The 55,971-nt window shown below is 62.4% G+C and carries 52 protein-coding genes; 31 read left to right on the forward strand and 21 right to left on the reverse strand.

The window, feature by feature from the left end; all coding sequences use genetic code 11:
* Positions 1–236: 236 nt before the first annotated feature.
* Together NTD80_RS19400 and NTD80_RS19405 are read right to left on the reverse strand one after the other, a co-directional pair.
* On the reverse strand, positions 237–851 hold the full coding sequence (locus tag NTD80_RS19400) for an NAD(P)-dependent oxidoreductase (RefSeq protein ID WP_262134604.1): 615 nt from the start codon (positions 849–851) through the stop codon (positions 237–239).
* Between the two features lie 34 nt (positions 852–885).
* Positions 886–1,752, reverse strand: coding sequence for an MBL fold metallo-hydrolase (locus tag NTD80_RS19405; protein WP_262134605.1), 867 nt, complete (start codon positions 1,750–1,752; stop codon positions 886–888).
* A 104-nt stretch (positions 1,753–1,856) separates the two neighbouring features.
* On the opposite strand from NTD80_RS19405, the gene NTD80_RS19410 reads away from it, so the two are divergent.
* Both NTD80_RS19410 and NTD80_RS19415 read left to right on the forward strand, forming a co-directional pair.
* Positions 1,857–2,771, forward strand: a complete 915-nt coding sequence (locus tag NTD80_RS19410) for a LysR family transcriptional regulator (RefSeq protein ID WP_262134607.1) — start codon at positions 1,857–1,859, stop codon at positions 2,769–2,771.
* Between the two features lie 90 nt (positions 2,772–2,861).
* A complete protein-coding gene (locus NTD80_RS19415) occupies positions 2,862–3,038 on the forward strand; it encodes a hypothetical protein (protein WP_162844255.1) in 177 nt (58 codons plus the stop codon).
* Between the two features lie 9 nt (positions 3,039–3,047).
* Here NTD80_RS19415 and NTD80_RS19420 read toward each other — a convergent pair whose 3' ends face one another.
* Positions 3,048–3,932, reverse strand: a complete 885-nt coding sequence (locus tag NTD80_RS19420) for a helix-turn-helix domain-containing protein (RefSeq protein WP_262134608.1) — start codon at positions 3,930–3,932, stop codon at positions 3,048–3,050.
* A gap of 189 nt (positions 3,933–4,121) precedes the next feature.
* Between NTD80_RS19420 and pobA the strand changes: the two genes are divergently transcribed.
* Together pobA and NTD80_RS19430 are read left to right on the forward strand one after the other, a co-directional pair.
* A complete protein-coding gene (pobA, locus tag NTD80_RS19425) occupies positions 4,122–5,306 on the forward strand; it encodes a 4-hydroxybenzoate 3-monooxygenase (RefSeq protein WP_410017423.1) in 1,185 nt (394 codons plus the stop codon).
* Positions 5,307–5,373: 67 nt separating this feature from the next.
* Positions 5,374–6,891: an MDR family MFS transporter gene (locus tag NTD80_RS19430; protein ID WP_065902098.1), complete on the forward strand. Its 1,518-nt coding sequence runs from the start codon at positions 5,374–5,376 to the stop codon at positions 6,889–6,891.
* A gap of 62 nt (positions 6,892–6,953) precedes the next feature.
* Here the strand turns inward: NTD80_RS19430 and NTD80_RS19435 are convergent, their stop codons facing one another.
* Entirely contained in the window at positions 6,954–7,793 is an 840-nt protein-coding gene (locus NTD80_RS19435; RefSeq protein ID WP_106804840.1) for a cache domain-containing protein, read from the reverse strand.
* Between the two features lie 50 nt (positions 7,794–7,843).
* Positions 7,844–8,617, reverse strand: a complete 774-nt coding sequence (locus NTD80_RS19440) for a transporter substrate-binding domain-containing protein (protein WP_262134611.1) — start codon at positions 8,615–8,617, stop codon at positions 7,844–7,846.
* 369 nt (positions 8,618–8,986) lie between these two features.
* Here NTD80_RS19440 and NTD80_RS19445 point away from each other — a divergent pair, with 369 nt between their 5' ends.
* The 6 genes from NTD80_RS19445 (at position 8,987) to NTD80_RS19470 (ending at position 16,572) form a co-directional block, all read left to right on the forward strand.
* Complete coding sequence (locus NTD80_RS19445; RefSeq protein ID WP_065902092.1) at positions 8,987–10,357, forward strand: glutamine synthetase family protein; 1,371 nt, start codon at positions 8,987–8,989, stop codon at positions 10,355–10,357.
* Between the two features lie 295 nt (positions 10,358–10,652).
* Positions 10,653–11,252, forward strand: a complete 600-nt coding sequence (locus NTD80_RS19450; protein WP_065902090.1) for a class I SAM-dependent methyltransferase — start codon at positions 10,653–10,655, stop codon at positions 11,250–11,252.
* Between the two features lie 122 nt (positions 11,253–11,374).
* Entirely contained in the window at positions 11,375–12,508 is a 1,134-nt protein-coding gene (rnd, locus tag NTD80_RS19455) for a ribonuclease D (protein WP_262134612.1), read from the forward strand.
* Complete coding sequence (locus NTD80_RS19460) at positions 12,505–12,798, forward strand: YcgL domain-containing protein (protein WP_065902086.1); 294 nt, start codon at positions 12,505–12,507, stop codon at positions 12,796–12,798. Before rnd ends, NTD80_RS19460 begins: the two co-directional genes overlap by 4 nt.
* Before the next feature lie 108 nt (positions 12,799–12,906).
* Positions 12,907–13,839, forward strand: coding sequence for a D-2-hydroxyacid dehydrogenase (locus tag NTD80_RS19465; RefSeq protein ID WP_106804837.1), 933 nt, complete (start codon positions 12,907–12,909; stop codon positions 13,837–13,839).
* Positions 13,840–13,962: 123 nt separating this feature from the next.
* On the forward strand, positions 13,963–16,572 hold the full coding sequence (locus tag NTD80_RS19470) for a hypothetical protein (RefSeq protein ID WP_262134614.1): 2,610 nt from the start codon (positions 13,963–13,965) through the stop codon (positions 16,570–16,572).
* A 40-nt stretch (positions 16,573–16,612) separates the two neighbouring features.
* Here NTD80_RS19470 and NTD80_RS19475 read toward each other — a convergent pair whose 3' ends face one another.
* Positions 16,613–17,206, reverse strand: a complete 594-nt coding sequence (locus tag NTD80_RS19475; RefSeq protein ID WP_065902081.1) for a nitroreductase family protein — start codon at positions 17,204–17,206, stop codon at positions 16,613–16,615.
* Positions 17,207–17,495: 289 nt separating this feature from the next.
* Between NTD80_RS19475 and NTD80_RS19480 the strand changes: the two genes are divergently transcribed.
* Together NTD80_RS19480 and NTD80_RS19485 are read left to right on the forward strand one after the other, a co-directional pair.
* The gene (locus NTD80_RS19480) at positions 17,496–17,945 is read left to right on the forward strand and encodes a YcgN family cysteine cluster protein (RefSeq protein ID WP_003172524.1); all 450 of its coding nucleotides are present in this window, start codon (positions 17,496–17,498) and stop codon (positions 17,943–17,945) included.
* Positions 17,946–17,958: 13 nt separating this feature from the next.
* Positions 17,959–19,179 (forward strand): hypothetical protein, encoded by a 1,221-nt coding sequence (locus NTD80_RS19485; protein WP_262134615.1) that lies wholly within the window; start codon positions 17,959–17,961, stop codon positions 19,177–19,179.
* Between the two features lie 61 nt (positions 19,180–19,240).
* Here the strand turns inward: NTD80_RS19485 and NTD80_RS19490 are convergent, their stop codons facing one another.
* The 3 genes from NTD80_RS19490 to NTD80_RS19500 all read right to left on the reverse strand — a co-directional run bounded on the left by NTD80_RS19490 (position 19,241) and on the right by NTD80_RS19500 (position 20,609).
* Complete coding sequence (locus NTD80_RS19490; protein ID WP_201143729.1) at positions 19,241–19,591, reverse strand: DUF2892 domain-containing protein; 351 nt, start codon at positions 19,589–19,591, stop codon at positions 19,241–19,243.
* 68 nt (positions 19,592–19,659) lie between these two features.
* Positions 19,660–20,127, reverse strand: a complete 468-nt coding sequence (locus NTD80_RS19495) for an RNA methyltransferase (protein ID WP_003189607.1) — start codon at positions 20,125–20,127, stop codon at positions 19,660–19,662.
* Between the two features lie 107 nt (positions 20,128–20,234).
* Positions 20,235–20,609 (reverse strand): YajD family HNH nuclease, encoded by a 375-nt coding sequence (locus tag NTD80_RS19500; protein WP_025858458.1) that lies wholly within the window; start codon positions 20,607–20,609, stop codon positions 20,235–20,237.
* 152 nt (positions 20,610–20,761) lie between these two features.
* On the opposite strand from NTD80_RS19500, the gene NTD80_RS19505 reads away from it, so the two are divergent.
* Positions 20,762–21,682, forward strand: coding sequence for a ParB/Srx family N-terminal domain-containing protein (locus tag NTD80_RS19505; RefSeq protein ID WP_262134616.1), 921 nt, complete (start codon positions 20,762–20,764; stop codon positions 21,680–21,682).
* A 35-nt stretch (positions 21,683–21,717) separates the two neighbouring features.
* Here NTD80_RS19505 and NTD80_RS19510 read toward each other — a convergent pair whose 3' ends face one another.
* Positions 21,718–22,404, reverse strand: coding sequence for a spermidine synthase (locus NTD80_RS19510; protein WP_065902069.1), 687 nt, complete (start codon positions 22,402–22,404; stop codon positions 21,718–21,720).
* Between the two features lie 78 nt (positions 22,405–22,482).
* Between NTD80_RS19510 and NTD80_RS19515 the strand changes: the two genes are divergently transcribed.
* Positions 22,483–22,761 carry a hypothetical protein gene (locus tag NTD80_RS19515; RefSeq protein ID WP_065902067.1) on the forward strand — a complete coding sequence of 93 codons (279 nt, stop codon included), beginning with the start codon at positions 22,483–22,485 and terminating at the stop codon, positions 22,759–22,761.
* Here the strand turns inward: NTD80_RS19515 and NTD80_RS19520 are convergent.
* Together NTD80_RS19520 and NTD80_RS19525 are read right to left on the reverse strand one after the other, a co-directional pair.
* Entirely contained in the window at positions 22,758–23,231 is a 474-nt protein-coding gene (locus tag NTD80_RS19520) for a cyclic nucleotide-binding domain-containing protein (RefSeq protein WP_262134617.1), read from the reverse strand. The genes NTD80_RS19515 and NTD80_RS19520 overlap by 4 nt on opposite strands.
* Before the next feature lie 69 nt (positions 23,232–23,300).
* Entirely contained in the window at positions 23,301–25,355 is a 2,055-nt protein-coding gene (locus NTD80_RS19525; RefSeq protein WP_262134618.1) for a S9 family peptidase, read from the reverse strand.
* A gap of 24 nt (positions 25,356–25,379) precedes the next feature.
* Here NTD80_RS19525 and NTD80_RS19530 point away from each other — a divergent pair, with 24 nt between their 5' ends.
* Genes NTD80_RS19530 through NTD80_RS19540 form a run of 3 tightly spaced genes read left to right on the forward strand, consistent with a single transcriptional unit; the run spans position 25,380 to position 27,271 of the window.
* Positions 25,380–25,910 (forward strand): MFS transporter, encoded by a 531-nt coding sequence (locus NTD80_RS19530; protein ID WP_065902064.1) that lies wholly within the window; start codon positions 25,380–25,382, stop codon positions 25,908–25,910.
* 30 nt (positions 25,911–25,940) lie between these two features.
* Positions 25,941–26,717, forward strand: coding sequence for a class II glutamine amidotransferase (locus NTD80_RS19535; RefSeq protein ID WP_106804832.1), 777 nt, complete (start codon positions 25,941–25,943; stop codon positions 26,715–26,717).
* A gap of 11 nt (positions 26,718–26,728) precedes the next feature.
* On the forward strand, positions 26,729–27,271 hold the full coding sequence (locus tag NTD80_RS19540; protein WP_106804831.1) for a DUF2937 family protein: 543 nt from the start codon (positions 26,729–26,731) through the stop codon (positions 27,269–27,271).
* A gap of 102 nt (positions 27,272–27,373) precedes the next feature.
* Here the strand turns inward: NTD80_RS19540 and NTD80_RS19545 are convergent, their stop codons facing one another.
* Positions 27,374–28,285, reverse strand: coding sequence for a LysR family transcriptional regulator (locus tag NTD80_RS19545; RefSeq protein WP_120447887.1), 912 nt, complete (start codon positions 28,283–28,285; stop codon positions 27,374–27,376).
* 174 nt (positions 28,286–28,459) lie between these two features.
* On the opposite strand from NTD80_RS19545, the gene NTD80_RS19550 reads away from it, so the two are divergent.
* From NTD80_RS19550 to NTD80_RS19560, 3 genes are read left to right on the forward strand one after another with little or no spacing between them, the layout of a single operon-like run.
* Complete coding sequence (locus tag NTD80_RS19550; protein WP_262134619.1) at positions 28,460–29,200, forward strand: 5-oxoprolinase subunit PxpA; 741 nt, start codon at positions 28,460–28,462, stop codon at positions 29,198–29,200.
* Positions 29,197–29,901, forward strand: coding sequence for a 5-oxoprolinase subunit PxpB (gene pxpB / locus NTD80_RS19555; RefSeq protein WP_065902054.1), 705 nt, complete (start codon positions 29,197–29,199; stop codon positions 29,899–29,901). Before NTD80_RS19550 ends, pxpB begins: the two co-directional genes overlap by 4 nt.
* The gene (locus tag NTD80_RS19560) at positions 29,898–30,806 is read left to right on the forward strand and encodes a biotin-dependent carboxyltransferase family protein (RefSeq protein ID WP_262134620.1); all 909 of its coding nucleotides are present in this window, start codon (positions 29,898–29,900) and stop codon (positions 30,804–30,806) included. Before pxpB ends, NTD80_RS19560 begins: the two co-directional genes overlap by 4 nt.
* Before the next feature lie 96 nt (positions 30,807–30,902).
* On the opposite strand, the gene NTD80_RS19565 is transcribed toward NTD80_RS19560, so the two are convergent.
* The 3 genes from NTD80_RS19565 to NTD80_RS19575 all read right to left on the reverse strand — a co-directional run bounded on the left by NTD80_RS19565 (position 30,903) and on the right by NTD80_RS19575 (position 34,102).
* Positions 30,903–32,081: a vWA domain-containing protein gene (locus NTD80_RS19565; protein WP_106804825.1), complete on the reverse strand. Its 1,179-nt coding sequence runs from the start codon at positions 32,079–32,081 to the stop codon at positions 30,903–30,905.
* On the reverse strand, positions 32,081–32,926 hold the full coding sequence (locus tag NTD80_RS19570) for an AAA family ATPase (protein ID WP_003210690.1): 846 nt from the start codon (positions 32,924–32,926) through the stop codon (positions 32,081–32,083). The genes NTD80_RS19565 and NTD80_RS19570 overlap by 1 nt, the downstream gene beginning before the upstream one ends.
* A gap of 99 nt (positions 32,927–33,025) precedes the next feature.
* Positions 33,026–34,102 carry a DUF748 domain-containing protein gene (locus NTD80_RS19575; RefSeq protein ID WP_262134621.1) on the reverse strand — a complete coding sequence of 359 codons (1,077 nt, stop codon included), beginning with the start codon at positions 34,100–34,102 and terminating at the stop codon, positions 33,026–33,028.
* A gap of 124 nt (positions 34,103–34,226) precedes the next feature.
* Between NTD80_RS19575 and cysK the strand changes: the two genes are divergently transcribed.
* Both cysK and NTD80_RS19585 read left to right on the forward strand, forming a co-directional pair.
* Positions 34,227–35,201 carry a cysteine synthase A gene (cysK, locus tag NTD80_RS19580; RefSeq protein ID WP_065902039.1) on the forward strand — a complete coding sequence of 325 codons (975 nt, stop codon included), beginning with the start codon at positions 34,227–34,229 and terminating at the stop codon, positions 35,199–35,201.
* A gap of 454 nt (positions 35,202–35,655) precedes the next feature.
* A complete protein-coding gene (locus NTD80_RS19585) occupies positions 35,656–36,594 on the forward strand; it encodes an aspartyl/asparaginyl beta-hydroxylase domain-containing protein (RefSeq protein WP_065902037.1) in 939 nt (312 codons plus the stop codon).
* 127 nt (positions 36,595–36,721) lie between these two features.
* Here NTD80_RS19585 and acnA read toward each other — a convergent pair whose 3' ends face one another.
* Positions 36,722–39,463, reverse strand: a complete 2,742-nt coding sequence (gene acnA / locus NTD80_RS19590; RefSeq protein WP_262134622.1) for an aconitate hydratase AcnA — start codon at positions 39,461–39,463, stop codon at positions 36,722–36,724.
* 190 nt (positions 39,464–39,653) lie between these two features.
* Here acnA and rlmM point away from each other — a divergent pair, with 190 nt between their 5' ends.
* Together rlmM and tusA are read left to right on the forward strand one after the other, a co-directional pair.
* Complete coding sequence (gene rlmM, locus NTD80_RS19595) at positions 39,654–40,730, forward strand: 23S rRNA (cytidine(2498)-2'-O)-methyltransferase RlmM (protein ID WP_065902033.1); 1,077 nt, start codon at positions 39,654–39,656, stop codon at positions 40,728–40,730.
* 125 nt (positions 40,731–40,855) lie between these two features.
* Positions 40,856–41,107: a sulfurtransferase TusA gene (gene tusA, locus NTD80_RS19600; protein WP_065902032.1), complete on the forward strand. Its 252-nt coding sequence runs from the start codon at positions 40,856–40,858 to the stop codon at positions 41,105–41,107.
* Here the strand turns inward: tusA and NTD80_RS19605 are convergent.
* Positions 41,104–42,498 (reverse strand): MATE family efflux transporter, encoded by a 1,395-nt coding sequence (locus tag NTD80_RS19605; protein ID WP_106804821.1) that lies wholly within the window; start codon positions 42,496–42,498, stop codon positions 41,104–41,106. The two genes, tusA and NTD80_RS19605, sit on opposite strands and share 4 nt — an antisense overlap.
* 138 nt (positions 42,499–42,636) lie before the next feature.
* Between NTD80_RS19605 and pdxB the strand changes: the two genes are divergently transcribed.
* Positions 42,637–43,779 carry a 4-phosphoerythronate dehydrogenase PdxB gene (gene pdxB, locus NTD80_RS19610; protein ID WP_262134623.1) on the forward strand — a complete coding sequence of 381 codons (1,143 nt, stop codon included), beginning with the start codon at positions 42,637–42,639 and terminating at the stop codon, positions 43,777–43,779.
* An 83-nt stretch (positions 43,780–43,862) separates the two neighbouring features.
* Here the strand turns inward: pdxB and NTD80_RS19615 are convergent, their stop codons facing one another.
* Positions 43,863–44,036: a PA1571 family protein gene (locus tag NTD80_RS19615; RefSeq protein WP_162946068.1), complete on the reverse strand. Its 174-nt coding sequence runs from the start codon at positions 44,034–44,036 to the stop codon at positions 43,863–43,865.
* Between the two features lie 246 nt (positions 44,037–44,282).
* Here NTD80_RS19615 and NTD80_RS19620 point away from each other — a divergent pair, with 246 nt between their 5' ends.
* Positions 44,283–46,070, forward strand: a complete 1,788-nt coding sequence (locus tag NTD80_RS19620; RefSeq protein ID WP_177410351.1) for an ABC transporter transmembrane domain-containing protein — start codon at positions 44,283–44,285, stop codon at positions 46,068–46,070.
* 351 nt (positions 46,071–46,421) lie between these two features.
* On the opposite strand, the gene NTD80_RS19625 is transcribed toward NTD80_RS19620, so the two are convergent.
* Positions 46,422–48,350: a transglycosylase SLT domain-containing protein gene (locus NTD80_RS19625; protein WP_106804818.1), complete on the reverse strand. Its 1,929-nt coding sequence runs from the start codon at positions 48,348–48,350 to the stop codon at positions 46,422–46,424.
* 213 nt (positions 48,351–48,563) lie between these two features.
* Between NTD80_RS19625 and NTD80_RS19630 the strand changes: the two genes are divergently transcribed.
* Positions 48,564–50,486 carry an ATP-binding cassette domain-containing protein gene (locus tag NTD80_RS19630; protein ID WP_065902020.1) on the forward strand — a complete coding sequence of 641 codons (1,923 nt, stop codon included), beginning with the start codon at positions 48,564–48,566 and terminating at the stop codon, positions 50,484–50,486.
* A gap of 181 nt (positions 50,487–50,667) precedes the next feature.
* Here NTD80_RS19630 and NTD80_RS19635 read toward each other — a convergent pair whose 3' ends face one another.
* Positions 50,668–51,108 carry a universal stress protein gene (locus NTD80_RS19635; protein ID WP_262134625.1) on the reverse strand — a complete coding sequence of 147 codons (441 nt, stop codon included), beginning with the start codon at positions 51,106–51,108 and terminating at the stop codon, positions 50,668–50,670.
* Between the two features lie 105 nt (positions 51,109–51,213).
* Here NTD80_RS19635 and NTD80_RS19640 point away from each other — a divergent pair, with 105 nt between their 5' ends.
* The 4 genes from NTD80_RS19640 (at position 51,214) to NTD80_RS19655 (ending at position 55,868) form a co-directional block, all read left to right on the forward strand.
* The gene (locus NTD80_RS19640; RefSeq protein WP_065902016.1) at positions 51,214–51,651 is read left to right on the forward strand and encodes a hypothetical protein; all 438 of its coding nucleotides are present in this window, start codon (positions 51,214–51,216) and stop codon (positions 51,649–51,651) included.
* A 530-nt stretch (positions 51,652–52,181) separates the two neighbouring features.
* Positions 52,182–54,329 carry a fatty acid oxidation complex subunit alpha FadB gene (gene fadB, locus NTD80_RS19645; protein WP_065902014.1) on the forward strand — a complete coding sequence of 716 codons (2,148 nt, stop codon included), beginning with the start codon at positions 52,182–52,184 and terminating at the stop codon, positions 54,327–54,329.
* A gap of 29 nt (positions 54,330–54,358) precedes the next feature.
* Entirely contained in the window at positions 54,359–55,534 is a 1,176-nt protein-coding gene (fadA, locus tag NTD80_RS19650; protein WP_065902012.1) for an acetyl-CoA C-acyltransferase FadA, read from the forward strand.
* Between the two features lie 97 nt (positions 55,535–55,631).
* Positions 55,632–55,868 (forward strand): DUF1653 domain-containing protein, encoded by a 237-nt coding sequence (locus NTD80_RS19655; RefSeq protein ID WP_021490990.1) that lies wholly within the window; start codon positions 55,632–55,634, stop codon positions 55,866–55,868.
* Positions 55,869–55,971: the final 103 nt, after the last annotated feature.

The following is a 55,971-nucleotide window of genomic DNA, read 5'->3' on the forward strand; positions in this document are numbered from 1 at the left end:
TGTCAGTCGACGATGATTCAACTGAACCACCGCTTTCGCGAGCAAGCCCGCTCCCACATTTTTAGTTGGTGTGAGGCTTGGGGTGTGGCGGTGTGGATGGAATAGTCGGGCCGTGCACCGCAAGCATGGGCAGCGCATCCCCCACTGTGGGAGCGGGCTTGCCCGCGAAAGCGGTGTGTCAGTCGACGTTGTTCCAACTGAACCACCGCTTTCGCGAGCAAGCCGCTCTCGGTGAGTCAGTAGCCGACAGTGAAGCGCTGGCGCGAATGCTTGGGGGTTTCTACTTCGTCGATCAGGGCGATGGCGTAGTCGGCAAAGCTGATCCAGCTGCGGCCGGCGCTGCTTACCAGCAGGTTGTCCTGGCCCAGGCGGAATTTGCCGGTGCGTTCGGTTTCCACGAATTCCGCCGAGGGCGACAGGAAGGTCCAGTCCAGGTCCTTTTCCTGACGCAGCACGTCGAGAAACTCAGCGCCGGCGCTGGCTTCGGCTTTGTATTCAGCCGGGAAGCCTTCGCTGTCGATCACCCTGCCGCCGTCCGGCAGCAACAGCGAACCGGCGCCGCCGACCACCAGCAGGCGCTTGACCCCGGCTTTTTTCACCGGCCCGATCACGGCTGCAGCGGGGAGGGTGGCGAAGTGCGCCGCACTGATCACCACATCACTGCCACTGACGGCTTGCTCCAGGGCGTGCGCGTCGAGTGCATCGACCTGCTTGACGGTGACGCCGTCGCGCTTGGGCAGCGTGTCGGTGTTACGCGCAATGGCGACCACGCTATGCCCGCGACGCAGGGCTTCTTCCAGCAATTGGCTGCCAGCACGGCCGGTAACCCCAATGATTGCGATCTTGCTCATGACGTTCTCCAGTACGGTTAGGGTTTAAAACACTTCACCACTTCATTTCGCCCTTGGCGACTTTGGCGCTCAGTTCCAGCGAGCTTTCGTCAGCGAGGGCGGGGTAACGTTTTTTCATCGCTGCAATCAGGGTGGCAGAGTCCTTGGCCTTGGCGGTTTCCACGTCGAAGGCCTTGATGTAGTCAGCGGTAAATTTGACCGAAGCCGGCGATGGCGTGCCCAGGTAGTGACCGGGAATGACGGTGCGCGGTTTCAACTGCTCGATGCGTTGCAGGGTCGCCAGCCAGTCCTGGTGCGACTGTGCACCCTGGGTGTCGGCCATCCACAGGTGAATGTTCTCGGCAACGACTACGCCACCGATCACGGCCTTGATCGACGGGATCCACACGAAGCTGCGATCCGGCTGTGCGCTGTCCAGGCCGATTACCTCCAGGGTCTGCCCCTCCAGCGTCAGGCTGTGGCCTTCGAGGACTTGCGGCACGATGGTTTTCGCCGGCTGGTCGGCGCCCATTTTCGGTCCCCAGAACGCTAGCTTGGCGGCCACGGTGGCGTTGATATGGTCGACCACCGGCTGCGGCGCCAGCACCTTGGCGTCGGGGAACGCGGCGGTCAGGGTGTCGAGGCCGAAGTAGTAGTCCGGGTCGCCGTGGCTGATGTAGATGGTGGTCAGGTGTTTGCCGCTGGCGCGAATTTTTTGCGCCAGCTGCTCGGCCTGGCCCTTGCCGAATTGCGCGTCCACCAGGATTGCATCCCGGGTGCCGCTGACCAGCACCGAGCTGACCGGGAAGATCGCGGCCTCACCGGGATTGTAGACGTCGAGTGTCAGGTCGGCTGCCGCAGCGTTGGCGGCGAAGGCCAGGGCGGCGGCGGTCAGGGTCAAGCGCTTGAGGGTCGAGAGCATCGGGCAATCCGGCAGTGAGTAAAGGATGCACAGAGCTTAGTTGCACCAAACGCAACTAAAAATGCGATGCTGGGACATAGTTTGTTTCTAAAATCGGGCAAATCATGGATCGTCTTCAAGCAATGCGCGTGTTTGTCACGGTGGTGGATTTGGGCAGCCAGTCTGCCGCCGCCGACCATCTGGACCTGTCGCGCCCGGTGGTGTCGCGCTACCTGGCTGAGCTGGAGGACTGGGTGGGCGCGCGCTTGTTGCACCGCACCACGCGGAAGCTGAGCCTCACGGCGGCCGGCGGTGAAACCCTGCCGCGCTGTCGGCAATTGCTGGAGCTGTGCGGTGACATGCAGGCCGCCGTCAGCGAGCCCGATGACGCCCCACGCGGCCTGCTGCGACTGAGTGTCAGCACCTCGTTCGGCCAGGCGCAATTGGCCGATGCCATTGCCGAATACGTCAGGCGCTATCCCCTGGTCACCGTCGACCTGCAGATGCTCGACCGCACGGTGAACCTGGTGGACGAGCGTATCGACCTGGCCATCCGCACCAGCAACGACCTGGACCCCAACCTGATTGCGCGGCGCCTCACCGTCTGTCGCTCGGTGGTGTGCGCCACGCCGGCTTATCTGCGGGAGCATCCGGCACCGCAGAAAGTCGAAGACCTGGCCCGGCACAATTGCCTGACCCACTCGTATTTCGGCAAAAGCCTGTGGCACTTCGAAGAGCGCGGCGAGCACGTGTCGGTGCCGGTGCACGGCAACATCACCGCCAACGAGGCCAGTACGCTGTTGCGCGTGACGCTGGCCAGCGCCGGGGTGGCGATGCTCCCCAGTTATCAGGCCGGCGAGCATATCCGTCGTGGCGAACTGGTGCGGTTGCTGCCAGAGGCCGAGCCCCGGCAGATGAATATCTATGCGGTGTACGCCTCGCGCAAACACATGCCGTCGGCGCTGCGCAGCCTGTTGGATTTCCTGGTGTTGAGGTTTCCGGAAGAGCCGGCGTGGGACATCGGGCTGCAGTCGACATAAATGTGTTGAATGGCGCCCGATAATGGCAACTCACCGCAGCTGACCTATGCTTTAAACAGCACCCTGTAGATCCGTTCAGAGGTCTGTGCCATGAGCATCAAAACCCGAAAATACCTGATGATTTTCTTCCTCTGCGCCCTGGCGACCGGGCTGTATGGCACTGCCGCCTACCGTGTGGAGCAAACCCGAATGCAGCCGACCTTTGCGATCAGTTGCCATCAGGATCAATGCGTGCCCCACACCGGCAGTTTCAGCGCATTGCGTTGAAGCTTGCACCTACAGTGATGTCGGTGGTGTTTCGGTCTTGAGCTGTTCGCGAAACGCCTTGGGTGAAAACCCGACACGGCGGCGGAACAGCCGCGAGAAGTTGGTCGGGTCGGAAAACCCCAGGACCTCTGACATTTCATTGATGGTCATGCTGGTGTAAGTCAGTAGGCGCTTGGCCTCCAGCAACTGGCGGTCGTGCATGATCTGCAGCGCAGGTTGCCCACCCAATTCCCGACAAGTGCCGTTCAGGTGTGAGACCGAGATCCCCAGCTTGTGGGCCAGGTCTTCGATCTTCGGGTGTTCGCGATAATGCTGTTCAACCAACTGGGTAAAGCGCCGGAAATATTCACGTCCGCGTGGGGCCCGTGGGTGGCGGCGCTGGATGGCCTGGCGGCTGATCCACACCAGCAGCACGCTGACCAGCGCGTGCATGAGCATGTCGCGAGCCGGCTGCGCATCGGCGTATTCGGCCTGCAGGCGGGTGAACAGGCTGTTGAGGTAATCGCTGTCGTTGCCCGCCCGGTAGCTGCCGAGCGCGTGCAGACCGTCGACCGTCGTGCCCAGTTGCGCCTGCAAATGGCTGACCAGCGGCGCCGCCAGGGTCACGATATAGCCTTCGACATCCTCGGCAAATCGAAACCCGTGCACGCACAGCGGTGGCAGCACCTGCAGCGTCGCTTCGTTGAGGGTGGTGCGCTGCCCTTCGATTTCCAACTGTGCCTGGCCTTTGTGCACGTAGAGCAACTGGCACAGATCCGCGTGCCGGTGGGGTTGGATTTCCCACTGGTATTCCCGACTGCGGCGGGAAATGGTTTCACAGTGCAACAAATCGGGAGTCGGCCATTGCTGGCTTTCCCCGTAAAGCTTGAAGACCGGAATCGCGGTTTTGGTCATGGTTTCAATCCGATACTCAGAAGAGTGGTGCGGTAATCGCCCCGATTGGCGGAAAGCACAGGCTTTGTCTCAGTTTTCACCTTCTTATGCTGCGCACTCAAGTGAAAAATGTCAGCAACAAAACCAATGACAACTCTTTCACTTGATCCGTTCGGGTGGAACCTGTGGGCCATAACAATAATGAAAACGCTGAAAACCCAAGTCGCCATTATCGGCGCCGGTCCTTCCGGACTGCTGCTCGGCCAGCTGCTGCACAATGCGGGCATCCAGACCCTGATCATAGAACGCCAGAGCGCCGATTACGTGCAAGGGCGCATCCGCGCCGGGGTGCTGGAGCAGGGCATGGTCGACCTGCTGCGCGAGGCCGGCGTCAGCCAGCGCATGGATAGCGAGGGCCTGGTGCATGATGGCTTCGAACTGGCGCTGAACGGCCAACTCACCCACATCGACCTCAAGGCCCTGACCGGCGGCCAGTCGGTGATGATCTACGGCCAGACCGAAGTCACCCGCGACCTCATGGCCGCACGCGCCGCAGCCGGTGCCATGACGTTTTACGAGGCGCGCGCCGTACAGCCCCACGCCATGAAAAGTGATCGACCGTGGCTGACCTTCGAGCACCAGGGCGAGGCGTTTCGCCTGGAGTGCGACTACATCGCTGGGTGCGACGGTTTCCACGGTATCGCCCGCCAGTCGATCCCTGCCGAGGCGTTGCAGGTCTTCGAGCGGGTCTATCCATTCGGCTGGCTGGGCATCCTCGCCGACACCCCGCCGGTGCACGACGAACTGGTCTACGCCAAGCATGCGCGGGGCTTTGCCCTGTGCAGCATGCGGTCGCCGACGCGCAGTCGTTACTACCTGCAGGTGCCGGTCGAAACGCCGCTGGAAGAGTGGTCGGACGCGCGTTTCTGGGACGAACTGAAAACGCGTCTGCCCAGCCACTTGGCCGATCAACTGGTGACCGGCCCATCCATCGAAAAAAGCATCGCGCCGCTGCGCAGCTTCGTGGTGGAGCCAATGCAGTACGGGCGCCTGTTCCTGCTTGGCGATGCGGCGCATATCGTGCCGCCTACCGGGGCCAAGGGCTTGAACCTGGCGGCCAGCGACGTGAGCACGTTGTTTCGGATCTTGCTCAAGGTGTATCGCGAGGGGCGGGTGGACTTGCTGGAGCGCTACTCGGCGATTTGCCTGCGGCGCGTGTGGAAGGCCGAGCGGTTCTCGTGGTGGATGACCTCGATGCTGCATCAGTTTCCCGAGGCGGACGGCTTCAGCCAGCGCATTGCCGAGAGTGAACTGGCGTACTTCATCAGCTCCGAGGCGGGGCGTAAAACCATTGCAGAAAATTACGTCGGGCTTCCTTACGAAGCTATCGAGTAGCCTGCTATCGTATCGAGCATTCCCGCGGGCCCTCCTTTTCCCGTGGGCCCTGCTCGAAGGTTCTGCCGTGACCAACCTGAATCAGCCCGCCCAACCTGTCCCTGCCGTGCGCAGTGTGCTTGCCGCCTTGATGATGGCGATCTTCCTCGGTGCCCTGGACCAGACCATTGTCGCGGTGTCCATGCCGGCCATTTCCGCGCAGTTTCACGACGTCAACCTGCTGGCCTGGGTGATCTCCGGCTACATGGTGGCGATGACGGTGGCGGTGCCGATCTACGGCAAGCTTGGCGACCTGTACGGGCGGCGGCCGATGATGTTGATCGGCATGGGCCTGTTCACCCTGGCCTCGCTGTTCTGTGGCATGGCGCAAAGCATGGAGCAGCTGGTGCTGGCGCGGATCCTCCAGGGCATCGGCGCCGGCGGCATGATCTCGGTGAGCCAGGCGATCATCGGCGACATCATCCCGCCCCGTGAGCGCGGGCGTTATCAGGGCTACTTCAGCAGCATGTATGCGGTGGCCAGCGTGGCCGGGCCGGTGCTGGGCGGCTACATGACCGAGTACCTGTCGTGGCGCTGGGTGTTCCTGATCAACCTGCCATTGGGCGCCGGTGCCTGGTACGTGGCCCATCGCACCCTGGTGGGGCTGCCGGTGCCGCAGCGCAAGCCGGTCATCGACTACCTCGGCACCGTGCTGATGATCATCGGCTTGACCGCCTTGCTGCTGGGCATCACCGAAATCGGCCAGGGCCATCATTGGCGTGACGATGCAGTGCTGGGCCTGCTCGCGTGTGCGCTGGTGGCGCTGACCGCGTTTGTCTGGCATGAGCGCCGCGCCCGCGAGCCGTTGCTGCCGATGCATCTGTTTGCCAACCGCAGCGCGGTGCTGTGTTGGTGCACGGTGTTTTTCACCAGCTTCCAGGCGATTTCCCTGACCGTGCTGATGCCTTTGCGCTTTCAGACGGTGACCGGCGCCGGCGCCGACAGCGCGGCCCTGCACCTGCTGCCTCTCGCCATCGGCCTGCCCATCGGCGCGTATTCCGCCGGGCGCATGACCTCGGTGACTGGGCGCTACAAGCCGATGATCCTCAGCGGCGCGCTGTTGAGCCCGCTGGCGATCCTCGGCATGGCCTACAGCGCGCCCCAGGCGGTGCTGCTGACCGGCGTGTTCATGCTGCTGTGCGGGATTGCGGCCGGCATGCAGTTCCCTACGTCGCTGGTGGGATCGCAGAATTCGGTGGAGCAGCGTGATATCGGCGTGGCCACCAGCACCACCAACCTGTTCCGTTCATTGGGCGGGGCGGTGGGCGTGGCGTGCATGTCGGCGCTGTTGCTGGCGCTGTTGCAGGATTCCAGCTTCGCCCACCTGGCCAGCGGTGCGCTGGTGGCCGAAGGCAGTTCCGGCAACGTGCTGCTCGATGGCCTCAACGCCGCCCCGGGCCCGGCGCAGGATGCCCTGCGCGGGGAGTTGGCGGTGACCTTCCGGCATTTGCTGATGGTCAGTGCGGCGGTGTCGCTGTTGGGGCTGGCGGCGGCGATCGCGATGCCGAACCGGGTGCTGCGCGGCCGCGAAGACAAGGCGCGCTGACCCTGTAGGCGCCCGGCTTGCCGACCCCATCGCCGGCAAGCCGGGTTCCTACAAGGTCAACTTCACGGGCTGTAGTACCCGACCGCCACCATGAAATGCCCGGCCTTGCGCACATACGCATGTTTGTTCTCGACCTTGTCGGTCACCGGGTTCTTCCAGCGATATTTGTATTCACCCTGGTCCTGCTCCGCCATCAGCTTGAGGATCGGCTCGCCCACCGGCTTGCCGTCGGGATCCTTGATCTTGCTGAAGTCGGTGTTGAGCAGGCGCAGGTTGGTGCCATGGGCCACGTAGCGCCGGGTGTTGAGGTCGACCACAAACACATAGAGGTCATCCTGCAGGAAACCGCCCTGCAAGGCGTTGATCGCTTTGAGCGTGCCGGCCTCATCCTTGAGCAGCGCATTCACCGCCTTGTTGCGTAGCGCCCGTGCCTGTTCCGGTGTGGCGCGCGGCAGGTAGTAGCCGACCGCCAGGATGCGTTCGCCCACGCGCTGATAAAACACGTGCTTGTGCTCGACCTTGCCATCGTTCCAGTTCTGCCAGCGGTAGTCGGCCTGCTGGATACCCTGGTCCTGCGGAACCTTGAGCGCGTCCTTGAATGACTGGCGCAGATCCGGGCCGAGCACTTCAGAGACATCGCGTCCGATCAAGGCGGAGGAGGGGCCGCCGCTGGCCAGCAGTACGCCCTGGGTGTCGACCACGAACACATAGCGATCATGGTCGACAAACTCGCCCTGGCGGCTGAACGCGGCAAACGCCTTGTCGCCGTTACTCTGGTAGTAGGCCAGGGCTTTTTGCAGCAGCGCCTTGGCGGCCTGGGCGTCCTCGTCCTGAGTCGTCGCGGCGTGCACCTGGCTGAAACACAACAGCAGCAGCGCGGTGATGCGGAGCAGTCCCTTCATGTTCCGTCCCTCATTATTGTTGATGTGACAAGAGCGTAGACGCCTGTGGCTCAAGGCGCCGCCAGCCATTGATCGACAATACCGGCATACACCCCGGTGGCCACGCTCAGGTGCAACCATTGGTCAACATAGCTTTTCCAGGCCACATCGTCGCGGGGCAGCAGGAAGGCTTTTTCGCTGTACTGCATCTGCCGCTCCGGGTTGACCGCGCACAGCCCTGGCTTGAGCTTCTGCTGGTAACGCGCTTCGCTGGCGTCGGTGATCATCACGTCGGCCTTGCCTGCCAGCAACTCGTCGAAAATGGTCACGTTGTCATGCAGGCGGATGTTGGCCTGGCCGAGGTGCGCGCGGGCAAACACTTCGTTGGTGCCGCCCGCCGGTTCGATCACCCGTACCTGTGGCTGGTTGATCTGCTCGACGGTCTGATAGCGCTGCACATCCGCGCAGCGCACCAGCGGGATCTTGCCATCGACGCCGAGAGACTGGCTGAAGAAGGCCTTTTTCTGGCGCTCGAGAGACACCGAAATCCCGCCCACGGCGATGTCGCAGCGCTGGGCGAGGAAATCCGGCATCAGGCTTTTCCAGGTGGTCGGCACCCACTGGATCCTGGCGTTGAGGCTCTTGGCCAGGGATTCGACCATGGCAATGTCGATGCCTTCGTAGCCGCCATCGGCGCGCAGCGAGGTATAGGGTTTGTAGTCGCCCGTGGTGCACACGGTGAGCGTGCCGCGCTGCAGCACCTCATCAAGGCGCGACGGCGCGGTGTCGGCCAGGGCCGAGGTGGCGAGGCTCGCCAGTACGCATAAGGTTATTGTTGTTTTCATGCGATCGAGTCCTTGGAGCATGATCGGGGGCGGTCATTATTTCCAGGCGAATGGCCAGGTAGCAAGGGCCGTCGAATGTTTAGCCAAGTTGCAACCAAACTCCGCCAACCCTGAATTTAATCGCCTATGTGGGCGTGTGACGCTGTCCGGCATCTTCCTCAGTGTGATTCCCGCATGGACGGCTGCCCCGACGCTCACCCCGCGACACTGCCGTCCGCACTGGCCTTCTGGGCGCTGTTTCACTGCCGACATGCGCGCCCACCAGATAACTTTCTCCTACGTTGATCCACCTCACGGATGACGCGCACCTGTGCGCATCTGCCCGGCGGCGCCTGCGCGCCTGCCTGACGCAAACGTATGAGATTTCCCATGAGTGTTTTTGCCAGCCTGCACGAAGCCCAAGCCTTCCTTGAGCAGCACCCGGACATCGAGATGTTCGAGCTGTTTATCCTCGACAACAACGGCGTGCCACGCGGCAAGTTGCTGCACCGCGACGAACTGCTGGCGGTGTATGCCAGCGGCCGGCCGTTGCCCAGCACGATCCTCGGCCTGACCATCAATGGCGATGACGTGGAAAATTCCGGGCTGGTGTGGGAGGTCGGCGACATCGACTGCCGCGCCTACCCGATCAGCGGCAGTTTGCAGCGCATGCCGTGGCGCCTGATCCCGACCGCCGCCGTGCAGGTCAGCATGCACCCCACCGAGGGCTTGCCCGCCACCGTGGCCGACCCGCGGCATCTGCTCGCCAAGGTGATCGCGGGGCTGAATGCCGACGGGTATTACCCGGTGATGGCAGCGGAGCTGGAGTTTTACCTGCTCGACCAGAAGCCCGACAGCCACGGCCGCCCCCAACCGGCACGGGACAGCGACGGTGGCCGCCCGCGTTCGACCCAGGTGTACGGCTTGCGTGAGCTTGAGCAGATCGAGCCGTTCCTGGCGGACCTGTACAGCGCGTGCAAACTGCAAGGCATCCCGGCGCGCACGGCGATTTCCGAATACGCGCCGGGCCAGGTGGAGATCACCCTCGAGCATCGCGCCGATGCCCTGCAGGCGATGGACGAGGCGGTGCGCTACAAGCGCCTGGTCAAGGGCGTGGCGCATAAACACGGGATGAGCGCCTGCTTCATGGCCAAGCCGTTCGACGACCTGGCGGGCACCGGCATGCATATGCACGTCAGCCTGGCGGACGCCGAGGGCAACAACCTGTTTGCCAGCGAGGCCGCCGATGGCACGCCGCTGCTGCGCCAGGCGGTGGGCGGCATGCTCAGCACCTTGCTCGACTCGCTGTTGATGTTCTGCCCTAACGCCAACTCCTATCGTCGCTTCCAGACCAACAGCTACGCGCCGCTCGCCGCCACCTGGGGCGTCGACAACCGCACCGTGAGCCTGCGCGTGCCCGGTGGCCCGGCCTATTCGCGGCACATCGAACACCGCATCTGCGGCGCCGACGCCAACCCCTACCTGGCGGCGGCCGCGATCCTCGCCGGCATCCACCGTGGCATTCGCGAACAACGCGACCCCGGCGCGCCCGTGGAAGGCAATGGTTATGCCCAGGCCAAGGAACTGCTGCCGACCGACTGGCTCACCACCCTGCGCGCACTGGAAGGTTCGAGTTGGGCGCGCGAGGCGTTTGGCAGTGAATTCCTCGGCGTGTACCTGGCGGTGAAACGTGCCGAATATCGCCAGTTCATGGGGGAAGTGGGCGAGCAGGACTGGCGGTGGTACCTGCATCAGGCCTGATGCTTGGCTAGTCGGGATGAGCGCAGCGTTGCTGTTGTGGTGAGCGGGCTTGTTGTGGCAAGCCCGCTCGCCACAATAAGCCTGCTCAACCGAGCCTGCTGTCCACAACAAGCCTGCTCAACTTAGTCTGCTCTCCACAATAAGCCTGCTCACCACAACAAGCTCACTTGCCACGGAGATCACTGCAACCTTCCCCAGCAACAGCCCCGCACGCGTTTCAACTTTTTTTTCACGTTCCGGTGGTTAAGCTGCGAATCAAGGTCGTTCACTACCGTTTAACTCACATGAGCCTGTGATGTCGCCACAACCGCCTTCTTCCATCGAGATTGAATACGCCGAGCGCTGTGACCGTGAGCACGCCAGGGTCTGCGGCGATACACGTCCGCCAGGGCTGCGGCGGCGCCTGGCGTCGTGGCGCGACGAGTGGCTGGTGCGCCAGGCGCTGAAAGTCGCCGGCGAACCGGGGCTGGTACTGGACCTGGCCTGCGGCTCGGGGCGGTTCTGGCCGGTGTTGGCGGAACACGTCAACCGGGTGATCCTGGCGTCGGACAACTCCCAGGCCATGCTCGACCACGCCCGCACCCACCACCCGGCGTCGTTGCTCAAGCGGGTCAAGACGTTCCAGGGCTCGGCGTTTTCCGTCGGCTTGTCGGCCAACGCGGTGGATTGCATTTTTTGCCTGGAATTATTTCGTCATGTGCCCAGCAGTGAAGGGCGCCTGGCGTTGTTGCGCGAGTTTCACCGGGTCAGCCGTGACACGGTGATTGTGTCGGTGCCGTCGCGTACCCCGGTGGAAGAGGAGTTTCGCCAAGCCGGCTTCAAAATCCTGCATCACCAGGAATTCATGCCCGGCTCCCACCTGTGGCGGGTCTACGTTCTGCGTAAGAGAGGATAAGTCCCGCCTGTCGGACTATTCTTCATCTCTTGTCTGAGTTTTCATGGACGCCTGTGCACTGCGAATGCTCGCAAGTCCCTTTCGCGATATATACTGCGCGCCATTCTTCAAGGGAGAGCCGTGTGGCCATCGATATTCACTGGATCTGCGACAACGATAGCCTCGGCCAGCATTGCGCCGAATGGCAGCAGTTGCCATTCGTCGCCCTCGACACCGAATTCATGCGGGTCGACACCTTTTATCCCATTGCCGGGCTGATCCAGATCGGTGATGGCGTTCGCGCTTACCTGATCGACCCCCTGACCATCGACAACTGGCAACCTTTGGCCGCCTTGCTGGAAAACCCAGCGGTGATCAAGGTGGTGCACGCCTGCAGCGAAGACCTCGAAGTGTTGCTGCGCCTGACCGGCAGCCTGCCGGTGCCGTTGTTCGACACCCAATTGGCGGCGGCCTACCTGAACCTTGGTTTCTCCATGGGCTATTCGCGCCTGGTGCAGGCCGTGCTCGATATCGAGCTGCCCAAGGGCGAGACGCGCTCCGACTGGCTGCAGCGGCCATTGTCGGAGACGCAAATCAGCTACGCCGCCGAAGACGCGGTGCACCTGGCCGAAGTCTACACACGCCTGCGCCCGCAGCTTTGCGACGACAAGTACGCCTGGGTCCTGGAGGACGGCGCCGAGCTGGTCGCCAACCTGCGCCGCGAAGTCGACCCGTACGAGGTGTACCGCGACGCCAAGCTGGCGTGGAAACTCTCGCGTGCACAGCTCGCCGTCCTGCGCGAGCTGTGCGCGTGGCGCGAACAGCAGGCGCGTGCGCGTGACTTGCCGCGCAACCGCATCATTCGCGAACACTCGCTGTGGCCCCTGGCCAAATCCCAGCCGGATAACCTCGCCGCGCTGGGCAAGATCGAAGACATGCACCCGCGTACCGTGCGACAGGACGGCCAGTTCCTGCTGGACCTGATCAAGCGTGCCGGCAGCGTGCCCATGGACCAATGGCCACCGGCCGTTGCTGAACCGCTGCCGGTGGACGCCGCCGCGCTGATCAAGCAACTGCGTGCCCTTGGCCAGACCTTCGCCGAGCGCCTCGACATGGCGCCCGAGCTGATGCTGCGCAAGAAAACCCTCGAAGCCCTGGTCAAAAGTGGCTATCCCGATGGGCCTTACCAATTGCCAGACTCGCTGCGTGGCTGGCGCCGCGAGTTGATGGGCCAGGCGCTGCTCGACAGCCTGGCCACTGCCGGAGAACAGCCTTGAAACGTATCTGCTCCATCTATCGCAGCTTGAAACGCAACGAAATGTATCTCTATGTGCTGAAAAGCGATGCCCTGGAGCGCGTGCCGGAACCGTTGATGGAAGCCTTCGGCAAGGCCCATCACGCGTTTGACATGGTACTGACGCCGGAGCGCAAGCTGTCGCGCGAAGACATCACCGTGGTGCTGGAAAACCTCGAAAAGCAGGGCTACCACCTGCAAATGCCGCCGGCCGAGGACGAGTACATCGAGCACTTGCCCGAAGAGCTGCTGCGACGCAACGACCCGGTGTGATCGGTGGGTGCCCTGTTCAGGGCACATTCATCCATGGAATCGTATTATCGGGCGCTGGCCGCAAGGGATGCGGGCGGCCGTCTGCACTGTTTTTGAAAGGTTTGAAGCATGCGTGTTCTGATTGCTGAACAGGATCACCCTCTGTACGCCCGGTTGCTGGGCGAAGCGGCACCGGACCTTGAGGTGCTGACCAGCGGCGACTCGGCCGAACTGTCGCGCCTGGCCGCCGATTGCCCGGTATGGCTCGGCCAACCTGACCTGCTGGCGACGTTGTTGCGCCAGGGCCATCAACCGCAATGGCTGCAATCGACCTGGGCGGGCATCACGCCATTGCTGGCCGACGGCTTGCCGCGCGATTATCGCCTGACCCGTGCGGTCGGCATCTTTGGCCAGGTCATGGCGGAGTTTGTCCTCACCTACATGCTCGGCCACGAGCGCGAAGTGCTCGCGCGGCTGGTCAGCCAGGTCGAGCGCAAATGGGACAACCGCATGGGCCAGAGCCTGGCGGGGCGTACGGCGCTGATCGTCGGTACCGGCGATATCGGCCAGAGCGTGGCGGAGTTTCTCGTGCCGTTTGGCGTCAAGGTGTACGGCATCGCCAGCACCGCGCGGGAACAGGCGCCGTTTATCGAAGTGGCCGGGCTCGATCAGCTCGGCCGTCTGGTGGGCGAGGCGGATTATGTGATCAATCTGCTGCCCAACACGCCGAACACCCACGACCTGTATGACGCGGCGCTATTCAAGCAATTCAAGCCGACCGGGCTGTTTATCAACGTCGGGCGCGGCGTGGCCGTGGTCGACGCCGACCTGGTCGAGGCCTTGAAGGAAGGCCACCTGGCCGGCGCGGTGATCGACGTGTGCCGCCAGGAACCGCTGCCGCAGCGCCATCCGTTCTGGACGGCGTGGGGCCTGTTGCTGACCGGGCACAGTTCCGCGCCGACCTCGCCGTCGATGATGGTCGAGTTGTTTGTGCAGAACGTGCGCGCGTTTCAGGCCAAGCAAGCCCTGCGCGGAGAAGTGGATTTCGAGCGCGGTTACTGACGGCGACACACAACCTGACAGTCAAGATGGAACCTCCTTTGCGGGCACTCCCACCCAGTGACCGCAAAGGGCGCAAGGTCGCGCCCTTGAAGGATATCCATATGACTAAGGACAGGTTCGCCCATGACCACGCTCACCCCTTCCTCGTTCAATACGCCAGCCTTGGCGTTTTCCAGCCGGGAAGCACCGGCTCCCACCGACGCCGCCTTGGCGGCCATCTACCTGCAGCTTGACCCCGAATCCCAGACGACTCGCCCCCGCAACAGCGTCGCCGGTTTTGACCTCGCGCACCCTCGGTACTGGGGGCAACCCGCCTCGGTGGTGATAGACGAACTGGCCAGGCATCTGGTCAACAAAGGCCGGGCCGATGCGCAGACGGCTGGCCAAAGAGCCAGTCTTTTGCTGGCGAGGACGGCGCCGCACTACCTGGTCAAGGACATTCCCGCCAGCCTGACCTACGGCAGCGTGCTGTGGGTGCAATTGACGATGGCGGTGGCCAGGCTCGAAGCCCACACCCCGGGCGGCACGCTCGGCAAGGGCTACGCCGAGGTTTTGCTGGCCGCCGAGCAGCTCCCTGACGATGCAGTCGTCAGCCAGCAGAGTGCTTATGAGGCGCTGCGGGATTGGGGCGTCGCCAACGGTTTTCTCGCCCGCCCCGATGCGCAGCCATCGGCTGACGAGATGGAGCGTGTGAGGGGCGCCTACAACCACCAATTGGCGGCACTGAAAACCACCGGCACGTTGTTGAGTACGCAAATCCCCAGCCGAAGAGCGATGGCGCTCGCGCAGCTTGAACAAGCGTTTCCCGAACTGGATAAACGCCTCTTCGAGGTGAAAAGCCTGCACAAGGCCTGGCTGAAAAAGGGCCGGCCAGGGGTTTATCCGGGCGCGCGCTCGATGCTGGATGTCGTCATGGAGGGCGGCAAACTGGGGCCACAGGATCACTGGATCAGCCAGGACAAACGCCTGCCCGTCACGCGCTTCTGCGACCTTTATTCAGCCGGCAAGCTCGACGTTGCCACCTCATTCAAAAGCGCCTACGAGGCGGCGATCAAGGCGCATGAGGACGGGCACCAGAGCCGGGTCAGGCAGCTGATTGCTGCGTTGCCGCTGGAGGACCGCAAGAACCTAGAGTTCGGTGAACTGACGTTCTTCCACACCAATGACTACAAGATAGCCGGTGATTTGTTCACCCCGCCCGCCCTGCACGTCAGGGGGCATACGCTGGAGGTGAAGACCACCCGCAACGGGCAGGTCAACCTCTACACAATCGACACGCGGCGCGGCACCCTCGAGAAGGAGAACTTCCTGATACGCCGCCGTACCGAGCCTTATACCGCCAGCAAGATGGAGACCCGAGAGGCGAATATTCTCTCGAAAACCGTGCGATTCGAGCCCGGTGACGATAAGCCGGCTGCGCAATTCCTGGCTCAACCCGAAGGGCCGGGGCAGCCTGACAGTTTCAACTCCGGACGCAGCCACGCGATTGCTGACGTCTTCGTGAAGTCCCTCGACCTGCACAACGACGATCTGCTCAATGAGGCCAGGGGCGTCACGTCCTATGATCAGGACAGCGCCAGGAATGAGGCGATTTCGCAGTTTTTCCTCAACCTCATTCCGCTGCGATCGGCGATCGTCAACTTTCAACAGGGCAATATCGGCCAGGGGCTCTTTGACCTGTCCCAGGATGCCCTGGGGCTGCTTACCCTCGGGGCGGGCAAGGCTGCGCAGGCGGGCCGGGTGCTGGGCAAGGCGTTGTCATCGGTGGAGCACGCGGCCAAGGCCGGCAGGTTTGTCGGGGCGCTGGCCATTGAAGCATTCAACCCGCTGAGCGGCAGCGGCGAACTGACGGTGGCCGGCGGCCGGTTGCTTGCCAATGGCGGTCGTCAGGTGGCGGCGAAGGCGTCGCGGCAGTTCAATCAGCTCCGGGGCTCGACCGCTGAACTGAGTAACCGGCTGTTTGGTCAATTCAAGCTGCCCGACTCCACCATCGCCGGGCTCTCCGCCAACAGCCAGGGCGTGTATACCGCCGACGGTCACCTGTCGTATATCCGGCATAGGGACAGTACGGGCCAGGCGGCCGTCTACGAAGTGCGCCAAGTCAGCCGAACCGAGGATGGCGCGGTACAGGCGCGGGTTTATCACAACGGCCGACAAACGCCGTTGCTGCTCGAACATCTTCAGGGGGATCAGTGGCAACGGCTGGGCGTGCGCGGCGGCAGTCCGGTTTCGGTCAAGGCGGACCTCGGGCCGGTGATCGGCCAGGGCGGCGAGGGGGTGGTGTACGCCAGCCTGGATGGCAAGCATGTGTATAAGGACATTGGGCCGACAACGCGCACGAGCGCCGAGGGCCTGATAATTATGGAAGTGGTCAACCTGAACACCTACTACGCAGAGGGCTTTGCCCAGGTGCTGGTCGAGGAAGGGCGCCAATACATAAAAATGGGCAGGATCGAAGGCGTGGATCTCAGCCAGGTTGAAAAAGGCAGTTTGCCGCCCAGCGCGCGGCCAATGATCGATGAGGTGTTGGCGCAGATGGAGGCGAAGGACATTTTTCACAATGACCCGCAGCTGAAAAACTTTATCTATTCCAGCAAGGACAACAGGCTTTACCCCATCGACATGGATGGCATGCCTGGCGAGTTCATGGCACCGGTGGTCAAGCGCGTGTATGACCGGCAAGTCGCCGAGCTGCGGGCGGCGTTCAATGAGCTGATCGCCCCCGCGTCTTGACGGCTCACCCTGGCGTTCGGCAACGCCAGGGTGTCACGGCTCAAAGGCTGAAATCACCCTCTGACACCAGCTCGCTCAGCGGCTTGCGCGGGCTCGGTGCTTCGCGACCTTGCAGGTACTCGGGCAAGGTCGACTTGTCACCCAGCTTGCCGACGGCCACGGCCGCGTGCAGCGCATACCCTTCTGGAATCTTCAGCTCCTTGCGGGTCAGCTCCTGGTCGAAGCCGGCCATGCCGTGGGTGTGCCAGCCGCTGAGGCTGGCTTGCAGCGCCAGGTGGCCCCAGGCCGAGCCGGTGTCGAAGGTGTGCCACAGCGCCGGGGTTTCTTCCGTGGCGCCGGGGGCGGTGAAGTCGGTTTTCGAGGCGATGATCACCAGGGCCGAGGCATGCTGCGCCCACCCACGGTTGAATTCATTCAGCAGGCCCAGGAAACGTTCCCAGTCCGGCGTGTCGCGGCGCGCGTAGAGAAAGCGCCATGGCTGCGAGTTGTAGGCCGACGGCGCCCAGCGTGCGGCTTCAAAGAAGCTCAGCAGGGTTTCCTGGGGAATGCTTTCACCGGTAAAGGCGCGTGGCGACCAGCGCTCGGTGAACTGGGTGTGGATCGGGTAATCGGCAACGCGTGGATTTGTGCTCATGAACAGTTCCTGATGACGACGATGGGCTACGGTGAGATAGGCAAGCGCAGTTCAAAAAAACGGGGCACCGATGAGCTCGGCGAGGGTTTTTTCAAGGCTCCATGGGGCGTCGTGGGCAATGCGGCGAAGCATTTATGGCGGCCGACGCAGGGCCTTCGCGGCTCACAAAGCTACTGCGACGAAGGGTCGCTGACAAGTCTTGTCGTACCGACAGTCGCCGGCGCTTGGCCCCAAGGGTCTTGGGCACTAGACTGGCGGCCTTTTCACCTACCGATACTGATGCAGAGCCATGGCCGCCAAAGTCGAACCTTTCTGGATACGCAAAACCCTTGAACACCTCGACCAGGAGGAGTGGGAGTCGTTGTGCGACGGCTGTGGCCTGTGCTGCCTGCAAAAGCTTGAGGATGAGGACGACAACAGCGTCTATTACACGCGTATCGCCTGCAAACTGCTCGACCTGAAGACCTGCCAGTGCACCGACTACCCCAACCGCCGCGCCTCGGTGCCCGACTGCATCCAGCTCACCCCGGGCCAGGCCGACCAGTTCAAATGGCTGCCGCCCACCTGCGGCTATCGCCTGGTCAGCGAGCGCAAGGACCTGCCGCTGTGGCACCACCTGGTCTGCGGCGACCGCGACGCCGTGCACCATGAACGCATTTCCCAGTCCGGGCGCATGCTCAGCGAAGGCAGCGTGCCCGAGGATGACTGGGAGGATTACCTGATTTTCCGCGCGGGCTGAACGAGGAGTGTGTATGAGGGCGGGAACCCAGCTGGCGGCAAGCCTGGTGTTACTGGCGTTGAGCATGCCTGCGTGGTGCGCGAGAAAGGTCGACCTGGATTATCACGTCAAGTTGTTGCCCCAGAGCGATCAGGCCGAGGTGCGCGTGAGCCTGTCCCAGGGCTCGGCGGTGCGTAGCCTGGATTTCGACCTTGGCCATGACGGTGACTACAGCGACTTCAAGGCTGATGGCCAATGGAGCGTCACCGAGCACCGCGGCCGGTGGCAACCCGGCGCCAACAAGGCCAGCCTGACCTACCGGGTTCGCCTCACCCACGCGCGCAAGCCAGGCATTTATGAGGCGCGGATGACGCCGAGTTGGGCGCTGTTTCGCGGCGAAGACCTGGTGCCGCCCGCGCGCCTCGACCAGCAGGACGGGGTGGAGTTGGTCTCGCGCCTGGTGTTCGAACTGCCGGCAGGCTGGAAAAGTATCGAAACCGCCTGGCCACGCATCGGCAAGAACAAATTTCGTATCGACAATGTTTCGCGCCTGTTCGACCGGCCGACCGGCTGGATGCTCGCCGGCACCCTCGGCAGCCGCCGCGTACGCCTGGGCGAGAGCGAAGTCAGCGTCGCATCGCCCAAGGGCCAGGCCATGCGCCGCATGGATGTGCTGACGTTGCTGACGTTCGTCTGGCCCCAGGTGGAAGCGGCGTTCCCGCGCCATCCGGCCAAGCTGCTGGTGGTAGGCGCCAGCGACCCGATGCGCCGTGGCGCGTTCGCCGCGCGCGACTCGATCTACCTCAACAGCCGTACGCCGCTGGTCAGCGAAAACGGCAGCAGCCCGTTGCTCCGTGAAGTGGTACAGGCGATTGGCCGTTTCAACGATCACGACACCAGTGACTGGATCAGCGAGGGCCTGGGCGAGTACTACGCCATCGAGCTGCTGCGCCGTGCCGGCGGCATTACCGATGAGCGGTATCAGGCAATCCAGGCGCGGTTGGTCAAGGAGGGCAAGGACGTGACCAGCCTGCGTGGCGAGCACGTCAGCGGGGCGACGGTGTCACGGGCGGTGGTGGTGTTGCAGGAGCTGGATCGCGAGATCCGCGTGAAAACCCACAACAAGCGCTCCCTGGATGATCTCGCCCAGGCGGTGATGCGGGCCAACAGCATTACCACGGCGGAGTTTGTGCATCTGGCCGAGAGCATCATCGGCGAGACGTCGGTGGTGCTGGACAGCAAGCTGCTGCGCTGAACCCGCCGAACAGACCGCAACTTCGTGTAGGGCCCGGCAAGCCGGGCTCCTACAGGAAAGGCTAGCCGGTGGTTTTTACCGCTTTTTCAGCCGCCACTTCGGCCTTGGTCTTCAGGTTTTTCAGCTCTTCACCGGCGCGCTCGATCTTCGTGCGCACGCTGTTCATTTCCTGGCGACCCTGTTCCAGCTTGTCCTTGAGCGAGCTGTGCCCGGTGACGCCACGCACCAGCGCCACGCCGCCAATCGCCACCTGGATCAAGCCGAAAATCCCGCCGCGGCGCAGGCCTTTGCCGACCATCATCACGCCACCGGCCACCGAGCCGATGCGCTCCCAGCCGTGCACGTTCTGGTTGGGCTGGGTCTGGAACGGCGTGTGTTCGATGATAGGGCGCAAGGTTTTGCTGTCGCTCATGATCTGTCTCCAACGAGGGCTAGTGATATGCAGCTGACTGCGGGCAGGCGCCGGATGTTCCCGATAAATCAGTACTTGGGGCCCGAACGGGTGTTGTTGCCCTTGGCCAGGCGGTCGTAGAGCACCACGTTGACGGTCGCGGCGAGGTTCATGCAGCCGGTGGTCGGGATGTACACGACGTCTTCGCACCAGTCGCGGATCTCTTTATCCAGCGAGCCATCTTCGGGGCCGAAGATATACAGCGCGCGGTCAGGGTGCGTGTATTCGGGCAGTGGGCGGGCGCCTTCCACCAACTCCACCGCGACCGGGATGCAGCCCAGGGGGAGGATCTTCTTCAGGTCGTCGATGCCGATCAGCGGAATGTCGTGGTGGACTTTCTTGGTGTCGGTGATGAAGTCCCGGGCGCGCTCGTAGCGCACGCCGGTGTAGAACACCGAGGCCACGCCGTAGCAGCCGGCGGCACGCATCACCGAACCAACGTTTTCGGGGGATTTGGGGTTATACAGACCGATGCAGCTGTAGCGTTTATTGCCCACGGGAGTGCCTTAAAAAGGCAGCAGTATAGCGGCAAGCTACAAGCTGCAAGTAAAAGCGGCATGGCTTTTTCTTGTAGCTTGCTGCTTGAAACTTGAAGCTGCGTCATTCAGTCGTCTTTCTTCATCAGCCCCGCCAACGCCGCAAACGGGTTGTGCGTGGCCTTGGCAATCGTCGGGCTGCTGGTGGAGCCTTCGCCGAAGTACTGCTGGTCGGTGTAGCGCGAGTGTTCGTTGTCGTGGCAGTACAGGCACAGCAACTCCCAGTTGGAACCGTCCTGGGGGTTGTCATCATGATTGTGATTTCGGTGGTGTACGGTGAGCTCGCTCAAGCGTTTGCCGGAGAACTCACGGGCGCAGCGGCCGCACACGTGGGGGTACATCTTCAAGGCTTTGTCGCGGTAGCCCATTTCCCGGTCACGCTGGGCATCGGCCAGGATGCGGTCCAGCTTGGCGGTGTGGGAGGGCGGGTTGGTCGAGCTCATCATGGCTCCTGGCTATTTGGTGGGTCACGGATAGGGTTGATTCTAGCCGCTCGCGCTGTAAAAGACCGCTGGCTTTTTCAGCAACCGTACAGCCTGGCCGCGACGAACGTTTGTAGTATCGGTTCACTCACTTTCATAAGGATCTGAAGCCTATGCGTTTACCTACATGGACAGTTGCACTGCTGCTTTGCGTGCTGGCGGCTCAAGCCCAGGCGTTTTCCACCCCCAAGCCCGGCCAGGTGATCGAGGTCAGCCTCGAACAGTTGCACCCGACCCAGGCGGTGGTGGGGTTCGACCAGATTTACTACAGCCTGGGGCTGTTTGCCGACAAACCGAAGAAGGTCTTCGATGAGTACTGCGAAACCAACGGCCAGGGCGAGGCCGACAACGTGCCGAAAAAGGCCGACCTGCAGCGGCCCGACAGCTTCACCTGCAAGGACCCGGTGGGCACCCATCCTGAAGACATGAAAACCGTGGTGGTCGGCCCCGCGGGCCAGCTGTACCTGACCGACGGCCACCACAGTTTCACCACCTTGTGGGAAGCCCCCGGCGGCGGTCCCCGGTTGAACATGTGGGTCAAGGTCACCGACGACTTCAGCGACAGCCCCGACCTCGCCACGTTCTGGCAGCGCATGCAGGCGGCGCGCAAGGTCTGGCTCAAGGACAACCAGGGCCAGACCCTGCCGCCGGCGCAATTGCCGGCCCACCTGGGCTTCAAGAACCTGCAGGACGACATGTTCCGCAGCCTGGTGTACTTCACGCGCAAGGCCGCCTATGGCAAGCCGGAGGAGGGGGCGGTGGCGCCGGAATTTCTGGAGTTCTACTGGGGCAACTGGCTGCGCACGCAGATCGATCTGAGCCAGTACAACCTGGACAAGAAAAGCGGCTACAAGGACGCCATTGAAGCCGTCGCCCAGCGCATGGTCAGCCTCGCGCCGGGCTCACAGGTTGGCGACAGCGGTTTTACCGCCCATCAGCTGGGCGGCATGACCACGCTGGACCGCGCTGAGCTGGAGAAGACCTTCGAGAAAAAAGTGCCGTATGTGATTGATTACCGCAAATCCCGCAACTGACGCGGGACTGGAAATGCGGGCGCTGGCTGGGGGGCTCAGCCCTTGAGCTTCTCGGCGATCCAGATGGTGTGCCGGGTGCCCTTGTTACCGTGGGCGAACACCTGCACTTCTTCGGCCTTGAAACCCGCCTTGCGCAGTTTGTCGCTGAACAGTTTGTCGGCGCTGGCGGACCAGACCGCCAGCACGCCCTTGGGGCGCAGGGCCTTGGCACAGGCTGCCAGGCCACCGGCGGAATAGAGCCAACTGTTGGCTTTTTGCGTCAGGCCTTCGGGGCCGTTGTCGACGTCGAGCATGATCGCGTCAAAACCCTGGGGCTCGGCCTGCAGTACGTTGGCCACGTCCTCCAGGCGGATCACGGTGCGCGGGTCGAGCAATGGCCGACCGGATTTCTCCCCCAGCGGGCCACGGTTCCATTCCACAACGCCGGGCACCAGTTCCGCCACCACCACCTCGGCAGTCTTGCCCAAATGCTTGAGCGCCGAAGCCAGGGTAAAGCCCATGCCCAGCCCGCCGATCAACACCCGCGAACCCGGACGGCCAGCGACTTTGCGGCAGGGAATTTCCGCCAGGGCGTCTTCCGAACCGTGCATGCGCGTGTTCATCAACTGGCCGCCGTCCCCGCCCTGGATCTTGATGACAAAATCCTCACCGTATTCGAACAGGCACAAGGCTCCGCCATTGTCGGGGATCGGGGTGGTGTCCAGCAGAACGAAACGTTTCATGGAAATCTCATTGGGAAGGGCATTCTTGCGCGGTTGGGAGTAGCCTTGTGACATTCCGGTCAGGCCATGGAGCCATCGATGAAGTGCAGCATTCTAACGGTCATTGTGTTGAGCGCGCTCGCATTGGGTGCGGCGCAGGCTCAGGAGTTGCAAACCGTACCGGTCGCCCCGACGCCAACCCCAGGCGCGCCGGGCACGCCAACGCCGACGCTCTACCCGCAAGTCACCCCGCCCGCCGTGCCCAAGACCAACGGCTCGCCGCCCCTGGTGCCCATCGTGCTGCCGACGCCGCCGAAGGACCAGACGGTGCCCGGCCTGCTGCAAAACGACAGCAAGCCGAAGACGCCCGGCGGCTAGAACTGTTGCGAGAGTAATTGCCCGTCGGCCATGCGCAGGCGCTTGGACAGGGCAATGGCAATGGCGCGGATGATCTTGGCGGCCACCCGGGGCGCTTCGTTGAGCATCTTCTCCAGGGAATCCTTGCCCAGGTTCAACAGCACGCAGTCACTGGCGGCCACGCAGCTGGCCGAACGCCGCTCGCCGTCCAGCACCGCCATTTCACCGAAAGCGCGCCCACTGCGCAGGGTGGCGATCGTCAGGCGCTGGCCGGTGTGGCTGGATTTCTGCACGGCCACCTGGCCGCTGTGGAGGATGCACATGAACGTGCCGGCATCGCCCTCGAGGAAAATCACCTCATCGCGGGCAATGCTGCTGATATTGAAGTAGCCGGCGGCCACGTGGAAATCTTCCGGCGACAGCGGGTCGAACAGGCCGCAGTCCATGAGCATGTCGCGGATTTCGTTATTCAGGAGCGTCGGTGGAGGCATGGCTGCAGTATTGATCCATCAATCAGGTAGGCGGTCCTGTGTTCAGACAGGACCGCCGCGCTAAGTTCCTTAAACCAGCCCCAGCGCCTTGAACACAAATGCATATTCGAGCGCTACGTCACGTAATCCCTGGTAACGGCCGCTCATCCCACCGTGGCCGGCGCCCAGCTCGGTCTTGAGCAGCAGGAGGTTGTCGGAGGTGGCGGTGTCGCGCAACTTGGCCACCCACTTGGCCGCTTCCCAGTACTGCACGCGGCTGTCGTTGTAGCCGGCAATCACCAGCATGGCCGGGTAGGCCTGGGCGCTGACGTTTTCGTACGGCGCGTAGGCCTTGATGCGCGCATACACCTCGGGCTCTTCGGGATTGCCCCATTCATCGTACTCGGTGATGGTCAGCGGCAGTTCCGGGTCGAGCATGGTGTTGAGCACATCGACGAACGGCACCTCGGCAATCGCCGCCTGGAACAGCTCCGGACGCTGGTTGAGCACCGCACCGATCAACAGCCCGCCAGCGCTGCCGCCACTGATCGCCAGTTGGCTGGACGTGGTCAGGCCCTGGGCGATCAGGTGTTCGGCACACGCGATAAAGTCGCTGAAGGTGTTCTGCTTGTGAGTCTGCTTGCCGTTGCGGTACCAGGCTTCACCCAGTTCGCCGCCGCCGCGCACATGCGCAATGGCGAAGGCCACGCCACGGTCGAGCAGGCTCAGGCGCGCATGCGAGAACCATGGGTCGAGGCTGTGGCCATAGGCACCGTAGCCATACAGGTACAGCGGCGTCGGCTTGCCGAGCTGGTCGCGCTTGACCACCAGGCTGATCGGCACCTGGGTGCCATCGGCGGAGGTGGCCCACAGGCGCTGGCTGACGTAGTCATCGGCATTGAACACGCCAAGTACCGGGGTTTCCTTGAGCACCTGTTGTGCGCCGCTGGCCAGTTCCAGCTGACGGACCTGGGCCGGGCGGTTCAGGGCTTCGTAGCGCAGGCGAATCTTGTCGCTGGGGAATTCCAGGCTGTTCTGTACGTAGAGGCTGTAGGCAGCGTCAGGCAATTCCACGCGATAGGCCGGTACGCCTTGCGGGTGCACTTCGATCACGGGCAGGCCGCCAATGCGCAGGCTCAGGGTCATGGCGCTGGCGTTCAGGCTGACGCCGTCGAGCATCACCTCGTCGCTGTGGGGGATCAGGTTCTGCCACTGGTCCTCGGTTGGCACATCGCCGGTATCGGCAGCGACGAACAGCGCGTAGTTGATGCCATCGCGGTTGCTGCGGATAAACCAGGTCCACTCGCCGTCGAGCTTGCCGTGGTCGACGTCATATTCATGGTCCTCGACCCGTGGCGCCAGGCAAGTGAAGTCCAGGTGCGGCTGGTTGGCGTCCAGCGCCCAGATTTCGCTGGTGGTCTTGCTGCCCAGGGCCAGCAACAGTTGGCGCTCGGAGCTGGAGCGGTAGCAATGCAGGAAGAAACGCCCGTCGGGCTCGTGGAACACTTCCTGTGCTGCGGTGCCGTCCAGGCGATAGCGATACAACTTGTGCGGGCGGTGCGTGTCGTCGAGTTCGCCGAAAAACAGGGTCAGGCTGTCGTTGGCCCAGGTCATGCTGCCGTCGCAGTTCTCGAACGCCAGTTCGCTGACCTTGTCGGTGGCCAATTCCTTCACGAACAGGGTGTAGATCTCCTCGCCACTGGTATCCAGGCTGTAGGCCAGGCGTTGGTGGTCGGGGCTGATGCTGAATGCACCGAGGGAGAAGAATCCGCCATTGGCCAGCACGTTCGGGTCCAGCAGCAGTTCTTCGCTGCTGTCGTCGACCTGGTTGCTGTCGTCGGCCGGACGGCGGCAGCGGTAGTGGCGGGCGTATTCGTCACCGGCGGTGGTGCGCGTGTAATACAGGTACGGGCCCCACGGCGAGGGCAGCGACAGGTCGGTTTCGAGGATGCGGCCCTTGATCTCTTCGAACAGCGTTTCGCGCAAGGCCTGCTGGTCGGCGAGCTGGGCTTCCTGCCAGGCGTTTTCGGCCTTGAGGTAATCGAGGACTTCGGCGCTGTCACGCTCCTGCAGCCAGGCGTACGGGTCCTGGCCTGGGGCCTTGCGGGCAATCGGGGCGGCAGTGATGTGGGTCGATGACGGCATGGATCACTCTCTGTCTGGCGGAAGGTGGCAGGCATTGCAGCCGCGACACGCAAAAGCCGTTATCATAGCCGCCTGTTTGCCTACCTTGCCATGGACACCATGACCGAGAACGACTATCTGACCGCTTGGGGCCTCTACGCCTTTGCCGCTTTGGGCTGCCTGTTGGTGTGGTGGCGCATGACCCGCTGGATCTGGCGCTGGCTGCGCGAGCCGCTGCAATTGCTGATGGCGGTGCTGCTGTTCAGCCCGACCATCGTCGATCCGGTCAAGACCCAGTTCGCGCCGGCCGTGGCCATTACCGCGCTGGACCTGGTGCTCAAGGTCGGCAACAACGCCTGGCGGGCGATCTCCGACCTGTTCATGTACACGATGATCGCGTTTGCCGTGTACCTCGTGTTCGTGTTGATCCGTTGGCCCATCGAGCGTGCCGCCAATGCCCGCCGGGAGCGCAAGGCCGCCGTCGATGCCGCCCTGGCCGCCGAGCCGGACGATGACGACGAGCCTTTGCGCCGTCCTGCCCCCGTGAGCGGTATGCGCGTCGAGCCGCGCCTTTAACGTTGTCCGCCCTGCAGCGAGAGCCCTGGCATGTGTGAATTATTGGGCATGAGTGCCAACGTCCCCACCGATATCGTGTTCAGCTTTACCGGGCTGATGCAGCGCGGTGGGCGCACCGGCCCGCACCGCGACGGTTGGGGCATCGCCTTTTACGAAGGCCGTGGCCTGCGCCTGTTCCAGGACCCGGCCGCCAGCAGCGAGTCGGAAGTCGCCCTGCTGGTGCAGCGGTATCCCATCAAGAGCGAGGTGGTGATCGGGCATATCCGCCAGGCCAACGTCGGCAAGGTGAGCCTGGCCAACACCCATCCGTTCGTGCGTGAACTGTGGGGGCGCAACTGGTGTTTCGCCCACAACGGCCAACTGGCGGACTTCACCCCACGCGCCACCTTCTACCGCCCGGTCGGCGATACCGACAGCGAAGCGGCGTTCTGCGACCTGCTCAACCGCGTGCGCGAGGCGTTCCCCGAGCCGGTGGACATCGAACGAATGCTGCCGGACCTGATCGCCGCCTGCGCCGAATACCGCAGCAAAGGCGTGTTCAATTGCCTGCTCAGCGATGGCGACTGGCTGTTTTGCTTTTGCTCGACGAAATTGGCGCAGATTACCCGGCGTGCGCCGTTTGGCCCCGCGCGCCTGAAAGATGTCGACGTGATCGTCGATTTTCAGGCCGAAACCACACCCAACGATGTGGTGACGGTGATCGCCACCGAGCCTTTGACCGACAACGAAAACTGGACCCGCTACGAACCGGGCCAATGGAGCCTGTGGCGACGCGGTGAATGCGTCAGCCAGGGCATTACCGAGTAAGGATATCGACCATGTTGCTCAGTTACCTGCGGTTGGTGCTGTTTGCCATTGGCCTGTTGGTCGGCGTGCAAGTGCCGGGGTTCATCAACGATTACGCCAAGCGCGTCGAAGCCCACTTGATCGAGGCCCAGACCGGCCTGCGCGGGTTCGAGTCCACCGCGCAGCAGTTCTTCAACGGCGACCTGCAGGCGCTGGTCGCCCATTACCGCGCCAGCGATGACCCGGTGTTCCAGAGCGATGCCAACAGCCTGGGGGCCATGCTCGATCGGCAGGTGGCGCTGGACAAGCAATTCCAGGCGATGCAAGGCCCCTGGTACATCCGCGCGCTGCAAGTGGCCGTGGCTGCCGACCCGGATATCCGCCTGGAAACCTGGAATGGCTACAGCTACCAGATCCTGTTGACCCCCGAAGCTATGGGCTGGGGCCTCGGCGGGGCGATGCTGCTGTCGTTCGGCCTCGAATGCCTGTTCCGCCTGATCGACTGGGTAGTGCTGGGCGGCAAGCGCCTGCGCCAGAGCCGGCCGATCGAAGAGCGAGATCTGAAAGGCCTCTAACGGCCACCTTGATTCACTGTAGGCGCCCGGCTTGCGGCGATGCGGCTCACGCGACGCTGAGGTGCTATCGCCGGCAAGCCGGCTCCTGCAGGTTTGGGCGGGTCAGGCCAGCACCATGCGCTCCGCGCCCACTTCCTCGGCATACTGCGCCACCACCTTCTGGCACAGCCCGACAATCTCCTCGACCAATTCCACCCCCACACGCCACGACACCACCACCTGCAGATTCGGCAGTTGCTGCGCCATCGGCAGCATTACCAGTTCGCCGCGCGCGAGTTCCTCAGTGACCAGCACTGGCGGCAGTGCGCCAATGCCGAAGCCATCACGCAGCAACCGCGTGATCGCCGACACGGAATTCACACAGTTCATCCTCGGCGCGGCCACGCCATTGGCCTGCATCAGGCTGAGCACATCCTGGTGCGGGTGGGAGTTTTTCGAATAGGTGATGATGCGCTCCTGGGCCAGTTCGGCGAGGGACGCGTAGTCGCGGTTGTAGATCGATTGGCTGGCGACGATCCACGCCATGGGGTGGCTGGCCAGTTCCAGGCTGCGCACGGTTTCCAGGCGCAGCAGGTCGGTTTGCAGGATCAAATCCAGGAAGCCTTTTTGCAGCTGATCGCTGAGGTTCAGCGCCGTATCGGCGACCAACTCGATTTCTACCAGTGGGAAATGGTCCATCAACTCGGCGACCAGCGGGCTCAGCCACGTGTGGATCACCGTGTCCATCGCGCCGATGCGGATGCGCCCGACCTTGCTGCTGGTGGTCTCCAGGGACTGCTTCAGGCCTTGCATGGTCACCATCATCTGCTCGGCATAATCGAGCACCTTCAGGCCTTCCGGGGTCAGGCTCACGCCCCGTGAGTCACGCAGAAACAACTTCACGCCCAGCTCGCTTTCCAGCACCGCAATGCGGCTGGAGATCGAGGCCTGGGTGGTGAACAACTTCTCGGCGGTCAGCCGAAAGCTCTTGAGCTTGGCCACCCAGACGAAGGTTTCGAGGAACTTCAAATTCATGGGATCAACTTTTCTTATGCTTGGATCGGTTTTTATTAGTTGGACGCCGCACCGGGCCAGCGCCAAAAATCGAGTTATTCCACGATAAGCGTCGTTGGGGTGCCAGGACAAGTTGCGAGTTCTGTGTAAAAAATCCCACACTACAAAAAAACAAAGCCTACAGGAGCGACCACCGTGAGCCGCCTGCTACTGAATTGCGACATCGGCGAAAGCTTTGGCAACTGGACGATGGGTCTGGACGCCGAGGTCATGCCGTTCATCGATTGCGCCAACGTGGCCTGTGGCTTCCATGCCGGCGACCCGAGCATCATGCGCAAGACTGTCAGCCTGGCGCTCAAGCACGGTGTGCAAGTCGGCGCGCACCCGGCGTATCAGGACCTGCAAGGATTCGGTCGTCGCTCCATGGCCTACACGCCCGAAGAAATCCAGGACCTGCTGCATTACCAGATCGGCGCCCTCGACGGCATCTGCCGCGCCCAGGGCGGGCGGGTCAGCTACGTCAAGCCACACGGCGCGATGTACAACGACATGATGGCCAACCCGGTGCAACTGCGCGCGGTGATCCAGGCCGTGGCCGCCTATGGCGACCTGCCGCTGATGCTGCTGGCCACCCGCGACAACAGCGCGGCCCAGGCCCTGGGCGACGAATACGGGGTCATCCTGTGGTTCGAGGCCTTCGCCGACCGTGCCTACGACCCCAAGGGGCATCTGGTTTCGCGCCAATTGCCGGGTGCCGTGCACCATGATTCCGACACCATCGTCCAGCAGGCCCTGACCCTTTCCCGTGGCGAGGCCCTGACGGCCAGCGATGGCAGCCCACTGGTATTGCGGGCCAACACCCTGTGCGTGCATGGCGACAACGCCAGCTCGGTCGCCGCCGTGCAGCGCATTCGCGAGGCATTGAAGCCAGCATGAAGCCACGCATTGAAGTGGTGGCCATCGACGCGCTGATGGTGCGTCTGTTTGACGTGATTGCCGAAGCCAACATGCCGTGGATGCTCGCCGCCACCCAGCGCTTGCGCAGCGGTTTCGGGTCCGCGCTGGTCGACCTGGTGCCGTCCTACACCACGTTGATGGTGCATTACGACCTCACCGCGTTGAGCCCGTCCCAGGCCCGCGCGTTGATCGACGAAGCCCTGACTGACCTGCAACCCCAGGCCCAGGGCGGCGGCCAGTGCCATGTGCTGCCGGTGTGGTACGACCCGAGCGTCGGCCCTGAACTGACGTTGCTCGCCCAGCGCAGTGGCCTGGCGGTCGATGAAGTGATCCGTCGTCACAGTGCCCACCAATACCAGGTATTCGCCCTTGGCTTCGCCCCCGGTTTTGCCTTTATGGGGCTGGTCGACGAAATCCTCGCCACGCCACGCCTGAGTACCCCGCGCAAACGCGTGGCGGCCGGCAGCGTCGGCATCGCCGAGCGGCAAACGGCCGCCTACCCGGTGGTGTCTCCCGGCGGCTGGAACCTGATCGGCCGCACCCCGGCCAAGCTGTTCGACCGCGAACGCGACGGCTACAGCCTGATGCAACCCGGTGATACGGTGCGTTTTGAAGCCGTCGATCACGCGGAATTTATCCACCTGGGTGGCGATGACACGCCGTTGGAGGCGCAGGCATGAGCCGCTTGTTGATCGAGGCCAGCACGCCGCTGTGTCTGTTGCAGGACGCCGGCCGCTTTGGCGTGCGCCACCTGGGCGTGACCCAGGGCGGCGCGCTGGACTGGGTGTCGATGTCCTGGGCCAATTGGCTGCTGGGCAATGCGCTGGATGCGCCGGTGGTGGAAATCACCCTCGGCGGTTTTACCGTGCAGGCCGAGGAGTATTGCCTGCTGGCCTTGGCCGGTGCGGACCTGGGTGCGTACATCGACGAACGCGCCATCAGCCCCGGCCGCAGTTTCATCCTGCAAAAGGGCCAGCGCCTGCGCTTTACCCAGCCTTTCAGCGGGGCCAGGGCCTACCTGGCGGCGCCGGGCGGCTTTGATGCGCCGCAGGTGCTGGGCAGTTGTGCCACGGTGGTGCGTGAGGAGTTGGGCGGGCTGGATGGCTTCGGCAGGGCGTTGGTCGAAGGCGCGCGGTTGAGCTATTCCGGGACCGGCGGTGCGATGAAAGTGCTGAGCGATTCAGTCCTGCCCGCCAAGGGGCCACTGGACGTGATCGTCGGTGCACAGATCGGCCAGTTCAGCGGCCAGAGCCTGTTCGATGCCTTCAATACCGAATGGGCGCTGGACAGCCGCGCCGACCGCATGGGCATGCGCCTGTTGGGCACGCCGTTGCAGTACCAGGGGCCGTCATTGATTTCCGAAGGGATTCCGTTGGGGGCCATCCAGGTGCCACCGGATGGGCAGCCGATTGTGTTGCTCAATGACCGGCAGACCATTGGCGGGTATCCACGCCTGGGCGCGTTGACGCCGTTGGCGCTGGCGCGACTGGCGCAGTGCCTGCCGGGGGAAAAGCTCAGGTTGGCGCCGTTGGTGCAGGAGACGGCGCATCGGCAACACGTCGACTTCCTGCAGCGTTTTCGCTGAACCCTGTGGGAGCCCGGCTTGCCGGCGATGGCGGCCGCTTGCTCAGCGCAAGACTCAAGGGCCTCATCGCCGGCAAGCCGGGCTCCTACGAGAGGTTTATTTGGACAGGAAGCGCATGCCTTCTTCCAGCCCGCGCAGCGTCAGCGGGTACATCTGGTCTTCGACCAACTCGCGCACAATCCCCGTCGAGGCGGTATAGCCCCAGGTGTCTTTCGGGTACGGGTTTATCCAGATCAGCTTCTTGTACTTGGCCATGAAGCGCTGCATCCACACATACCCTGGCTCTTCATTCCAATGCTCGACGCTGCCGCCGGCCTGGGTGATCTCATACGGGGCCATCGACGCGTCGCCGATAAAGATCACTTTGTAGTCGGCGCCGTACTTGTGCAGCAGGTCTTGGGTGGAAGTGCGCTCCGAGGTGCGGCGCTGGTTGTTCTTCCAGACCGACTCGTACACGAAGTTGTGGAAGTAGAAGTACTCCAGGTGCTTGAACTCGGTCTTGCATGCCGAGAACAGTTCCTCGCAGATTTTCACATGGGCATCCATCGAGCCGCCGATGTCGAACAGCAACAACAGCTTGATGGTGTTGCGCCGCTCCGGGCGCATCTGGATGTTCAGCAGCCCGGCGTCGCGGGCGGTGTGGTCGATGGTGCCGTCGATATCCAGCTCTTCGGCCGCACCCTGGCGCGCGAATTTGCGCAGGCGGCGCAGGGCGATCTTGATGTTGCGCGTGCCCAGTTCCACCTGGTCGTCGAGGTTCTTGTACTCGCGCTGGTCCCAGACCTTGACGGCCTTGCCCTGGCGTTTGCCGGCGTCGCCGACGCGAATGCCTTCCGGGTTGTAGCCGCCGGAGCCGAACGGGCTGGTACCGCCGGTGCCGATCCACTTATTGCCGCCGGCGTGGCGTTCCTTCTGTTCTTCCAGGCGTTGCTTGAACGCCTCGATCAGCTTGTCGAGGCCGCCGAGAGATTGGATCTGTGCGCGTTCCTCGTCGCTCAGCGAGCGTTCGAATTCCTTGCGCAGCCAGTCTTCGGGGATCAGCGCCTGCAGATGGTCGTCGAGCTTTTCGAGGCCGTTGAAGTAGGCGCCGAAGGCTCGGTCGAACTTGTCGAAATGCCGTTCATCCTTGACCAGGATCGCGCGGGCCAAGTAGTAGAACTCGTCCATGTCGGCGAAGGTCACGCGCTGTTTCAGCGCGTTGATCAGGTCGAGCAGCTCGCGCACCGAGACCGGCACCTTGGCTGCGCGCATTTCATTGAACAGGTTGAGCAACATTATCGATTACCGCGACGGCTCATGAATGCCAGACGTTCAAGCAGTTGCACGTCTTGCTCGTTCTTCACCAAGGCACCGGCCAGCGGCGGGATCGCCTTGGTGGGGTCGCGCTCGCGCAGCACCGCTTCGCCGATATTGTCGGCCATCAGCAGCTTGAGCCAGTCCACCAGTTCGGAGGTGGAAGGTTTCTTCTTCAGGCCCGGCACTTTGCGCACATCGAAGAACACGTCCAGCGCTTCGCTGACGAGGTCCTTCTTGATGTCGGGGTAGTGCACATCGACGATCTTTTGCAGGGTGGTGCGGTCGGGGAAGGCGATGTAGTGGAAGAAGCAGCGGCGCAGGAACGCGTCCGGCAGCTCTTTTTCATTGTTGGAGGTAATGATGATGATCGGGCGTTTCTTCGCCTTGATGGTCTCGTCGATTTCGTAGACGTAGAACTCCATCTTGTCGAGTTCCTGCAACAGGTCGTTGGGGAACTCGATGTCGGCCTTGTCGATTTCATCGATCAGCAGGATCACGCGCTCTTCGGACTCGAACGCCTCCCACAGCTTGCCCTTCTTCAGGTAGTTGCGCACGTCGTGCACCTTGTCCACGCCCAGTTGCGAGTCGCGCAGGCGGCTGACCGCGTCGTACTCGTACAGGCCCTGGTGGGCCTTGGTGGTGGACTTGATGTGCCAGGTGATCAGCTTGGCACCGAAGGATTCGGCCAGTTGCTCGGCAAGCATGGTCTTGCCGGTGCCGGGCTCACCCTTGACCAGCAGCGGACGCTCCAGGGTAATGGCAGCGTTGACGGCCAGTTTCAGGTCATCGGTGGCAACGTAGGCCTGGGTGCCTTCGAACTTCATCGGTCATTCCTCGAATTCATCAATGCCCGGACTATACCGCGCGGCCCCGGCGACTGTGAACGCAGACGGGTTATTCAGTCTCTGAATGGCCGGTCAGGCTCAATCCGCCGATGGCTTGGGTTGTTCATAGCGTGCGTTGAATGCCTGGATGAAGCCATTGCGCAAAATCGCCAAAAACGCGGAGAACGCGCTGACATTCTGCTGATGCACGCTGCCACTCAGCTCCACGCGGGTGGCGAACTGGTTCTTGGCCTGGTTCTTCAGCACCGTCTCGCTGGCGCCGACCACGGCCTCCCAGATCGAGCGGAAGATGTTCTTGTCCTTGTTTTCGACGTCCTGTTGCCAATCGAAGACTTCCACATTGCGCAGCAGCGGCTTGATGTAGCCGGTCAACTGGCCTTTTTCCGCCTGGGCCTCGATCACCACATCACCGGAACCGGCCTTGAAGTCGAACTTGCCGTACGCCGATGCGAAATCATTCATGCGGCGCAGCTGCAGGTCCCTGGCGCGAAAGCGGAATTCGAAGTCTTCGAAGTTGCTCAGCGGGTCAAACGTGGCAGTCGCTTCCAGGGGCGCCTGGCCTTGCAGCAGGGCCTTGCCGTCGAAGCGGGCGTCACGCTTGCCTTTGACGTCGACCACGTTGGTGAGGTTATAGAAGCTGGCGTTGACCGACGTGGCGTTGATGTTCACCGGCGGTTTGGAGCTGAAGTTGTGGAAGGCGATCTTGCCGTCCTGGATGCGCACTTCGTTGAGGGTGATCGGCAGCAGTTTGCTCAACTGCGCGCGCCAGTCGGTGCCTTTACCGGTCTGGGACGCCTGCTTGTTGGCCCCGCCATCGACGAAGTTGACCTCGGGGTTGACGAACTGCACCTCAGCCACCACCGCATGGTCGTACCACAGCGAATGCCAGCTCACCGCCAGGTCGATCAACGGCGCCTTGACGAACGGTACCGGCACCTTGCCGTCGACCTTGACGATCTGCAGGCCGTTGATCCTGTACGCGCCGCGCCACAGGGCCACGTCCACGTCGGTGACCTGGCCACGGTAGTCGCCCATGTCGGCGAGTTTGTCATTCAAGTAGTTGCGCACCAGGTAGGGCAGGGCCAGGTCGATGGCAACCAGCACCACCACCAGGGCGGCGAAGGTCCAGAGTGGCCAACTGTAGCGACGTCTCATGGTCAGGTTCTCCAACGGTATAGGCGATGGACCGCCCGGGTGGGCGCAACGTTCCTCTGACTGGACGCCTTGGTGGACGAGGCATACCCTTGTGACCTTCTTGAAATTGCCTTAAGGACCCGTCATGAGCCGCATCTTTGCAGACAACGCGCACTCCATCGGTAACACGCCCCTGGTCCAGATCAACCGCATCGCCCCGCGTGGCGTGACCATCCTGGCCAAGATCGAAGGGCGTAACCCGGGTTACTCGGTGAAGTGCCGCATTGGCGCAAACATGATCTGGGACGCCGAAAGCACCGGCAAACTCAAGCCGGGCATGACCATCGTCGAACCTACCTCCGGCAACACCGGTATCGGCCTGGCGTTCGTGGCCGCTGCCCGTGGCTACAAGCTGCTGCTGACCATGCCTGCGTCGATGAGTATCGAGCGCCGCAAGGTGCTCAAGGCCCTCGGCGCCGAGCTGGTGCTGACCGAGCCGGCCAAGGGCATGCCAGGGGCCATCGCCAAAGCCGCTGAGATCGTCGCCAGCGACCCGGCCCAGTACTTCATGCCAGGCCAGTTCGAAAACCCGGCCAACCCGGCCATCCACGAGAAAACCACCGGCCCGGAAATCTGGAATGACACCGATGGCGCCGTCGACGTGCTGGTCGCGGGCGTGGGCACCGGCGGCACGATCACCGGGGTGTCGCGCTATATCAAGAACACCGCGGGCAAGCCGATTCTATCGGTGGCCGTAGAGCCGCTTGTGTCGCCGGTGATCACCCAGGCCCTGGCCGGTGAAGAGATCAAGCCGAGTTCGCACAAGATCCAGGGCATTGGCGCCGGTTTTGTGCCGAAGAACCTGGATCTGTCGATGGTCGACCGCGTGGAACTGGTGACCGACGAAGAGTCCAAGGCCATGGCCCTGCGCCTGATGCAGGAAGAAGGCATCCTCTGCGGAATCTCCTGCGGGGCGGCGATGGCCGTGGCCGTGCGTCTGGCGGAGAAGCCGGAAATGCAGGGCAAGACTATCGTTGTCATTTTGCCGGACTCCGGTGAGCGCTACCTGTCGAGCATGCTGTTCAGCGATTTGTTTACCGAGCAGGAAAACCAGGCCTGATGATTGTTTTGTGGTGAGCGGGCTTGATGTTTTGTCGTGGGCAGGTTTGATGGGGTAAGTAGGCGTATTGTTGATTTGTCGTGAGCGCGCTTTCCGCTTCCTGTGGTGAGCGGGCTTGCCCCGCGTTGGGCTGCGAAGCGGCCCCAATCAATCCAGCGGGTTTTTGCAGGGAGGAACGCGGTGAATGGTTTCAGGGCCGCTTCGCGCCCCAACGCGGGGCAAGCCCGCTCGCCACAACAAGCCCGCTAGCCATATAAGTCCTAGCCACAACAGGTTCGGCCACCACAACAAGCCCAGTCACCATATGAGATCCGCTTGCCCCACCCGCGTTACTTGCAATGTTTGATTTGTGTCAGCCGGTCAGCTCGGGCCTTCTGCATAATGGCCCAACTGTTTATCATGGCCGGCTGCTACGTCTGCTGTTGGCCAGGCGCTTATTTTCAGGAGTTGCTGCATGACCTTTTCTTTGGCCGCCAAACTGTCGGTGCTGGCGTTGTTTATCGGCAGCACGCTGTATGTGCACCTGCGCGGCAAGGCCCGTTTGCCGATGTTGCGCCAGTTCGTCAATCATTCGGCGCTGTTCGCCCCGTATAACGCCTTGATGTACCTGTTCTCCGCCGTGCCGTCCAAACCTTACCTGGACCGCAGCAAATTCCCGGAACTGGATGTGCTCAAGGACAACTGGGAAGTGATCCGCGAAGAGGCCATGCACCTGTTCGACGAGGGGTACATCCGCGCCGCCGAAAAGAACAACGACGCCGGGTTCGGTTCGTTCTTCAAGAAGGGCTGGAAGCGTTTCTACCTCAAGTGGTACGACAAACCCCTGCCATCGGCCGAGGCGCTGTGCCCGAAAACCGTGGCGCTGGTGAGCAGCATCCCCAACGTCAAGGGCGCGATGTTCGCGCTGTTGCCAGGCGGCAGCCACCTCAACCCGCACCGCGACCCGTTTGCCGGTTCGCTGCGCTATCACCTGGGCCTGTCCACGCCGAACTCCGACGACTGCCGCATCTTCGTCGATGGCCAGGTGTACGCCTGGCGCGACGGTGAAGACGTGATGTTCGACGAAACGTATGTGCACTGGGTGAAGAACGAGACCGAAAAGACCCGCGTCATCCTGTTCTGCGACATCGAGCGCCCCTTGAGCAACCGCCTGATGACCCGCGTCAACCGCTGGGTCAGCAAGCAACTGGGCCGCGCCACTGCGCCGCAGAACCTCGACGACGAGCGCGTCGGCGGCATCAACCAGGCGTATGCCTGGAGCAAGACCTTCAGCGACAAGTTCAGCGGTGTGGTCAAGCAGTGGAAGCGCAAGCATCCCAAGGCCTACCGCATTGCACGGCCGGTGCTGGCGGTAGTGGTGCTGGTGCTGTTGTGGAAGTGGTTGTTCGGCTGATCTCAAATGCGCTCGAAACTGTGGGAGCGGGCTTGCCCGCGAATGCGGAGTGTCAGTCGATACATTCTTGACTGATCCACCGCATTCGCGAGCAAGCCCGCTCCCACAGTTGGTTTTGCAGGGTTGTTTAAGAGGCGATCAATTGGCGAAGCACGTAGTGCAGGATGCCCCCCGCCTTGAAGTACTCCACCTCATTCAGCGTATCGATCCGGCACAGCACCTCGACCTTCTCGCTGCTGCCATCTTCCCGGGTAATCACCAGGGTCAGGTTCATGCGCGGCTCAATCTCGGCGTCCGTCAGGCCGAGGATGTCGATCTTCTCCTTGCCGGTCAGCTTGAGTGACTTACGGTTCTGATCCAGCTTGAACTGCAGCGGCAGCACGCCCATGCCCACCAGGTTGGAGCGGTGGATGCGCTCGAAGCTCTCGGCGATCACCGCCTTGACGCCCAACAGGTTGGTGCCCTTGGCCGCCCAGTCGCGGCTGGAGCCGGTGCCGTATTCCTGGCCGGCGATCACCACCAGCGGGGTGCCCGCTGCCTGGTATTTCATCGAGGCATCGTAGATCGGCATTTTCTCGCCGGTAGGGATGTACAGCGTATTGCCGCCTTCCTCGCCGCCGAGCATTTCATTGCGGATCCGGATGTTGGCGAACGTGCCGCGCATCATCACTTCATGGTTGCCCCGGCGTGAGCCGTAGGAGTTGAAGTCACGCGGTTCCACGCCCTGCTCGCGCAGGTAGCGGCCGGCAGGGCTGTCGGTCTTGATGTTGCCGGCGGGGGAGATGTGGTCGGTGGTCACCGAATCACCGAGCAGGGCCAGCACGTTGGCGCCCTTGACGTCCTTGATCACCGGCAGCGGGCCGGCAATGTCGTCGAAGAACGGTGGGTGCTGGATGTAGGTGGAATCCTCCTGCCACACATACGTTGCCGCCTGCGGCACTTCGATCGCTTGCCACTGTTCGTCGCCGGCGAATACTTCGGCGTATTCCTTATGGAACATACTCGTGCTGACCTGCGCTACCGCGTCGGCGATTTCCTGGCTGCTGGGCCAGATGTCCTTGAGGTACACCGGCTTGCCGTCCTGATCGTTACCCAGTGGTTCGCTGCTGATATCGATGCGCACGGTGCCGGCCAGTGCGTAAGCAACTACCAGCGGTGGCGAGGCCAACCAGTTGGTTTTCACCAGCGGATGAACGCGGCCCTCGAAGTTGCGGTTGCCGGACAGCACCGAAGCGACGGCCAGGTCGGCTTTCTGGATGGCTTTTTCGATCGGCTCGGGCAAGGGGCCGGAGTTGCCGATACAGGTGGTGCAGCCGTAGCCGACCAGGTCGAAGCCCAGCTTGTCGAGGTAGTGGGTCAGGCCGGCTGCCTTGTAGTAGTCGGTGACCACCTTGGAGCCCGGCGCCAGCGAGGTTTTCACCCAGGGTTTGCGCGTCAGGCCCTTTTCCACGGCCTTTTTCGCCACCAGGCCGGCGGCCATCATCACGCTGGGGTTGGAGGTGTTGGTGCAGGAGGTAATCGCGGCGATCACCACCGCGCCGTTTTTCAGGCGGTAGGTCTGGCCGTCGTATTCGTAGTCGGTTTCGCCGACGAGGTCGGCATTGCCCACGGCGACACCGCCGCCGCCTTCACTTTCCAGGCGGCCTTCTTCCTTGTTGGTCGGTTTGAATTGCAAGTCGAGGAAGTCGCTGAAGGCCTGGCCGACATTCGGCAGTGACACACGGTCCTGCGGGCGTTTCGGCCCGGCCAGGCTGGCTTCGACGCTGCCCATGTCCAGCGCCAGGCTGTCGGTGAACACCGGCTCCTGGCCAGCGTTGCGCCACAGGCCCTGGGCCTTGGTGTAGGCCTCGACCAGCTTGACGGTTTCTGCCGGACGACCGGACAGGCGCAGGTAATCCAGCGTCACCTCGTCCACCGGGAAAAAGCCGCAGGTGGCGCCGTATTCCGGGGCCATGTTGGCGATGGTCGCGCGGTCAGCCAGCGGCAGGTCGGCCAGGCCGTCGCCGTAGAACTCGACGAACTTACCCACCACGCCTTTCTTGCGCAGCATCTGGGTGACGGTCAGCACCAGGTCGGTGGCAGTAATACCTTCTTTCAATTTACCGGTGAGCTTGAAGCCGATCACTTCCGGGATCAGCATCGACACGGGCTGGCCGAGCATCGCCGCTTCCGCCTCGATACCGCCCACGCCCCAGCCGAGCACGCCCAGGCCGTTGATCATGGTGGTGTGCGAGTCGGTGCCCACCAGGGTGTCGGGGAACGCATAGGTGCGGTCGTCCTCATCTTTGGTCCACACGGTGCGGCCGAGGTATTCGAGGTTGACCTGGTGACAGATACCGGTGCCAGGCGGCACCACGCTGAAGTTGTCGAAGGCGCTCTGGCCCCAGCGCAGGAAGGCGTAGCGTTCGCCATTGCGCTGCATCTCGATGTCGACGTTCTGCTCGAACGCGCTGGTGGTGCCGAACTTGTCGACCATCACCGAGTGGTCGATGACCAGGTCCACGGGCGACAGCGGGTTGATGCGCTGCGGGTCGCCACCGGCCTTGGCCACGGCGGCGCGCATGGCGGCCAGGTCGACTACGGCGGGGACCCCGGTAAAGTCTTGCATCAATACTCGGGCGGGGCGGTACTGGATCTCGCGATCGGACTTGCGCTCTTTGAGCCAGGCGGCGATGGCCTTCAGGTCGGCGCCGGTGACGGTCTTGTCGTCTTCCCAGCGCAGCAGGTTTTCCAGCAGCACTTTGAGGGACATCGGCAACTTATCCAGGTCACCCAAGCTCTTGGCGGCTTCGGGCAGGCTGAAATAGTGGTAGGTTTTTGCGTCGATCTGCAGGGTCTTAAGGGTTCTCAGGCTATCAAGGGATGACATTACATGACTCCTTATGGTCCGCACGGCTACGGACCTGACGGGACGAACAGAGCTTTCAAACTAGCCCTGTTTTCAGTAGCTGGCTAATTACTGGACTCTATGGACAGAACCAAGGTTCCGAACTCGGCTATCATGCGCGCGTTTTCATGACAGGCCTTGCGCTACAGCAAGCGTGTTACCAGGAGAGTTGATGAACACCCTTTTTATGCACTGCCGCCCGGGTTTTGAAGGCGAAGTCTGTTCCGAGATCGCGGAACACGCCGCGCGCCTGAACGTTTCCGGCTACGCCAAGGCCAAGACCGGCAGCGCCTGCGCCGAATTTGTCTGCACCGAAGAAGACGGCGCCCAGCGCCTGATGCACGGCCAGCGCTTTGCCGAGCTGATCTTCCCGCGGCAGTGGGCGCGCGGGGTGTTCATCGACCTGCCGGAAACCGACCGCATCAGCGTGATCCTCACCCACCTGCGCGAGTTTCCGGTGTGTGGCAGCCTGTGGCTGGAGATGGTCGACACCAATGACGGCAAGGAACTCTCCAACTTCTGCAAGAAATTCGAAGTGCACCTGCGCAAAGCCCTGCTCAACGCCGGCAAGCTGGTGGACGACCCGAGCAAGCCGCGCCTGTTGCTGACCTTCAAGAGTGGTCGCGAAGTGTTCATGGGCCTGGCCGAGTCGAACAACTCGGCAATGTGGCCGATGGGCATCCCGCGCCTCAAGTTTCCGCGTGAAGCACCCAGCCGCTCGACCCTGAAGCTGGAAGAGGCTTGGCACCACTTCATCCCTCGCGACCAGTGGGATGAACGCCTGCACGGCGACATGACCGGCGTCGACCTCGGCGCAGCGCCGGGCGGCTGGACCTGGCAACTGGTCAATCGTGGCATGCTGGTGACCGCCATCGACAACGGCCCGATGGCCGAAAGCCTGATGGACACCGGCCTGGTGCAGCACTTGATGGCTGACGGCTTCACCTTCGTGCCCAAGCAGCCGGTGGACTGGATGGTCTGCGACATCGTCGAAAAGCCGGCGCGTAACGCAGCCCTGCTGGAAACCTGGATCGGTGAAGGGCATTGTCGCGAGGCGGTGGTCAACCTGAAGTTGCCGATGAAGCAGCGCTACGCCGAAGTGAAGCGTTTGCTGGAGCGCATCGAAGACGGCTTCAAGGCGCGTGGCATCCGCGTGGAGATTGGCTGCAAGCAGCTGTACCACGACCGCGAGGAAGTGACGTGCCACCTGCGTCGGTTGGTCGATGTAAAGAAATCTAAAGGCCGCTGAGATCAAAGGCAGGCGCTGGCTTGCCGGCGAAAGCGGTATAACGGTCGAAATTTATGTTGAATGTGCCCCGTCATCGCGGGCAAGCCCGCTCCCAGAGTGGAGCAGGCTGGATTTAGGAGTAAGTGATGAATCAGTCTGTTGATTTGCCTGTCGACGCGACCTTGGACGCCACCGGCCTCAACTGCCCGGAGCCGGTGATGATGCTGCACCAGCACATCCGCGACCTGCCGGCCGGCGGCTTGCTCAAGGTCATCGCGACCGACCCGTCGACGCGTCGCGATATCCCCAAGTTCTGCGTGTTCCTCGATCACGAACTGGTGGATCAGCAGGAGCAGGCCGGCACTTACCTGTACTGGATCCGCAAGAAGGCCGATTAACCCCGCGCCTTGTCCAGGCGAATGCGCCGGCGTGCACTGCGCGCCAGGCGCACCAGCAACATCCCCGCCGCACAGCTCAGGCCGACGATCAGCCCCTGCCACAAGCCGCTCGGGCCGCTGGGCTCGCCGAGCCAGTTGGTCAGGCCCAGCGCATACCCCACCGGCAGCCCCACGCCCCAATAGGCAAACAGCGTCAGCACCATGGTCACGCGGGTGTCCTGGTAACCCCGCAGGGCGCCGGCGGCGGTGACCTGGATCGAATCCGAGAACTGGAACAGCGCCGAGAACACGATCAGCGTCGAAGCCAGGTGGATCACGATCGGGTCCGGGGTGTAGATCGTCGCGATCTGCTCGCGGAACACCAGCATCAGGCTGCAGGACAGGCAGGCATACGCCAGCGCGGTGCCCATCCCGACCCCGGCGGCGAAGCGCGCTTCACGCGGCTCGCCGCGCCCCAGGGCCTGGCCGACGCGCACGGTGACGGCCATGCTCAGGGAGTAAGGGATCATGAACACCAGGGAGCTGACGTTCAGGGCGATCTGGTGCCCGGACACCACCGTGGCGCCGAGGCTGCCGATCAGCAGCGCGATCACCGCAAAGATGCTCGATTCGGCGAAGATCGCGATACCGATCGGCAGGCCGATCCCCAGTACGCGCTTGATCACCGCCCACTGCGGCCAGTCAAAGCGCGTGAACAGCTCACTGCTCTGGTAGGCCGGGCCCCAGCGGGTCCAAACGGCCAGGCCGAGCATCATCACCCACATCGCAATCGCCGTGGCCCAGCCGCAGCCCACGCCGCCCATGGCGGGCACGCCGAGGTGGCCGTAGATGAAGATGTAGTTCAGTGGAATGTTCAGCGCCAGCCCGCACAGGCCCATGACCATGCTCGGTCGCGTGCGGCCCAGGCCATCGCTGAAACAGCGCAGCACGTAATACAGCGCAATGGCCGGCATGCCGGCGGCGATGCCGTGCAGGTAGCCCATGGAGGGCTTGATCAGGTCGGGCTCGACCTTCATCGCGTGCAGGATCGGTTCGGCGCAGAGCAGCAACAGGGCCGCGCTGATGCCGACCACCACCGCCAGCCACAGCGATTGGCGCACCAGCGGGCCGATCTCGCTGAACTGCCCGGCCCCGTAGCGCTGGGCCACTTTCGGCGTGGTTGCCAGAAGCGTACCGGTCATCAGCAGGTACACCGGGATCCAGATCGAGTTGCCCAGACCCACTGCCGCCAGGTCCTGGGGGCTGACGCGCCCGGCCATCACCGCGTCGACAAAACTCATCGCGGTGGTGGCCAGTTGGCCGATCATGATCGGCAGGGCCAGCGTCAGCAGGCCGCGCACTTCCCGGCTGATGCGGGCGGGGCGGGTAAGGGGAGCGGTGGCAGTGTTCACGTACAAATGTCCAGTCGAGCAGCGCAAGGACGGCGGATTCTACGCCTTGACGCAACGGTCAGGAAAAAACCTGTGTTAGCGATTTGTAAGCGACGGCTGTGATGCCTGTACACTGCTGATCCGCCAAAGGAGCCTGCCATGTTGATTGTTGCCGACGAAAATATCCCGCTGCTCGATGCATTCTTCGAAGGGTTTGGCGAGATTCGCCGCGTGCCCGGCCGTTCCATCGACCGCGCCACGGTCGAGCAGGCCGACGTGCTGCTGGTGCGCTCGGTGACCAACGTCAACCGTGCGCTGCTGGAAGGCAGCAACGTGCGCTTTGTCGGCACCTGCACCATCGGCACCGACCACCTGGACCTGGAGTATTTCCGGCAGGCGGGCATCCAGTGGTCCAGCGCGCCGGGCTGCAACGCGCGCGGCGTGGTCGATTACGTACTGGGCAGCCTGCAGACGCTGGCCGAGATCGAAGGCGTCGACCTTAACCAGCGAACCTACGGTGTGGTCGGCGCCGGTGAAGTGGGCGGGCGGTTGGTCAAGGTACTCAAGGGCCTGGGCTGGAACGTGCAGGTGTGCGACCCGCCACGCCAGATTGCCGAAGACGGCGATTACCTCAGCCTGGAGCAGATTATCGAGCAGTGCGACGTGATCAGCCTGCACACGCCGCTGACCAAGTCCGGCAATGGCTCCACCTGGCATCTGTTCGACCGCCAGCGCCTCGAGCAGCTTAAACCGGGCACCTGGCTGATCAACGCCAGCCGCGGCCCGGTGGTCGACAATGCCGCCCTGCGCGAAGTCCTGCTGGCGCGCGAAGACCTGCAAGCGGTGCTGGATGTGTGGGAAGGCGAGCCGGAAGTGGACGTCGATCTGGCCGACCTGTGCGTGCTGGCCACCCCACACATTGCCGGCTACAGCCTGGATGGCCGGCAGCGCGGCACGGCGCAGATCTACCAGGCGTTCTGTGCCTACCTGGGCCAGGAACCGGTGATTCAGTTGAACGACCTGCTGCCAGCGCCCTGGCTGGCCGAGGTGCATTTGAACGCGTCCACCGATCCGGCCTGGGCCCTGGCCACCTTGTGCCGCAGCGTGTACGACCCGCGCCGTGATGATGCGGATTTCCGCCGTAGCCTGGTGGGCACCGTGGAAGAACAGCGCAAGGCGTTCGACCTGTTGCGCAAGGGCTACCCGGCGCGCCGCGAGATTGACGCGCTGAAGGTGCGTATCAATGGGGAATCTGCCGTGCTCTCGGCTATGGTCTCGGCCCTCGGCGCAGAATTGCTCTGACCTCGACTCCCGGGTCGCTGCTATAGGGTGGCGGGTATAAAAAAACCGGCCACCTGGGCCGGTTCTAAAAGAGCGTGGGCGCTTCAGCCTTGCTGGGCAGGCTTGACCAGTCGTTGTTCCAGCTCGCTGCAGGCTTGCTGGATCATCTCTTCGGTAATCTGCACTTCGCGGCCCGTGGCGTCGATGTACGAGCAAGGCAACTGTTGCGGTTGGCGGATCACTTCAATTTTGGCGTCGCTGCTGTTTTGCAAGGTCATGGCCTGTCTCCTCATCAGGTTGTGTACCTACTCTGAACCCCCCGCGTGACCAAGCTGTTACAACTCCTTGCACAGTCAGCGGTTCGAACACCCAGTCCACCAGAAACCACTGTGGATTTCCAGCCGGGCGTTAGACCGATAGCCTCTAGGGGCCAGCATCGGCGGGCATAATTAACCTGACTCATTGTTATTCGCGCAAGTTCCCCCCATGTAAGGACGCAGGTACCAACCCTTTCCGATCAGGTGATGCCCTCCATGTTCTCCGTCCGTCAACGCCGTGCAATTCGCCTGGCCAGCCGCTTCATCGCGCCGTACCGCTGGCAGGCCCTCGGTGCCCTGTTAGCGCTGATCGTTACCGCCGGCATCACCTTGTCGATGGGGCAGGGCATTCGCCTGCTGGTGGACCAGGGCTTCATGACCCAGTCGCCGCACCTGCTCAACCAATCCATCGGCCTGTTCATGGTGCTGGTAGTGGGCCTGGCGGTGGGCACCTTTGCGCGGTTTTACCTGGTGTCGTGGATCGGCGAGCGGGTAGTGGCTGACATTCGTCGCCAGGTGTTCAACCATTTGATCTACCTGCATCCCGGGTTCTACGAGAACAACCGCAGTTCGGAGATCCAGTCGCGCCTGACCACCGACACCACCTTGCTGCAATCGGTGATCGGCTCGTCGCTGTCGCTGTTCCTGCGCAATGCCTTGATGGTCATCGGCGGCATCGTGCTGCTGTTTGTCACCAACCCCAAGCTCACCAGCATCGTGGTGATCGCGCTGCCGCTGGTGCTGGCGCCGATCCTGATCTTTGGCCGCCGTGTGCGCAGCTTGTCGCGCCTGAGCCAGGACCGTATCGCCGATGTGGGCAGCTACGTGTCCGAGACTCTCGGCCAGATCAAGACGGTGCAAGCCTATAACCACCAGGTGCAGGATGAGCAGCGCTTTGCCGTCACGGTGGAGGAGGCGTTTACCACCGCGCGCAAACGCATCACCCAGCGCGCCTGGTTGATCACGCTGGTGATCATGCTGGTGCTCGGGGCCGTGGGCGTGATGCTCTGGGTCGGCGGCATGGACGTGATCAGCGGGCGCATTTCCGGCGGCGAACTGGCGGCATTTGTGTTCTACAGCCTGATCGTCGGCAGCGCCGTGGGCACCCTCAGCGAAGTGCTCGGTGAACTGCAACGTGCTGCGGGTGCCGCCGAGCGGATTGGCGAGTTGTTGCAGTCAAGCAACGAAATCCAGGCGCCGGCCAGCGGCAGTGTGCAGTTGCCCGAACGCGTCAGTGGCCGGATGGAGCTGCAGGACCTGCGGTTTTCCTACCCGTCACGGCCGGACAGTTACGCGATCGATGGGCTGAGTCTGACTATCAATCCCGGTGAAACCCTGGCGTTGGTAGGGCCTTCCGGCGCGGGCAAGTCGACGATTTTCGACCTGTTGCTGCGTTTCTACGATCCCCAGCATGGCCGCATCCTGCTCGACGGCCATCCACTGACCGAACTCGACCCCTTGGACCTGCGCCGGCATTTCGCGCTGGTCTCGCAGAGCCCGGCGCTGTTTTTCGGCAGCGTCGAAGAAAACATCCGCTACGGCAACCCGACCGCCACGCGCGAGCAGGTTGAAGCTGCCGCGCGCATCGCCCACGCCCACGACTTCATCCTACAAATGCCCGATGGCTACCAGACTCACTTGGGCGATGGCGGCATGGGCCTCTCCGGCGGCCAGCGCCAACGCCTGGCCATCGCCCGTGCGTTGCTGGTGGACGCCCCGATCCTGCTGCTCGACGAGGCCACCAGCGCCCTTGATGCGCAAAGTGAACACCTGATCCAGCAGGCCTTGCCGCAATTGATGCAGGGGCGCACCACGCTGGTGATCGCCCATCGCCTGGCAACGGTGAAACATGCGGACCGCATTGCAGTGATGGACCAGGGCAAGCTGGTGGCGGTGGGCACGCATCAGCAATTGATTGCGAACAATCCGCTGTATGCGCGGTTGGCGGCGTTGCAGTTCAATGATGGGATTGAGGTTGCGAAAAGCGAAGGCTAGCTGGGGGCAGGCGAGCAGGCTTGAATGTGGTGAGCAGGCGTGTTTGTGGTGAGCGGGCTTGTTTTGTGGTGAGCGGGCTTGCCCCGCGTTGGGCTGCGTAGCAGCCCTAAAACCTGTTGGCTCAGTCTTCCAGTTGCAGTGAGGGTGGCTTGGATGGGAGCGCTTCGCGCTCCAACGCGGGGCAAGCCCGCTCGCCACAACAAGCCAGGTCAATCCACAACAAGCCAGCTCAATCCACAACAGGCTCACTCACCACAACAAGCCAACTCAATCCACAATAAGCCAGCTCACGACAAACAAGCCTGCTCGCCACAGTAATCCGGCTGATCGCGGGGCTTTCTTCAGTGTGAATCACTGATCATCGAAATACCGCTCATGCCAATCTACCAGCGGCTGTGGCGAGTTGAGCTTTTGCCCGTAGATCACCGAATAAGACAGCACGTTCTGTACGTACTGGCGGGTTTCGTCGAATGGAATGCTTTCCACCCAAACGTCGAAACTCAGGTGGTCGGCACCTCGCAGCCATTGGCGCACGCGGCCGGGGCCGGCGTTGTAGGCGGCGGAGGCGAGCACGCGGTTGCCGTTGAACTGGCTGTGTACCTGGCTCAGGTACGCGGCGCCGAGCTGGATGTTCTTGTCCGGGTCCAGCACCTGGGCCGGTGAGGCCAGCGGGATGCTGAACTTGCGCGCGGTGTCCTTGGCGGTGCCGGGCATCAGTTGCATCAGGCCGCTGGCGCCGACGCCGGAGCGCGCGTCATCCATGAAGGCGCTTTCCTGGCGAGTAATGGCAAACACCCAGCTGGAATGCAGGCCACGCACCTTGGCTTCGCGCACCAGGGTGTCGCGGTGGGCCATCGGGAAGCGGATGTCCAGGTCGTCCCAGTACTGTGCCTGGCTGATGGTGCGAATCGCCGGGAAGTACCACTTCATGTCATAGGCCAGCTTGGCCTGGGCGACCATTTCGTCGCGGTTGAAGTGACGGCTGACGTGGTACCATTCGCGGCGCCCGTCGACCACCTGGCCACGTGCGTAGAACTCCAGCGCACGGCGCACGCCTGGGGTGTTTCGCACTTTGTTGACCAGCGCCTGGCTCATCAGCAGTGGTTTGTTCTTCAACTGATACGGGGCCTTGGAGCGATCCGCGGCGAGGAAGCCATAGAAATCGCGTTCCTGCGCGAGGTTCTTGTACAGCACCAGGGCTTGCGGGTTTTTCGGCTCGGCCAGTTCCAGGCTACGTGCCTGCCAGTAGCGCCAGCGGTTGGTGGTCGCCAGGTCCTGTGGGAGTTTGCGGGTCAGCTGGTAGGCATCTTCCCAGCGGGCCAGGCGCAACAGCAGGCGAAGACGCCATTCCGACACAGTGTTGTCGCGCAGCTCCGGGTCGTACTTGGTCATCACTTCAAGGGCGCGTGGGTCGAAACGCTTGGCCAGGGTCAGGCCGATCTCACGGGCGATTGCCACTTTTTCGTCACGGGAGAAGTGCATGCTGCTGGCATAACCGTCGAGCAAGGCCATGGCCTTGTCGGGATCCTGGCGCGCCAGGCGGCGAAGACCCAGCCCGACCGCGTCAGACATGGCCTCGTTGGCCGGCAGGAAACGTGACGGATCGCTGAGCATGTCGGGCTTTTGCGCCACGTCCACCATCAGGCGGCCCTGGGCGCCGAGGGTCGGCAGGGTTTTCACCAGGCTGTTGGCCAGCGCGTAGTTGCGGGCCTCGGCGGCCAGCTTGGCGCGGTCCCAGATCTTCTGTTCGGTGAGCTGGCCATCGGCGGCCCACTGGCCGAAGGTGGCGTCGCAGGCGGCCGGTTGGGATTTGCCGGTCATCCAGAGTTTTTCAGTGGTCTTGTACCCTTCGGCCTTCAGGTTATGGGTGAGCTGGTACTGGCCGTGGAGGCAGTCCAGCTCGACGAAATTGAGCTTGGGGTCGTAGTACTTTTCAAAGGTCTGCCAGTCGCCACGGTCGGCAAGCCAGCGCAACCAGCGCAGCTTCATCCAGTTGGCCTGGGGCAGGTCGCCGTTCTTGGCGAGGAATTGTTCGATTTCCTCGTTGCTGGCGCTTTTCAGGCGCGCGGTCAGTTCGTCGTAGGCAAGGTAGGGCGTCAGCGGATAATCGGCCAGCGCCTGGCTGTATTGCATGTACGGGCCGGTATCGCCCTTGGCCAGCGCACGTTTGGCTTCATCGTAATATTGACGTTGGGTGGTGAGGTCCACGGCCTGGGCAGATTGAACGGCGGTGGCGGAAAGAAGCAGACAAGACAAGAAATTGAAAAGGCGACTGCGCATGAGACGTCCGTGCAGAGAAATCACGACTAGCACCGGCACCGCCGACACTGATTGCCCCTAGCTTAGCCTTTTGCCCGACGCCTACGAAAGCTTTGCCGGCCGGTTCGTTCAAGTTCGCGGCAAATGTCCTGCTGAACGTGTCAGCTGGGAAAATGCTGGCCGCATCCCCTCCTCAAGTCAGGTAGAATGCGCGCCCAGTTTTTGGAGAAGCGTATGACCCTGCTCAAATTCAGCGATGTGTCCCTTGCTTTCGGCGCTATGCCGTTGTTGGACAAGGTGTCCTGGCAGATCGCCCGTGGTGAGCGGGTGTGCATCATCGGCCGCAATGGCACCGGCAAGTCCAGCATGATGAAGCTGGTCAAAGGCGACCAGAAGCCCGACGACGGCTCTGTCTGGCGCGCCCCTGGCCTCAAGATCGGCGAATTGCCGCAGGAATTGCCGGTGGCCGACGGACGGACAGTCTTCGACGTGGTTGCCGAAGGCCTGGACGGCGTGGGCGCATTGCTCGCCGAGTACCATCACCTGGCGCAGAACTGCGTCACCGAGGCAGACCTGGACAAGCTGATGCATGTCCAGCAAGACCTCGAGGCCCGTGACGGCTGGCGCTTGCAGCAACTGGTCGACAGCACCCTGAGCCGCCTGCAACTGCCGGCCGACAAGACCCTTGCCGAGTTGTCCGGCGGCTGGCGTCGCCGCGTGCTGCTGGCCCAGGCCCTGGTCTCCGAGCCGGACTTGCTGCTGCTCGACGAGCCAACCAACCACTTGGACATCGGCGCGATTGCCTGGCTGGAAGAAGCCCTCAAGGATTTCCAGGGCGCCGTGTTGTTCATCACGCACGACCGCTCCTTCCTGCAGAACCTGGCGACCCGCATTCTTGAGCTGGACCGTGGTGGCCTGATCGACTGGAACGGCGACTACGCCAGCTTCCTGGTGCACAAGGAGGCCGCCCTGGCCGCCGAAGAAACCGCCAACGCCTTGTTCGACAAGAAGCTGGCCCAGGAAGAAGTCTGGATTCGCCAGGGCATCAAGGCCCGCCGCACCCGTAACGAAGGCCGCGTACGTGCCCTCAAGGCCCTGCGCGTTGAGCGCAGCGAACGCCGCGAGCGCACCGGCAAGGCCAATATCCAGCTGGATACCGCCGATAAATCCGGCAAGCAGGTGATGGTGCTGGAGAACGTCAGCTTCCATCACCCGGACGGTCCGTTCCTGATCAAGGACTTCTCGATGGTCCTGCAGCGCGGCGACCGCATCGGCCTGTTGGGCGCCAACGGTACCGGCAAGACCACCTTGCTCAAGCTGATGCTCAGCGGCCTGCAACCGACCAGCGGCACCGTGGAAGAGGGCACGCGTATCGACGTGGCGTACTTCGACCAGTTGCGTCACCAGTTGGACCTGGAAAAAACCGTGATCGACAACGTCGCCGAAGGTCGCGACTTTATCGACATCGACGGCCAGAGCCGCCACGTGCTGAGCTACCTGGGCGACTTCCTGTTCAGCCCGCAACGTGCCCGTACACCGGTGAAGGCCTTGTCCGGTGGTGAGCGCGCACGCCTGCTGCTGGCCAAGCTGTTCAGCAAACCAGCCAACCTGCTGGTACTCGACGAACCGACCAACGACCTCGACGTGGAAACCCTCGAGCTGTTGGAAGAAGTGCTGCTGACCTTCAACGGCACTGTGCTGATGGTCAGCCACGACCGGGCATTCCTCGACAACGTGGTCACCAGCACCCTGGTCTTCGAGGGCGAAGGCAAGGTGCGTGAATACGTCGGTGGTTATCAGGACTGGCTGCGCCAGGGCGGCTCGCCGCGCCTGCTGGGCGTGACCGAGAGCAAGTCCGGCAAGGCCGACTTGACCTCCGCTGTGGTCGCGCCAGTGGCCGCTGCGGCACCCGTGCAGGAAACCGCTGCGCCGGCGGCCAAGAAGAAACTCAGCTACAAGCTGCAGCGCGAGCTGGAAGCCTTGCCGGGTGACATCGATGCCAAGGAGCAGCAGATTGCCGCCGTAGAAGCGGAAATGGCTGACGCGGGCTTCTACCTGCGTCCGGCAGCAGAGACGGCGAAGGTGATTGCTTCCCTGGAGACATTGAACCAGGAGCTGGAAGCGCTGGTTGAGCGTTGGGCCGAGCTGGATGCCTGATTGATTCGCGTGCATTAAAAAACCCGGTGTTCATTGAGTGAACACCGGGTTTTTTATATGAAGCACGATCCAAATGTGGGAGCGGGCTTGCTCGCGAAAGCGGTGTGTCAGTTACCAGATGCATCAACTGACAAAAAGCTTTCGCGAGCAAGCCCGCTCCCACATTTGATCTTCGTTAGGATTACGAGGCTTTGACCAGCTTCACCGCCAGCACATCACACGGCGCGCCGTGCAACACGTCGTTGGCGGTAGAACCGAGCAGCAACGCCAAGCCGTGGCGGCCATGGCTGCCGACCACGATCAGGTCGCAGCCCTGTTCCTTGGCGAGGTGGTGGATTTCCTGGCGCGGTTGGCCGTAAGTAAGGTGGGAGTTTTCCTTGGTCACTTCCGGGTATTTGATGATCAAGCGGTCCAGGCGCTCCTTGGCCTGGTCAAACTGCTGTTGCTGCAGCTGGGAAAGGTCCATGGGCACGTCACCGCCAAAGGCCATGGCCATCGGCTCGACGATATGCACCAGGGAGAGTTTGGCGTTGCTGGCGACCGCGAAGGCGCGGGCGCGCTTGATCACTGGATCGCACTCTTCGGTCAGGTCGACAGCGACCAGAATATGTTCGTAGGACATGGGGCGTTCCTCCAGGGGACTGCAATAGATTCAGTATGGCTGCTTTCAAGCGGATGGGGTTGCGTCAGGTCAAATCCGCTCATCTAGAAATTCGGGAGTACACATATGACGGTCTGGATAGTGGTGTCAATCCTTGTGGTGGTTCTGAGCCCCCTGGCATGGCTGCGCCCGTCGCGCCATCAGAGCGGGCGCATGGCCCTGCGCATGGAGGCGCGCCGCATCGGCCTGGCCATGCAACTGGCGCCTCAGGAGTGGCCGCATTGGCTCAAGCAGGAGCCGCCGAGCCCGTGTGCGCAGTACTGCCGGCCACGGCGCAGCAGTACGCCGACGATCTGGAGTTACTGGCAGTTGGAGCCGGGCGTGTGGGTCAACCAGTGGCGTGAAGTGTGCGTCGATGAAAAGTTGTTGCCGTATTTTGCGACGCTGCCGGCCAACGTCTACAAGGTCGAAGCCGACAAGCAAATGATCGCCTTGTATTGGGGCGAGAAGGGCGAGCCGAGTGTGTTGAAAGACATCGATGCGTTGCTCAAGGCGCTGGCCTGACACCTATCCTCCCGGCCCTGAGTTCCTACGGCCGCCGTATTCGGGAGAAACAGCAGGCAATAAAAAGCCCGACATCATCATCGGGCTGGAGTTGGCCAGGCAGGCCGGTAAATCTGTGGTTCCCACGACGGATGTTCATCCAGTCGCATTACGGTTGTCGCTAGCCTAGCGGCATATCCCGTTCTGTACAGCCTTTTCCCACATCTTTTCTATTATTGATCTTGTGAATATTTGAATATTGACGAGTCGCCGGCTTAAGGTCGGGGTTCTGAAATGACTGGAAAGTCGCGTTTTTCCTAGCCTTTCGAGCGATTGACAATTGCCCGGAATTGGATGAAGGTGGCGTACCCAAATCAAACGGGCGTATGAATTGAGCGTTTGTCTGTCAGACCGCTCATACAGAATCCCGACTATCGCATTGGCGGGTGTGCCTGGCGGATTGGCATGAGCATTGACGCAACAGTCAGTGTCCAACCAGAGGCCAGCGTCCAGTGTGTACTGTTCAGCTTCCATATCGTGGAGATCAGTTGATGATTTACGAAGGTAAAGCCATCACGGTTAAGGCTCTTGAAAGTGGCATCGTCGAATTGAAATTCGACCTCAAGGGTGAGTCCGTCAACAAGTTCAACCGTCTAACCCTGAATGAATTGCGTCAGGCCGTAGACACCATCAAAGCAGATGCTTCGGTCAAGGGCGTGATCGTCTCCAGCGGCAAGGACGTGTTTATCGTCGGCGCTGACATCACCGAATTCGTCGACAACTTCAAGCTGCCCGATGCCGAGCTGGTGGCTGGCAACCTCGAAGCCAACAAGATTTTCAGCGATTTCGAAGACCTCAACGTGCCGACCGTGGCTGCCATCAACGGCATCGCGCTGGGCGGCGGCCTGGAAATGTGCCTCGCGGCAGACTTCCGTGTCATGTCGGCTACCGCCAAGATCGGCCTGCCTGAAGTCAAGCTGGGCATCTACCCGGGCTTTGGTGGCACCGTGCGCCTGCCGCGCCTGATCGGTGCCGACAACGCGATCGAGTGGATCGCCGCCGGTAAGGAAAACAAAGCCGAAGACGCGCTGAAAGTCGGTGCTGTCGACGCTGTAGTCGCCCCGGACAAACTGGCCGAAGCCGCGCTGAACCTGATCAAGGGCGCCATCAGTGGCGAATTTGACTACAAGGCCAAGCGCCAGCCGAAGCTGGAAAAACTCAAGCTCAACGCCATCGAGCAAATGATGTCGTTCGAAACCGCCAAGGGTTTCGTGGCTGGCCAGGCCGGCCCGAACTACCCGGCGCCGGTTGAAGCGATCAAGACCATCCAGAAGGCCGCGAACTTCGGTCGCGACAAAGCCCTGGAAGTGGAAGCGGCAGGTTTCGTCAAACTGGCGAAGACCTCGGCAGCCCAGAGCCTGATCGGCTTGTTCCTGAACGATCAGGAGCTGAAGAAAAAGGCCAAGGCCTACGACGAAATCGCCAAGGACGTGAAACAGGCTGCCGTACTCGGCGCCGGTATCATGGGTGGCGGTATCGCTTATCAGTCGGCGTCCAAAGGCACGCCGATCCTGATGAAGGACATCAACGAGCACGGTATCGAGCAAGGCCTGGCAGAAGCCGCCAAGCTGCTGGTCGGCCGCGTGGACAAAGGCCGCATGACCGCCGCGAAAATGGCTGAAGTGCTTAACGGCATTCGTCCTACGCTGTCCTACGGCGATTTCGGCCACGTCGACCTGGTGGTCGAAGCCGTTGTCGAGAACCCGAAGGTCAAGCAAGCCGTACTGGCAGAAGTGGAAGCCCAGGTCAAAGACGACACCATCCTGGCGTCCAACACTTCGACCATTTCCATCTCGCTGCTGGCCAAGGCCCTCAAGCGTCCGGAAAACTTCGTCGGCATGCACTTCTTCAACCCGGTGCACATGATGCCGCTGGTGGAAGTGATCCGTGGCGAGAAGTCCAGTGAGCTGGCAATCGCCACCACCGTGGCTTACGCGAAGAAAATGGGCAAGAACCCGATCGTCGTCAACGACTGCCCGGGCTTCCTGGTCAACCGCGTTCTGTTCCCGTACTTCGGCGGTTTCGCCAAGTTGGTGAGTGCCGGTGTGGACTTCGTGCGCATCGACAAGGTCATGGAAAAATTCGGCTGGCCGATGGGCCCGGCGTACCTGATGGACGTGGTCGGCATCGACACCGGCCACCACGGTCGCGACGTAATGGCCGAGGGCTTCCCGGACCGCATGAAAGACGACCGCCGCTCGGCGATCGACGCGCTCTACGAAGCCAAGCGCCTGGGCCAGAAGAACGGCAAGGGCTTCTACGCCTACGAGGCTGACAAGAAGGGCAAGCAGAAGAAAGTGGCCGACCCGTCGGTGCACGAAGTACTCGCGCCGGTCATCTACGAACAGCGTGAGGTGTCCGACGAGGACATCATCAACTGGATGATGATCGCCCTGTGCCTGGAGACCGTGCGTTGCCTGGAAGACGGCATCGTCGAGACCGCCGCCGAAGCCGATATGGGCCTGGTGTACGGTATTGGTTTCCCTCCATTCCGTGGCGGTGCGCTGCGTTACATCGACTCGATCGGTGTGGCCGAGTTCGTTGCCCTGGCTGACAAATACGCTGATTTGGGCCCGCTGTACCACCCGACCGCGAAGCTGCGTGAAATGGCCAAGAACGGCCAGAGCTTCTTCGGTTAAGCGTCCCATACACTTGAGCGAGAATATTTATGAGCTTGAATCCAAGAGACGTCGTGATTGTCGACTTCGGTCGTACTCCGATGGGCCGCTCCAAGGGCGGCATGCACCGCAACACCCGCGCCGAAGACATGTCGGCGCACCTGATCAGCAAACTGCTGGAGCGTAACGTCAAGGTCGACCCGAACGAAGTCGAGGACGTGATCTGGGGCTGCGTCAACCAGACCCTGGAGCAGGGCTGGAACATCGCGCGCATGGCGTCGTTGATGACCCAGATCCCGCACACGGCCGCTGGCCAGACCGTCAGCCGCCTGTGCGGCTCGTCGATGAGCGCGCTGCACACCGCCGCCCAGGCGATCATGACCGGCAACGGTGATGTGTTCGTGGTCGGTGGCGTGGAGCACATGGGCCACGTCAGCATGATGCACGGCGTCGATCCTAACCCGCACATGTCGCTGTACGCGGCAAAAGCCTCGGGCATGATGGGCCTGACCGCGGAAATGCTCGGAAAAATGCACGGCATTACCCGTGAAGCCCAGGACGCCTTCGGCCTGCGTTCCCACCAGCTCGCCCACAAGGCGACCGTGGAAGGCAAGTTCAAGGATGAGATCATCCCGATGAACGGCTATGACGAGAACGGTTTCCTGAAACTGTTCGACTACGACGAAACCATTCGTCCGGATACTACCCTGGAAAGCCTGGCGGCCCTCAAGCCGGCCTTCAATCCAAAGGGTGGCACCGTGACAGCCGGCACTTCGTCGCAGATCACGGACGGTGCTTCGTGCATGATCGTGATGTCGGCGCAGCGGGCCCAGGACCTGGGTATTCAGCCGATGGCGGTGATTCGTTCGATGGCAGTCGCAGGTGTGGACCCGGCAATCATGGGCTATGGTCCAGTACCGGCCACACAAAAAGCCTTGAAGCGCGCAGGCCTGACCATCTCCGATATCGACTTCTTCGAGCTCAACGAAGCTTTCGCCGCACAGGCCCTGCCAGTGCTGAAAGATCTGAAAGTACTCGACAAGATGAACGAGAAGGTTAACCTGCACGGCGGTGCGATTGCCCTGGGCCACCCATTTGGTTGCTCCGGTGCGCGTATTTCCGGCACTCTGCTTAACGTGATGAAGCAAAATGGCGGCAACCTCGGGGTTGCTACCATGTGCATTGGCCTCGGCCAAGGCATCTCCACCGTCTTCGAACGCCTCTAAGCGTTGGGATGACGGAAGCCGGGGCCCAGTGCCCCGGTTTTTGTTTTTTGGAATTTTTAATATTTTTTTTCAACAAATTTTGTAAGAGGGCCAGAGCATGAAAGTCGAACCAGGGCTCTACCAACATTACAAGGGGCCGCAGTACCGCGTATTCAACGTGGCACGGCACTCCGAGACCGAAGAGGAAGTGGTGTTTTACCAAGCACTGTATGGCGATTACGGCTTTTGGGTACGTCCTTTGAGCATGTTCCTGGAGACCGTCGAAGTTGACGGCGAGCAGGTCCCGCGCTTTGCTTTGGTCCAGGCCGAACCCAGTCTTTTTTCAGGGCAATAACGGCAGGCCGCGCAGAATGCTGCGCTTGACCTCACCTTGTTGCCACTATATATAGCGTTGCCGCGACAGGCGCCAACTGCCTTTCACTTCTCGAATTCAGGAA

Origin of the sequence: Pseudomonas sp. 13B_2.1_Bac1 (genome assembly GCF_025466155.1) — a bacterium.
Classification (GTDB): Bacteria; Pseudomonadota; Gammaproteobacteria; order Pseudomonadales; family Pseudomonadaceae; genus Aquipseudomonas; species Aquipseudomonas aylmerensis.

Excerpts from the sequence above, each read along its gene's own strand:
- NTD80_RS19465 (WP_106804837.1), top strand. The coding sequence starts at position 12,907 with ATGCGTGTTCTGATTGCTGAACAGGATCACCCTCTGTACGCCCGGTTG.
- NTD80_RS19400 (WP_262134604.1), bottom strand. The coding sequence starts at position 851 with ATGAGCAAGATCGCAATCATTGGGGTTACCGGCCGTGCTGGCAGCCAA.
- NTD80_RS19520 (WP_262134617.1), bottom strand. The coding sequence starts at position 23,231 with ATGCCTCCACCGACGCTCCTGAATAACGAAATCCGCGACATGCTCATG.
- NTD80_RS19415 (WP_162844255.1), top strand. The coding sequence starts at position 2,862 with ATGAGCATCAAAACCCGAAAATACCTGATGATTTTCTTCCTCTGCGCC.
- NTD80_RS19640 (WP_065902016.1), top strand. The coding sequence starts at position 51,214 with ATGACGGTCTGGATAGTGGTGTCAATCCTTGTGGTGGTTCTGAGCCCC.
- acnA (WP_262134622.1), bottom strand. The coding sequence starts at position 39,463 with ATGTCATCCCTTGATAGCCTGAGAACCCTTAAGACCCTGCAGATCGAC.
- NTD80_RS19565 (WP_106804825.1), bottom strand. The coding sequence starts at position 32,081 with ATGTTGCTCAACCTGTTCAATGAAATGCGCGCAGCCAAGGTGCCGGTC.
- NTD80_RS19475 (WP_065902081.1), bottom strand. The coding sequence starts at position 17,206 with ATGAGCACAAATCCACGCGTTGCCGATTACCCGATCCACACCCAGTTC.
- NTD80_RS19510 (WP_065902069.1), bottom strand. The coding sequence starts at position 22,404 with ATGAAACGTTTCGTTCTGCTGGACACCACCCCGATCCCCGACAATGGC.
- NTD80_RS19625 (WP_106804818.1), bottom strand. The coding sequence starts at position 48,350 with ATGCGCAGTCGCCTTTTCAATTTCTTGTCTTGTCTGCTTCTTTCCGCC.
- pxpB (WP_065902054.1), top strand. The coding sequence starts at position 29,197 with ATGAAGCCACGCATTGAAGTGGTGGCCATCGACGCGCTGATGGTGCGT.
- NTD80_RS19505 (WP_262134616.1), top strand. The coding sequence starts at position 20,762 with ATGCGTTTACCTACATGGACAGTTGCACTGCTGCTTTGCGTGCTGGCG.
- NTD80_RS19405 (WP_262134605.1), bottom strand. The coding sequence starts at position 1,752 with ATGCTCTCGACCCTCAAGCGCTTGACCCTGACCGCCGCCGCCCTGGCC.
- NTD80_RS19410 (WP_262134607.1), top strand. The coding sequence starts at position 1,857 with ATGGATCGTCTTCAAGCAATGCGCGTGTTTGTCACGGTGGTGGATTTG.
- NTD80_RS19560 (WP_262134620.1), top strand. The coding sequence starts at position 29,898 with ATGAGCCGCTTGTTGATCGAGGCCAGCACGCCGCTGTGTCTGTTGCAG.
- NTD80_RS19470 (WP_262134614.1), top strand. The coding sequence starts at position 13,963 with ATGACCACGCTCACCCCTTCCTCGTTCAATACGCCAGCCTTGGCGTTT.
- NTD80_RS19615 (WP_162946068.1), bottom strand. The coding sequence starts at position 44,036 with ATGACCTTGCAAAACAGCAGCGACGCCAAAATTGAAGTGATCCGCCAA.
- NTD80_RS19525 (WP_262134618.1), bottom strand. The coding sequence starts at position 25,355 with ATGCCGTCATCGACCCACATCACTGCCGCCCCGATTGCCCGCAAGGCC.
- NTD80_RS19420 (WP_262134608.1), bottom strand. The coding sequence starts at position 3,932 with ATGACCAAAACCGCGATTCCGGTCTTCAAGCTTTACGGGGAAAGCCAG.
- pdxB (WP_262134623.1), top strand. The coding sequence starts at position 42,637 with ATGTTGATTGTTGCCGACGAAAATATCCCGCTGCTCGATGCATTCTTC.
- NTD80_RS19635 (WP_262134625.1), bottom strand. The coding sequence starts at position 51,108 with ATGTCCTACGAACATATTCTGGTCGCTGTCGACCTGACCGAAGAGTGC.
- NTD80_RS19440 (WP_262134611.1), bottom strand. The coding sequence starts at position 8,617 with ATGAAAACAACAATAACCTTATGCGTACTGGCGAGCCTCGCCACCTCG.
- rlmM (WP_065902033.1), top strand. The coding sequence starts at position 39,654 with ATGAACACCCTTTTTATGCACTGCCGCCCGGGTTTTGAAGGCGAAGTC.
- fadB (WP_065902014.1), top strand. The coding sequence starts at position 52,182 with ATGATTTACGAAGGTAAAGCCATCACGGTTAAGGCTCTTGAAAGTGGC.
- NTD80_RS19620 (WP_177410351.1), top strand. The coding sequence starts at position 44,283 with ATGCCCTCCATGTTCTCCGTCCGTCAACGCCGTGCAATTCGCCTGGCC.
- NTD80_RS19575 (WP_262134621.1), bottom strand. The coding sequence starts at position 34,102 with ATGAGACGTCGCTACAGTTGGCCACTCTGGACCTTCGCCGCCCTGGTG.
- NTD80_RS19655 (WP_021490990.1), top strand. The coding sequence starts at position 55,632 with ATGAAAGTCGAACCAGGGCTCTACCAACATTACAAGGGGCCGCAGTAC.
- tusA (WP_065902032.1), top strand. The coding sequence starts at position 40,856 with ATGAATCAGTCTGTTGATTTGCCTGTCGACGCGACCTTGGACGCCACC.
- fadA (WP_065902012.1), top strand. The coding sequence starts at position 54,359 with ATGAGCTTGAATCCAAGAGACGTCGTGATTGTCGACTTCGGTCGTACT.
- NTD80_RS19585 (WP_065902037.1), top strand. The coding sequence starts at position 35,656 with ATGACCTTTTCTTTGGCCGCCAAACTGTCGGTGCTGGCGTTGTTTATC.
- NTD80_RS19445 (WP_065902092.1), top strand. The coding sequence starts at position 8,987 with ATGAGTGTTTTTGCCAGCCTGCACGAAGCCCAAGCCTTCCTTGAGCAG.
- NTD80_RS19480 (WP_003172524.1), top strand. The coding sequence starts at position 17,496 with ATGGCCGCCAAAGTCGAACCTTTCTGGATACGCAAAACCCTTGAACAC.
- NTD80_RS19535 (WP_106804832.1), top strand. The coding sequence starts at position 25,941 with ATGTGTGAATTATTGGGCATGAGTGCCAACGTCCCCACCGATATCGTG.
- cysK (WP_065902039.1), top strand. The coding sequence starts at position 34,227 with ATGAGCCGCATCTTTGCAGACAACGCGCACTCCATCGGTAACACGCCC.
- NTD80_RS19540 (WP_106804831.1), top strand. The coding sequence starts at position 26,729 with ATGTTGCTCAGTTACCTGCGGTTGGTGCTGTTTGCCATTGGCCTGTTG.
- NTD80_RS19450 (WP_065902090.1), top strand. The coding sequence starts at position 10,653 with ATGTCGCCACAACCGCCTTCTTCCATCGAGATTGAATACGCCGAGCGC.
- NTD80_RS19485 (WP_262134615.1), top strand. The coding sequence starts at position 17,959 with ATGAGGGCGGGAACCCAGCTGGCGGCAAGCCTGGTGTTACTGGCGTTG.
- NTD80_RS19515 (WP_065902067.1), top strand. The coding sequence starts at position 22,483 with ATGAAGTGCAGCATTCTAACGGTCATTGTGTTGAGCGCGCTCGCATTG.
- NTD80_RS19545 (WP_120447887.1), bottom strand. The coding sequence starts at position 28,285 with ATGAATTTGAAGTTCCTCGAAACCTTCGTCTGGGTGGCCAAGCTCAAG.
- NTD80_RS19630 (WP_065902020.1), top strand. The coding sequence starts at position 48,564 with ATGACCCTGCTCAAATTCAGCGATGTGTCCCTTGCTTTCGGCGCTATG.
- NTD80_RS19435 (WP_106804840.1), bottom strand. The coding sequence starts at position 7,793 with ATGAAGGGACTGCTCCGCATCACCGCGCTGCTGCTGTTGTGTTTCAGC.
- NTD80_RS19490 (WP_201143729.1), bottom strand. The coding sequence starts at position 19,591 with ATGAGCGACAGCAAAACCTTGCGCCCTATCATCGAACACACGCCGTTC.
- NTD80_RS19500 (WP_025858458.1), bottom strand. The coding sequence starts at position 20,609 with ATGAGCTCGACCAACCCGCCCTCCCACACCGCCAAGCTGGACCGCATC.
- NTD80_RS19570 (WP_003210690.1), bottom strand. The coding sequence starts at position 32,926 with ATGAAGTTCGAAGGCACCCAGGCCTACGTTGCCACCGATGACCTGAAA.